The organism is Roseomonas acroporae (assembly GCF_023223525.1).
In the GTDB taxonomy this organism is placed as follows: domain Bacteria; phylum Pseudomonadota; class Alphaproteobacteria; order Acetobacterales; family Acetobacteraceae; genus Roseomonas_E; species Roseomonas_E acroporae.
On sequence record NZ_JALPRX010000019.1, the window covers coordinates 1 to 56,123 of the forward strand.

Below are 56,123 nucleotides of genomic sequence, written 5' to 3' on the forward strand. Positions count from 1 at the left end.
CGCCGGCCGCCGGCGGGGGAGCGGCCGGCGCCGCCTCGGCGGCAGCGGGCAGCGGTGGCGCGGCGAGGGTGTTCGACGGCTCCGCCGTCACGCCGGGCGGCACGAAGGCGGGCGGCACGAAGGCGGATGGCGGCGGCGCGGGCTCGGGCGACGGGAAGGCCGGCGCCGCGGCGCGCGCGGCGGCGGGCGGGATGAAGGCGGGGGCCGCGGGGGGCGACGCCGGTTCGGCTGGGGTGGCGGCCGGGGCGGCATCGCCGGGGGCGCCGCCGCCCGGATCGGCGATCGGGGTGGTGGCCACGCCGGCCGGGGCGTGGAACGGGTCCTCGGTGAAGCTCTTGCGGAGCGAGCCGTCGTTGTCGACCGTGCGCTCGACGGCGCCCTTGAAGTCGAAATTGCGGATCTCGTTGATCTGGTTCCGCACGTCGTCGAGCTTCGCCTCCCGCACCATCTCGTCCACATGGCCCTGGAACTCGCCAGCCATGCGGCGGGCCTTCTGCACCATGCGCGCGAGGCCGCGTATGGCCCCGGGCATGTCCTTCGGGCCGATGACGACGAGCGCCACCACGGCGATCAAGGCGATCTCTGACCAGGCGAGGTCGAACATAGCTATCCCTCCCCACGGGCTGCGGGGGCGGCCTCCGTTAGCAGGAACCGGTCACGCCGCCAATCGGCGCCCGACGCGCCGCAGGCCGGTCCGCCGTCCCCGGTCCGCCATCCCGGTTCGCCGCTCCTGGGCCGGCGCATCCGGAACGGCGCCGCCGGGGCGGGACATATGGGATGGCGGCGGCGGAACGACGATGGCGGCCGCGCGGCCCGGCGCCGCCTCCCATGCCGCCCGTCGGGCCCGACCCGCGGCCCGGTCTTTCCGGCCCAGCCTTCCGGCCCGGCCTTCCCGGGTCAGCCTTCCGGCCCGGCCTTCCCGGGTCAGCGTTTCCGGCTCAGCGTCCGGGCAGCGCCAGCGAGGCGGGCTGCTCCGGCGCCACCAGCTCCTCCCGGCGGGGCAGGTCGCCCAGGGCGCGCAGGCCGAACTGCTCCAGGAAGCGCGGCGTGGTGCCCCAGAGGCTCGGCCGGCCCGGCACCTCCTTGCGCCCGCGCGGGGCGATCAGCCCCATCTCCAGCAGCGACTCCACCGTCGCCTGCGAGAGGCTGGCGCCGCGTATCTCCTCGATCTCGGCACGGGTGCAGGGCTGGTGGTAGGCGATCACCGCCAGCGTCTCCATCGCCACGCGCGGCAGCCGGCGCGGCGCCTCGACGACGCGGGTCAGCGCCGGGGCGAGGTCGGGCGCGGTGCGGAAGGCCCAGCCGCCGGCCACCTCGACCAGCTCGACGCCCCGGCCCGCGCAGCGCCCGGCCAGGGCCGCGAGCACCGTCTCGGCGGGCAGCACGGCGAGGGACTGCGCCGCCAGCACCTCGCGCAGCCGCGCGGTCGGCACCGGGCGCTCGGCGGCGAAGACCAGCGCCTCGGCCAGCCGCAGCGCCTGCTCGAAGGCGGGCGAGCCGGGGGCGGGCGGGGCCGGCAGCGGCGCGGCCAGCGGGGCAGGCAGCGGCGCGGCCGCATCCACCGCGGCCGGCACGGCGGGATCGGCGCCGGGGGCGGGCGGCGCGGCGTCTCTGCCCGCCCCGCCCGCAGGCGGCGCGACGTCGTCGCCCGCCCCGCCCGCAGGCGGCACGGCGGTGGCCGCCGGTTCCTCGGCCCGCGGCGGCACCCCTTCCCCGCCCTCAGGCGGCGCTTCTATCGCCATCCCTGCCGCCTCCCTCGGCCTCCTCCTCCCCGGGCGTGCGCCGGCGCAGCAGGATCGGCCCGAAGGCGCGGTCCTGGCGCAGCTCCACGCCGCCGCTGCGCGCCAGCTCCAGCCCGGCGATCAGCGTGCTGGCCAGCGCCGCGCGCCGCTCCACCGGGTCCTCGAAGCCGGCCGGCATGAAGCGTTGCAGCACCGCCCAGCTCGGCATCTCGCCCACCGCGCGGGAGAGCCGCGCCAGCGCCTCCTGCACGGACCACAGGCGGCGCTGCTTCGGCTGGTAGGGCCGCCGTGCCAGCGCCCGGCGCCGCGCGGCGGCGTAGGCCTGGAGCAGCGCCGGCAATTCGGCGCGGATGCCGGAGCGGTCCTCCTCGACCAGCCGCTCGGCGCTGCCGCGCGCGAACAGCTCGTGGCCGAGCTGCGGCCGGGCGCCGAGCCAGCGCGCGGCGGCGCGCATCGCCTCCAGCGTCGCCAGCCGGCCGGCCAGGGCGCCGGCCAGCGCCTCGGCATCCTCCTCGGGCTTCTTCTCGTCCTCGGGCAGCAGCAGGCGGGACTTCAGCCAGGCGAGCCAGGCGGCCATCACCAGCCAGTCCGCCGCCACCTCCAGCCGCACCGCCCGCATCCCGTCGATCACGGCGAGGTACTGGTCGACCAGCGCCAGGATCGAGATGCGGGCGATGTCCACCTTCTGCGCCCGCGCGAGGTCGAGCAGCAGGTCGAGCGGCCCCTCGTACCCCTCGAGCCGCAGGTGCAGCACCGGCTGCGTTCCGGGCTGGCCGGCGTGGAGGGGCGTCGCCGCGGGCGGCGCCGGCAGCGAGGCGGCGGCGCTCACCGGCGGCCGCCCCGTGGGAGCGGCGCCTTCACGGCACCGATCCGTTGCCCGAGAGCAGCAGCACCAGCCCGAAGGCCGGCTGCACCAGCCCGCGCAGCAGCCAGCCCAGCGGGTCGAAGCCGTCGATCAGCCGCGGCAGCACGAGGAGGCCGAGCAGCACGATGACGATGCCGGCCCGCTCCAGCCGCGCCACCTGCCGCGCCAGCGGCAGCGGCAGCAGCCCGACCAGGATTCGCCCGCCATCCAGCGGCGGGATCGGCAGCAGGTTGAACAGGCCGAGCACGAGGTTCGCCAGGATGAACAGGGCGATGCCGCGGTAGAGCCAGGCCTGGGTGTCGGCGGCGAGCGAATCGCCCAGCCAGTCCACCGGATGCGCGGCGAGGCCGCCGAGCCAGGCGAGCAGGAAGTTCATCAGCGGCCCGGCCATGGCCACCAGCATCATGCCGCGCCGCGGGTCCTGGAAGCGGAGCGGGTTCACCGGCACCGGCTTGGCCCAGCCGAACATCGCCTCCACGCGGCCGATGGTGAGGAGCTGCACGACCAGCAGGAAGCCGGGCAGCAGGATGGTCCCCACCGGGTCCACGTGGCGCAGCGGGTTGAGGCTGAGCCGCCCCGCCTGCTTCGCCGTGCTGTCGCCGAGCGCCAGCGCCGCGTAGCCGTGCGCCGCCTCGTGCAGGGTCACCGCCAGCACGGTGGCCACCACCGCGGGCAGCAGCTCGGCCAGCCATTGGGTCACGCGGAGGCCGCGAGATGGCGGTCGCGCTCGGCGCGCAGGGCGTCGCGGTCCAGCGGCCGCGCCGCGGCGCGGGCGGCGGCGCGGGCGGCGGCGAGCCGGGACGCGCCGGCCGGCGCGAGCGGCGGGCAGCCGCGCAGCACCGCCGCCGTCTCCTCCGGCACGCCGGTGCAGTGGAGCACGAGGTCGCAGCCCGCCGCGATCGCCTCGGCGGCGAGCGCGCCGGGGTCGCCGGCCAGCGCCTTCATGGCGAGGTCGTCGCTGACCAGCACGCCGTCGAAGCCGATCCGGCCGCGGATCACCTCGCCGATGACCGTGGGCGAGAGCGTCGCCGGCCGGCGCGGGTCCAGCGATTCGTAGAGGATGTGCGCCGTCATCGCCCAGGCGGCGCGGCCGGGATCGGCCGCCAGCGCCGCGAACGGGGCGAAGTCCGCCGCCAGCGCCGCGGGCGGGTCGGCGACTCGCGGCAGCTCCAGGTGGCTGTCGGCGGCGGCGCGGCCATGGCCGGGGATGTGCTTGACCACGGGCGTGACGCCGGCCGCCAGGAGCCCCTCGCACCAGGCGCGGCCGAGCCGCGCCACCTCCGCCGGCCGCTCCGAGAAGGCGCGGTCGCCGATGATGCCGTGCGCGCCGGGCAGGCGCAGGTCCAGCACCGGCGCGCAGACCACGTCGATGCCGGCGGCCGCGCAGTCCAGCCCGATCAGCGCCGCGTTGGCGCGCGCCGCTTCCGCCGGACCGTCCTCGAAGCGGGCGGCGGCGGGATGGGCGGGCCAGTGCGGCGGGCGCAGCCGGGCGACGCGGCCGCCTTCCTGGTCGATCAGGATCGGCGCCGAGTCGCCGAGCACCGCCCGCAGCGCGTCGCACAGGGCGCGAAGCTGCGCCGGGTGCTCGACGTTGCGCGCGAACAGGATGGCGCCGGCCGGCGGCGCGGCCTGGAACAGGGCCACCTCCGCCGCCGAGAGCGCCGGGCCGGCGATGCCGACGACCGCCGCCCGGGGGTGGGCGGGCGTGCTCAGGGGATCACCGAGCAGGCACCGCCCCTGGACCGCACCTGCTCGCAGGCGGCGCGACCGGCGGCGGCGTCGGCGAAGCCGCCGGCACGCAGCCGCCAGAGGGTGGGCTGGCCCTCCCGCTCCAGCCGCGTGATGGCCGGGCGACGCCCGCCGAGAAGCTCCGGCAGCCGGCCCGAGAGCTTGGCCCACTCGCCGCGCGCCGCCTCCTCGGAGTTCAGCGCCCCGAGCTGGATGTGCACGCGGCCGCCGGGCGTGGGCGCCGTGGCGGCGGGTGCGGCCGCCGGCGCGGGACCGGCTGGTGCGGGACCGGCTGGTGCGGGGCTGGCGGGTGCGGGGCTGGCGGGCGAGATGCCGGCCGGCACGGGGCTGGCCGGCACGAGGCTGGCGGGCGCGGGCGCCTGGCCGGCGGCGAGGGCCGGCGGCTCGGCGGCCGGGGCCGCCGCCATGGCGGGCGGCGCGACCGGCCCGGGCGTCACGGCCGGCGTCGCGGGAATCTGGGGCGCCGCCACCTGGGGCGCGAATTGCGCGCGCAGCCGATCGATCTGCGGCAGCTCGGGCTCGGGCGCCATGCCGCGCGGCACGGGCGCGGCGTCGCGCGGGCGCCGGTCGTAGATGATCTCGTCCTGGTTGGCGACGCGCAGCCCGCCCGGGTCCTCCGGGCGGATCTTGAGCGGGCGCGGATCGGCCTCGATCACGCGCACGCCGTCGCCGCCGCCATGGCCGCCGGCGAGACCCCAGACGGCAAGGCCGCCGACCGCGACCAGGCCCAGAACGCCGCCGGCGATCCCGATCAGGCGCCAGGGCGGCCCACCGGGTTCCGGACGGACCCGATAGGACGGAATCAGAACATCGCTCACCGCATCTCCTCGACCGGCTCGACCCCCATGACCGCGAGGCCGGATCGGATCACCGCTGCCGTGGCCCCCACCAGCGCCAGCCGCGCCCGCGTCGCCGCGGGTTCCTCCGTCCGGATGAAGCGCAAGGTCGAATCCTCGCGCCCACGGTTCCAGAGTATGTGAAAATCGCTCGCCAAGTCATGGAGAAAGAAGGCGATGCGGTGCGGCTCGCGCGCCGCCGCCGCCGCCTCCACGGTGCGTGGCCAGGCGAGGATGCGCCGGAGCAGCGCCAGCTCCGCCGGATCGGTCAGGGAATCGAGCGGCGCCTCGGCCAGCGACCCGGCCGAGGGGTCCTCCACCTGCCGCAGCACGGAGCGGCAGCGCGCATGCGCGTACTGCACGTAGAAGACCGGGTTCTCGCGCGACTGCTCCACCACCTTGTCGAGGTCGAATTCCATCTGCGCGTCGGACTTGCGGGTCAGCATGGTGAAGCGCACCGCGTCGCGCCCCACCTCGTCGATCAGGTCGCGCAGCGTGATGTAGGTGCCGGCGCGCTTGCTCATCCGCACCGGCTGGCCGTCCTTCAGCACGTGCACGATCTGGCAGAGCACCACCTCCAGCGGCACCTGCCCGTCGGTCAGCGCCTTCACGGCGGCCTGCATGCGCGGCACGTAGCCGCCATGGTCGGCGCCCCAGACGTCGATCAGCGCCTGCTCGCCGCGCGCCACCTTGTCGGCGTGGCAGGCGATGTCGTTGGCGAAGTAGGTGTTGGAGCCGTCCGACTTGCGCAGCGGCCGGTCCACGTCGTCGCCGAACCGCGTGGCGCGGAACAGGGTCTGCGGCCGCGCCTCCCAGTCCTCGGGCAGCTTGCCCTTGGGCGGCTCCAGCACGCCCTCGTAGATCAGCCCCTTGGCGTCGAGCGTGGCGATGGCGCGCGCCACGGCGCCGTCCGCCACCAGCGCGCGCTCGGAGAGGAACACGTCCTGCGCCACGCCGAGCGCCGCGAGGTCCTCGCGGATCGAGACCATCATCGCGGCGACGGCGAATTCGCGCACCGTGTCGAGCCAGAGCGAGGGGTCGGCGAAGCCCGCCCCGGGCGCCGCGTAGCGGTCGCCGAAGCGGTCGCGCAGCGCCTCGCCCACCGGGATCAGGTACTCGCCCCGGTACTGCAGGCCGCCCGGCACCATGGCGGCGTATTCCTCCTCGGTCAGCGTCGTGCCGAGCGCCTGGAGGTAGCGCCAGTAGGCGGCGTAGGCGAGCGCCTGCACCTGCGCCCCGGCATCGTTGACGTAGTACTCCTTGGTGACGGCCCAGCCGGCCTTGGCCAGCAGGTTGGCGAGCGCGTCGCCCACCACGGCGCCGCGGCAATGGCCGACATGCATCGGCCCGGTCGGGTTGGCCGAGACGTACTCGACATTCACCCGCACCCCGCCGCCGAGGCTGGAATTGCCGTAGTCATTCCCCGCCAGCAGCACCTCCGGCAGCCGGGCGCGCAGGAAATCCTCGCGCAGGCGCAGGTTGACGAAGCCGGGGCCAGCCGGGGCAGCGCTCTCCACCTCGGGCAGCGCCGAGAGCTTCTCCGCCAGGGCGGCGGCCAGCTTCGGCGGCGCCTGCCGCGCGGCCTTGGCCACCACCAGCGCCGCGTTGGTCGCCATGTCGCCATGCGCCGGGTCGCGCGGCGGCTCCATCTGCACGCGCGCCAGCGCCTCCTCGGGCAGTTCGGGCAGCAATTCGCGCAGCGCCGCGAGGACGGGAAGGCGCAGCGTGGCGAAGATGTTCTCGGAAGCGGTCATCGGCGGAGCTTTCGTAGGCGGCCCGCCGCGGGGCGGCGGGAAGTCGGGGCGGCGATGTTGCACGGCGGAAGGCGGCGGCCAAAGGGGCGCCCGATGGCGGAAGGATGGCGGGGTCCCCGGGCGGAGCCCCGACCGGAAACCCGGGCGGAACCCTGGCCGCGACCCTGGCCGCAACCCCGGGCGGACCCGTCGCCGGATCCCCGGCCGGGCCGGGCCTCAGCCGGGCACGTTCGGGTCGGTCAGGCGCCGGTGCTCCTCCAGGGCGAAGCGGTCGGTCATGCCCGCGATGTAGTCGCAGACGACCTGCGCCGCCAGCGGGCTGCCCGCCTCCCCCGCCCGCTCGCGCCAGTCGTCGGGCAGCATCTGCGGGCCGCCATGCAGCAGGGAGAACAGCACCTGGGTCACGCGCTTGACCTTCTGCGTCGTCCGGTTCACGCGCCAGTGGCGGTACATGCGGGTGAACAGGAAGTCCCGCACCGCCTGGTTCATCGCCGCCATGCGGGGCGAGAAGGCGATCACCGGCGCCCCGGCGGCGCGGATGTCGTCCACCGAGCGCGGCGCCAGGGCGGTGATGCGCCGCCCCGCCTCGCTCACCACGTCCTCGATCATCAGGCTGATGACGCGCCGGATCGTCTCGGCGGCCAGCCTTTCCCGGGCCGGCCGCCCCGGCTCCGGCCAGTCGCCCCGGGCCAGCGCCATCTCGTGCGCCATGCCGATCAGCGGCAGCGACGCCGCCTCCTCCATGGTGAACAGGCGCGCCCGCAGCCCGTCGTCGAGGTCGTGGTTGTTGTAGGCGATGTCGTCGGCGATCGCCGCCGCCTGCGCCTCGGCCGAGGCGTGGCTGGCGAGGTCGAGCGGGTGCAGGCGGTCGTACTCGGCGATGTAGGGGGTGGGCCGGCGCAGCGGCCCGTTGTGCTTCGCCAGCCCCTCCAAAGTCTCCCAGGTCAGGTTCAGCCCGTCGAAGCCGGCGTAGCGCGCCTCCAGCCGGGTGACGGCCTTGAGGCTCTGCGCGTTGTGGTCGAAGCCGCCATAGGGGCGCATGAAGGCGTTCAGCGCCTCCTCGCCCGCATGGCCGAAGGGCGGGTGGCCGAGGTCGTGCGCCAGGGCCAGCGCCTCGGCCAGGTCCTCGTCGAGGCGCAGCCGGCGGGCGATGGAGCGGGCGATCTGCGCCACCTCGATCGAATGGGTCAGCCGGGTCCGGAAGTGGTCGCCCTCGTGGTAGACGAAGACCTGCGTCTTGTACTGGAGCCGCCGGAAGGCGGTGCTGTGGATGATGCGGTCGCGGTCCCGCCCGAAGGGGGAGCGCGCGTCGCCGCCCGGCTCCCGGTGCAGCCGCCCGCGCGAGGTCTCGGCGCGCACCGCCCAGGGGGCGAGCGCGTGGCCGGGCGGGGGCGCGGGCGACGCCGGGTCGGCGGCGCGCATCTGCTGGTCAGCCGGGTCCATGCCGGAGGGGCCTGCGCTGCATGGCGCGGGCCTTACCACCGCGCTCGCCGGGGTCGCAACCGCGGGCCGGCGGCGGGGACGACCCCGCGGCTTCCTGCCGGGCGCCACCCTTCCGGCACGAATCGGCGGCGCCGTCCTTGCGCTGGATCAATGCGATTCACTCGCAGTTTCATTTTTACTGCGACGCAGCAATTCGGGCGGAGGCCCTCACCGACCCATCCGAATGGCCCTTCGGCGAACAGGAGCATGTCATCCCATGAGCGTCACGGTCATCTACGGGTCGGACGGCGGCTGCACCCGCAAGATCGCGAAGCGGATCAACGGCAAGGTCGGCGGTACGCTGCTCGACATCAAGAAGGCGCAGCGCGCCGACTTCGAGAACGCCTCGCTGCTGATCCTCGGCTGCCCCACCTATGGCGGGGGTGACCTGCAGACCGACTGGGAGGCGCGGGTCGACGTGCTGCGCGAGGCGAACCTCGCCGGCCGCAAGGTGGCGCTGTTCGGCACCGGCGACCAGGTGAACTACCCGGACAGCTTCATCGACGCGATCGGCATCCTCTACGACATCGTGGTGGAGCGCGGTGCCCGCGTGGTCGGCTTCACCGACACGGAGGGCTACGACTTCACCGGCTCGGCGGCGCTGCGCGACGACCGCTTCGTCGGCCTCGCCCTCGACGAGGACAACCAGGCCAACAGGACGGAGAAGCGCCTGGCGGCCTGGCTCGAGCTGATCTCGCGCCAGGACTGAGCCGGCCGGCACCCGCCGGGGCGGGAGGCCCTGCGACGGCCCCTCCCCGCCCCTCCCCGCCGGGCCGGATGGACACGCCGGATGGACACGCCGGCCGGACGCCGCGGCGTCCGGCCGGCATGCGGTGGAACCCGGCCGCCACCTTGCCTATGTTGCGGGCAAGGAGTCTTCCAGCGATGCCAGACGGAACCGTCAACTCCGGCGCCACCACGCCCGGAACCACCGATCGAGGGGCCACCGGCCCCGCCCCCTTCCAGGTGACCGGGCGTGCCGCCGCGCAGGTGGCCGAGATCGCCGCGCGCGAGGGCCGGCCCGGGGCGGGGCTGCGAGTCGGCGTCTCCGCCGGCGGCTGCTCGGGCTTCCAGTACACCTTCGCCCTGGAGGACGCGGCGCAACCGGACGACCTGGTGATCGAGGCGCCGCCGGTGCGGGTCTTCGTCGATCCCGTCTCGCTCGACCTGCTGGCCGGCTCGGAGCTGGACTGGGCGGACGAGCTGATCGGCGCCCACTTCACCGTGCGCAACCCGCAGGCCGTGTCCGGCTGCGGCTGCGGCGCCTCCTTCTCGATCGGCTGAACCGGCCGTGACCGACGCGGTGCCCGACGGCGCGGCGGCGCCGCGCGGCGGCCTGCGCCTCGCCAGCTTCAACGTCAACTCGGTGCGCCGGCGCGTGCCGCACCTGCTCGACTTCCTCGGCCGCGTCTCGCCGGACCTGCTCTTCCTGCAGGAGACCAAGTGCCAGGCGGCGGAATTCCCGGCGCTGGAGATCGAGGCCCTCGGCTACCGCGTCCACGCGGTCGGGCAGCGCGGCGGCCGCAACGGCGTCGCGGTCCTGGGGCGCGTTCCCTTCGAGGTGGTGGCCGATTCCCTGCCGGGCGACGAGGCCGATGCGCAGGCCCGCTACGTCGAGGTCGAGGCGGCCGGCATCCGCGCCGCCGGCATCTACCTGCCCAACGGCAATTCCGGCGGCGACGAGGGCTACGGCTACAAGCTCGCCTGGATGGAGCGCCTCGCGGCGCAGCTGCGGCGCCGGCTGGACGCGTTCCTGCCCTTCGCGGTGCTCGGCGACTACAATGTCTGCCCGGCGGAGCACGATCTGGCGCCCGGCAGCCTGCCCCCCACCGACGCGCTGGTACGGCCGGAGACGCGGGCGCGCTGGCGGGCGCTGCTGCACCTCGGCATGACCGATGCGCTGCGCGCGCTGCACCCGGTCGAGCGAATCTACACCTACTGGGACTACGGCCCCGCCTTCGAGGGCAATCGCGGCCTGCGCATCGACCACGCATTGCTGAGCCCGGAGCTCTCGGAGCGCCTTTCCCGTTTCGAGGTGGACACGCGCACGCGCGCCTCGGAGCAGCCGAGCGACCACGCGCCGGTGTGGCTCGACCTCGCCTGATCTCGGCCGGCGCGAGCCCTGCTCCGCGTTCGGACCGCGAGGCTAACCTGGCTTCCGTCCGGCGGCCCCTGCCGGATGGCGGCGCATCACCGCCCTCCGCCCCGCAAACGTGCCTCGGCGGCCTGAGCCGTCAGCGCGGGTGGCGGCGAACCCGGACCGGGACGCGCCGGGGCGTCGGCTGCCGGCCAGCGGCAAGTCCGATCGCCGCGATGCCGGCGGCACCCAGCACGGCGATCAGCACCGACGGGTCCAGGAACAGGGTTGACGCCATCATCTTCATCCCTCGGCACGCGGGCCGTCGGAGCAGGAGCGGATCAGGCGATCATGCTCCCCCTTCGGGGCCGCAAGCAACAGAAACGGCCTGGAATCTCATGGCCGTCGCCATGCCTCCTCAACACCCCCGTCCCGCGAGCCGTTCGTGGCCGTCCGGCACACGATCGCGCGCGCCCTACCAGTACCGGTAATAGGGACGCGGCGCGTAGTAGTAGCCGTAGGGCCGGTAGTACGGCCTGTAGTAGGGGCGGGGCCCGTAGTAGCCGGGCGCCGGCGCGACCACGCAGCCGCCCAGCCCCACCGCCAGCCCGGCGCCGGCGACCGCCATCAGCAGGATGTTTCGAAGGCGACGCATCTGATCCTCTCCCGGGCGCCGAAGGCCGTGGCGCCTGTTTCCGGCGGGAAGGCAAACGCCCGATCGGCCCGGAAGTGGCGAGCGGTCGCCGGCCTCCAAGGCGGCGGGCGGCCGCCGCACCGCGCCGCCCTGGTTCGGCCCCCAGGTCGGCCCCCCAGGTCGGCCCCAGGTCGGCCAAAGCCCCGCCGCGTGGCGGGGCCGCCGGCCCTACTGGTCGGCGTACATGTGGGTCTCGGCCGCGGCGCCCGGCTGGGTGACGGCGCCGAGATGGGCGGGGCCCACGGTCTGCGCGTACTTCCACAGCGCGCCGGAATTGTAGTCGGTCCGGCGCGGCTTCCACGCGGCGCGTCGGGCGGCCCATTCCTCGTCGGAGAGCAGCGCGTCGATCGTGCCCTTCTCGGCGTCGATCACGATGCGGTCGCCGTTCCGCAGCAGGCCGATCGGCCCGCCCACCGCCGCCTCGGGCCCGACATGGCCGATGCAGAAGCCGCGCGTGGCGCCGGAGAAGCGGCCATCGGTGATCAGCGCCACCTCCTCGCCCATGCCCTGGCCGTAGATCGCGGCCGTGGTCGAGAGCATCTCGCGCATGCCCGGGCCGCCCTTCGGGCCCTCGTAGCGGATGACGATGATGTCGCCCTTCTTGTACGCGCGCTGCTCGACGGCGGCGAAGGCATCCTCCTCGCAGTCGAAGCAAAGCGCCGTGCCCTCGAAGCGCAGCGTCTTCATGCCGGCGATCTTCACGATGCCGCCCTCGGGGGCGAGGTTGCCCTTCAGCCCGACCACGCCGCCGGTCTTCGAGAGCGCGCGGCTCACCGGGTAGATCACGTCCTGGTCGGTCGGGAACACCACGTCCTTGTGGTTCTCGGCCAGCGTCTTGCCCGTGACCGTCAGGCAGTCGCCGTGCAGCAGCCCGGCATCGAGCAGCGCCTTGATGAGCACCGGGATGCCGCCGACCTTGTACACGTCGTAGGCCACGTACTTCCCGCCCGGCTTGAGGTCGGCGATGTAGGGCGTGCGGCGCATGATCTCCACCACGTCGTCCATGGTGAAGCGGATGCCCGCCTCGTTGGCCATGGCCGGCAGGTGCAGCCCGGCATTGGTGGAGCCGCCGGTGGCGCCCACCACCACCGCCGCGTTCTCCAGCGCCTTGCGCGTGACGATGTCGCGCGGGCGGATGTTGCGGCGGATCAGCTCCATCACCGCCTTGCCCGACTCCACGGCCCAGCGGTCGCGGTCCTCGTAGGGCGCCGGCGCGCCGGCGGAGAAGGGCAGCGCCAGGCCGATCGCCTCGCTCACCGTCGCCATGGTGTTGGCGGTGAACTGACCGCCGCAGGCGCCGGCCGAGGGGCAGGCCACGCATTCCAGCGCGTGCAGGTCCTCGTCCGACATGTTGCCGGCGGCGTGCTGGCCGACCGCCTCGAACACGTCCACCACGGTCACGTCCTTGCCCTTGAACTTCCCGGGCAGGATCGAGCCGCCATACATGAACACGCTCGGCACGTTCAGGCGCAGCATCGCCATCATCATGCCCGGCAGCGACTTGTCGCAGCCCGCGAGGCCCACCATCGCGTCGTAGCAGTGGCCGCGCATGGTCAGCTCGACGCTGTCGGCGATGATCTCGCGGCTGACCAGCGAGGACTTCATGCCCTGGTGGCCCATGGCGATGCCGTCGGTCACCGTGATGGTGGTGAACTCGCGCGGCGTGCCGCCGGACTCCGAGACGCCCTTCTTGACGCTCTGCGCCTGCCGGTTCAGCGCGATGTTGCAGGGCGCCGCCTCGTTCCAGCAGGTGGCGACGCCGACGAAGGGCTGGTCGATCTCCTGTTCGGTCAGGCCCATCGCGTAGTAGTAGGAGCGGTGCGGCGCGCGCTCCGGCCCGACGGTGACGTGGCGGCTCGGCAGACGCGACTTGTCCCAGACCTGGTCGGCCATGGCATTTCCCCTGCGATCGGCGCGGGGTCGGTGCGGCGGCGGCCTGATCGCGTCAGGTCGGGACCGGGCCGGCTCCCTGCTTGTCGTGCGTGGCGGTCCCCGGTCGGAAATGGCCGGGGCTGCATCGCTCTATCGCGCAACTGCCGGGACTCGGCAACCGGCGGGGAAGGGCTCCGCCCTCCCCGAACCCCGCCTTGCCAATGGGGAGGGCTCCGCCCTCCCCGAACCCCGCCTTGCCAATGGGGAGGGCTCCGCCCTCCCCGAACCCCACCGGCCAGGGAGGGCGCCGCCCTCCCTGGAACCCACCCGCCAGGAACCTCAGGTTCCTGGACCTCCGCCGGCGTTCTGCGGCCGCGACGTCGAAACGCGCGAGGCCTGGGAACCGAACGGGGGTTCCAAGGGGGTTTCGCCCCTTGGTGGGGTTCCAAGGGGCGACGCCCCTTGGCGGGGGTCGCAGGGGGCGAAGCCCCCCGCAACCCCCGCGCACGCCTCCAGATCGGCCAGCCCGGCCGGGTCCTTCACCTCCCGCCGCCCGGCCTCCAGCGCCAGCACGGCGTGCCGCCGCAGCGTCGCCCGCCGGGCCGGATCGTGCTCCACCTCCCCGACCTGCCGCAGCACCGAGACGAGCCGGATCAGCACGGCGGCCGAGCCCGCCCCGTTCTGGCGGATCATGTGGAACATCGCGTCGCACAGCCCGTCATAGTCGGTGACGCGCCGCCACAGCACCGGCCGGTCGTCGCGTCGCAGCACCGGCTCGGGCAGGCGGCGCGACGCCACCGCGCAGAGCGCGGCGCCGAGCCGGTCGATCACCGCGATGGCGGTGAACGGGTCGTTGATGCCGGGGGACAGCGCCCGCACCCCGACCTCGACGAGCTGGCGCACGGCGAATTCCAGGTCCTGCGCCGCCGCCTGCCGGTCGCCCACCGAGGCCGCGCCCGCGAAGGCGGCCGTGGCGGCCTCCGTCTCCTCCGCCGGCCCGTGCAGCAGCGCGACGATGCCGCCCGGCAGCAGGTAGTCGCCGGGCCGCACGCGCAGCACCAGCCGCGCCCCCTGCGCCGCCGCCCAGTCGGCCAGTCCGGGCTCGTCGAGGCCGCGCAGGTAGCCGCTGCCCGCGAAGCGCACCGCATGGCCGCCGGACGGCGCGTCGGGCGCCGGGGCCGCCTCCGTCCCGGCCGCCGGCAGGGTGGCGATGGTGGCGCACAGCTCGTCGTGCACCAGCCCGATCACCGTCTCGACGTTGATGCCGCTGGCGACGTGGTGGACGAACCAGACCAGCGCCGCGACGCAGAGCAGCGCGAGCCCCACCGCCAGGGTGACGGCGAGGTGCGGGACGAAGCTGCCCTCCTCCACCGCGCGCACCGTGCGCAGCACCACCAGCGCGTTGGCGAAGGTGCCGAGGAAGATGCCGAGCACCACTTGGTTGCCGGCGTCGCGCGTGAAGTTGCGCAGCAGGCGCGGGCCCATCTGGCCGGAGGCGAGCGACAGCGCCGCGACCGTGATCGAGAACACCGTGCCCGCGACGCCGATCGAGGCGGTGGCGATGGCGCCCAGCAGCGCCCGCGCCCCCGACTCGCCGCCGGCGTAGATCCAGCCCGCCTCGGCCCAGCCGGTCGGCAGGCCGGCATGCTCCACCCGGATCGCCGCCTCGCCGAGCAGGATGCCGAGCAGCACCAGCAGGGCGGGGCGCAGCCAGAAGATGTCGCCCAGCCCCTCGATCCAGCCGCGCAGGCGCCCGCTCACCGCCCGCCCCTCGCCCGATGCGCGTCGGCCCCGTGCCCGGCCGCCCGGCCCGCGTCATCCGCCATGCCCCACCCCTCTCTCCCGTCCGCCGACCAACGCGGCAGGCGGGGAAAGGTGCGGCCGGCCGGCTCAGCCGATGCGCGCGATCGCCGCCGCCAGCCTTTCACCCTCGGCCCGCAGCGCGGCGAGGCGCTCGCGGTTCTCCTCGACCACCTCCGGCTTGGCGCGGGCCACGAAGTCGGCGTTGGCGAGCTTCTGCTCCACCTTGCGCGCCTCGGCCTCGGCCTTGTCGCGCGCCGTGGCGAGGCGCGCGCGCTCGGCGCCGAGGTCGATCACCTCGGCCAGCGGCAGGATCAGCGTCGCCTCGCCCAGCACCGCCTGCGCGACGCCCTTCGGCATCTCGCCTTCCAGCGGCCGGATCTCCGTCACGCGCCCCATGCGGCGGATCGGCTCGATCCAGCGCGCGGCGCGCGCGAGGCTCTCCGGCGCCGCGTCGCGCACCAGCAGCGGCGTGGTGACGGAGGGCGGCACGTTCACCTCGGCGCGCACCGCGCGCAACTCGGCGATCAGCCGCACCACCCAGTCCAGTTCCGCGCGCGCCTCGTCCGCCCCGGCCACGGCGGCGGGCTGCGGCCAGGGCGCGCGGATCAGGTCGCCGTCGCTGCCGTAGCCGAAATGCTCCCACAGCTCGGTGGTGACGAAAGGCATCACCGGGTGCAGCAGCCGCAGGATCGTGCCCAGCACGTGCTGGGCCGCGCCGCGCAGCTCGGCCGCCTCCGGCGAGTCGGGCTGGTTCAGCGCCGGCTTGGCCAGCTCCAGGAACCAGTCGCAGAAGGTGTTCCAGACGAAGCGGTAGGTGGCCGCCGCGTACTCGTCGAAGCGGAACGCCTCCAGCGCGGCGTCCGCCTCGGCCAGCGCGTTGTTGGCGGCATCGAGGATCCAGCGCGACAGCGGCAGGGTCGCCGAGGCCGGGTCCCAGGCCGGATCGGGGCGGATGCCGTTCATCTCGGCGAAGCGCGCCGCGTTCCACAGCTTGGTGCGGAAGGCGCGGTAGCCCTCGATGCGCGCCTTGCCCATCTTCACGTCGCGCCCGGGCCCGGCCAGCGCCGCCAGGGTGAAGCGCACCGCGTCGGCGCCGTACTCGTCCACCAGTTCCAGGGGGTCCATCACGTTCCCCTTGGACTTGGACATCTTCTGGCCCTTCTCGTCGCGGACCAGCCCGTGGATGTAGACGGTGCGGAACGGCACCTCGCCCATGAAGTGCAGGCCCATCATCATCATCCGGGCCACCCAGAAGAAGATGATGTCGAAGCCGGTCACCAGCACGTCGGTCGGGTAGTACTTGGCCAGCGCCGGCGTTTGCGCCGGCCAGCCCAGCGTCGAGAACGGCCAGAGGGCGGAGCTGAACCAGGTGTCGAGCACGTCCTCGTCGCGCTGCAGCTCGACGCGGCGGCCGTAATGCGCCTCGGCGGCGGCGTAGGCCTCGGCCTCGGTGCGCTCGACGAAGGCCTCGCCGTCCGGCCCGTACCAGGCCGGGATCTGGTGCCCCCACCAGAGCTGGCGCGAGACGCACCAGGGCTGGATGTCGCGCATCCAGGCGAAGAAGGTGTTCTCCCACTGCTTCGGCACGAACTGCGTCCGCCCGCTCTCCACCGCCGCGATGGCGGGCTGCGCGAGAGTCGCCGCGTCCGCGTACCACTGCATGGTCAGGCGCGGCTCGATCGGCACGCCGGAGCGGTCGCCATGCGGCACCGCATGGGTGTGCGGCTCGACCTTCTCCAGCAGCTCCAGCCGCTCCAGCTCGGCCACGATGCCCTTGCGCGCGGCGAAGCGGTCCACGCCGTCGAACTCGGCGAGGCGGGCGGGGTCGGCGATGCCCTCCACAAGCTCGGCCTCGGGCGCGATCTCGGCCAGGGTCACCCGCCCCTCGGGGTCGAGCATGGAGGGCATGCCGAGCCCGTGCCGGCGGCCCACCTCGAAGTCGTTGAAGTCGTGCGCCGGGGTGATCTTCACCGCGCCGGTGCCCTTCTCCGGGTCGGAGTAGGAATCCGCCACGATCGGCACGCGCCGCCCGGTGATCGGCAGGATCACGTGCCGGCCGACGAGGTCGCGGTAGCGTTCGTCGTCCGGATGCACGGCGACGCCGGTATCGGCCAGCATGGTCTCGGGGCGGGTCGTCGCCACCGTGATGAAGCGGCCCGGCTCCTCGGCGACGGGGTAGCGTATGTACCAGAGGGACCCCTTCACCTCGCGGCTCTCCACCTCGAGGTCGGAGATCGCGGTCTGGAACACCGGGTCCCAGTTCACGAGGCGCCGGTCGCGGTAGATCAGCCCCTGCCTGGCGAGGGTGACGAACACCTCCCGCACCGCCTCGGACAGCCCCTCGTCCATGGTGAAGCGCTCGCGCTGCCAGTCGAGGCTGGCGCCGAGGCGGCGGAGCTGGCGCGTGATGGTGCCGCCCGACTCCGCCTTCCAGTTCCAGACGTGCTCCAGGAACTTCTCGCGGCCGATGTCGCGCCGCTTCACGCCCTGGGCGCCGAGCAGCCGCTCCACCACCATCTGGGTCGCGATGCCGGCATGGTCGGTGCCGGGCTGCCAGAGCGCGTCGCGCCCCTGCATGCGCCGCCAGCGGATCAGGATGTCCTGCAGCGTGTTGTCGAGCGCGTGCCCGATATGCAGGCTGCCCGTGACGTTGGGCGGCGGGATGACGATGCAGTAGCCCGGCGCGGGGCTTTCCGGGTGGCAGGCGAAATCGCCCGCCTCCTCCCAGCGCGCGTAGAGCCGCGGCTCGGCGGCGGCGTGGTTGAAGCTCTTGTCCAGCTTGGCGTCCGACATGGACGCATCCGTTCCGCGTCGGCGGCGCCCCGTCAAGCCAAAGCCGGCGCAGCCCTGCCCGGCGTGCGGTCAGCCGGTCCCGCCCGCCCGGCCGCCGCGCGCCCGGCCTGCCGCCACGTCAGGCCAGGTTGCGACCGACCAGGCGCTCGATCTCCTGGCGGACCAGCCGCTCCACCAGCGGCGGCAGGTGCTCGTCCAGCCAGGTCTTGAGCAGCGGGCGGATCTCCTCGCGCACCACGTCCTCGATGGAGGGGCCGCCGCGGCTGATGGCCGCGTGCCGCTCCGCCGCCACCGCGCGCACGAGCTGGCCGACGGAGGCCGCCGTCGCCGCCGCCACCGAGGGAGCGACCAGCCGGTCGGCGGCCTCGTTGGGCGGCAGGGCGGAACCAGGGTTCGGTGCACTCACCAGCATGTCCTCGGTCAGGGTGATCGGCTCGGGCTCGGGCTCGGCCACCGGCGGCAGGTCCGGCCGTTCCGGCGGCGCCGCCGGCCCGGCGGCCTGCCGCGGCGTCGGCACGGGAGGCGTCGGCACGGCAGGCGTCGGGGCGGCAGGTCCGGCAGCGGCCGGCTCGTCCTCGTTCAGGATGCGACGGATGGAGGCGAGGATGTCCTCCATGCTGGGATCGCCGGCGCCGGCCTCGGGCGGGGTGTCCCCCTGCCCTTCCTCGCCCCGTGGCCCGGGGCGCGAGGGGAAGCGTGGCCCGCCCGGCGGCGACGCCATGGCTCAGCGCGCCGGACGCGTGGCGCGCGGCGCGGCCGCCGGGGCCGGCACCGTGTTCGCGGCCGGTGTCACCGACGCGGCGGGATCCGGCAGCGGCTCGGAGACCGGCTGCGGGCCGGACCTGGCGTAGTCGCCGAGCCCGGCCCAGCGGTTGCGGACCTCGCGATAGTACGACTCCATGTCGTAGAGCTGCACCGGCAGGGCGAGGTCGCGCGCGGTGAGCCGGCCCACCGAGGCGGCCAGCGCGTAGGACGCCGTGATCAGATTGGTCAGGCTGTTCACGAGGCCGATGCGGTTGTTCAGCACCTCCTGCTCGGCGTTCAGCACGTCGAGCGTGGTGCGGCTGCCGACGATCGCCTCGCGCTGCACGCCGTCCAGCGCGATCTCGGCGGCGCGGATCGCCGCACGCTGCGATTCCACCGTGGCGCGGGCGGCGAAGAGGGTTTCCCAGGCCTGGGTCGCCTGCGAGGTGGAGAGGCGCCGCTGGTCCTCCACCACGGAGCGCGCCTGCTGCGCCTGCTGGCGCGCCTGGCGCACCTGCGAGTACTCGATGCCGCCCTGGTAGAGCGGCACCGAGGCGGTGATGGTGACGGCGTTGGCGGTGACGCGGGTGTGCGGCCCGACGGCGTTGTCGTTGCGCGCCGCCTGCCCCTGGAGGCTGACCTGCGGCAGGAGCTGCGAGAACTGCACGTCGATCAGGTCGCGCGCCGCCGATTCGTCGAACAGCGCCGCCACCACGTTGGGGTTGTTGACGGCGGCGAGCTGCCCGGCCTCCACGGCGGTGCGTACCGCCGGCGTCAGCGGCTGCGGCGCGGTGAGGCGGCCGGGCGGGCGGCCCACCAGGCGCTGGAAGGTGGCGCGGGCCGTCTGGAGCTGGCCCTCGGACTGCTGCCGGGTGGCACGCGCGGCGGCGAGGCGCGACTCGTTCTGCGCCACGTCGGTGCGGGTGATCTCGCCGACGCGGAAGCGTTCGTTGGTCGCTTCGAGCTGGCGGTTCAGCACCTGCACGTTGTTGGTGTTGATCCGCAGCACCTCCTGCTGCTGGATTACCCCCACATAGGCGTTCACGGAATCGCCGAGCACCTGCTGCTCGGTCGCCAGCAGCCGCGCGCGCTGGGCGAGCACCTGGTTCTCGGCGCGCCGCGTCGAGGAGGTGGTGCGGCCGCCGCGGTAGAGCGGCTGCGTGATGGTCGCGGCCACGCTCGCGGTCTGGCGGTTGATGTCGGAGGTGACGGGGCGGGTGCCCAGCGGCACCGTGGGGAACACCGTCAGCCCGTTGGGCAGCTCGTAGCTGTTGCCCGCCTGCGGCACCACGCCGTTCAGCGCCGCCAGGGAGCGGGCGTTGCCGTCGGAGTAGCCCGCGCTGCCCTGCAGCACCACGGTGGGGCGCCAGCCGGCCAGGGCCTGGGGCACGTTCTCGTCCACCACGCGGAGCTGGGCCCGCGCGGTCAGCAGGGTCGGGTTGTTGGAATAGGTGAGGGCCAGCGCCTCCTGCAGGGTCTGGGCCTGCGTGCCCGCGAGCGGGACGGCGGCAAGGGCGAGCGCCGCCACGAATGCTGCGGGCGGCCTGGTACGCGACATGGCGGCTAGTCCTCTCCGCGAGCGAGTTCCATGAGCAGGCAGCCTACACCGGTAAAATGACCGCGTGCCAGCGGTGCGGACCCGTCGGAGCCTGCCGGCCCGGTCGGCGGCGCACGCGGGAAGCGTTCGACTCGGCCGCCGCGGCCCCAGCAGACCGGAGCGCGGCCGCCCCGCGCAAGTGAGCGGGAGACACAGTGGAGGCACAATCGGCCTCGCCTCGCGCCGCCCCAGCCGCCGGCAGCACGCCCGCCGGGACCCCGGCGCGCCGTCGGTTCCTGCCGCGATCGGCACATGCCGCGGTTGGTCCGTGCCGCCGGGGAGCCGCCGGGGGCCGGCTCCGGACCCGACTCACGCCGTCCGGCACCGCCGCCCCCGGGCGGCACGCGCCGGCACTTTCTCGATTCGGGGCGCACGCGCCCGGCGACCGGGAAGATGCGCGGGAGCGGCACCCGGAGCGGCTTCCGTCCGCCCCGGTCAGGCTGACTGGAGCATTTTCAAGCCGGGTGTGCTCACCCAGCGACCCGGAAAATTTGGAAAACCAAAAGGTTGGATCCGTTCCGGCCTGATACGGTCAGGCCGGAACGGCTCTAGAAGACGAAGCCGCATGCCGGCTGGAAGGCGGGCAGCGGCGCGGTGGCGCAGTCGAAGACCGGCGCCAGCGAGAAGCTGCCGCCGATGCGCTGCCCGAGCACCGCCCGATCCATCCGGCCCGCGGTGGAGAGCGCCGTGACCAGGCGGCCGCCCTCGGCGAGCTGCCCGACGATGGCCTCCGGGACCTGCGGCACCTCGCCCTCGATCAGGATGCCGTCGTACGGCGCGCCGCCGGCATGGCCTTCCGGCAGCCGGCCCTGCACGAACCGCACCGCGAGGCCGGACTTCGCGACGGCGGCGCGGGCGATCGCGAGCAGCGCCTCGTCCTCCTCCAACGCCGTCACCGTGGCACCGAGGCGCGCCGCCACCGCCGCGCCGTAGCCGGTGCCCGCCCCGACGACGAGGACCCGGTCGCCGGTGCGCAGGGCGAGGAGCTGCACCATCCGGGCGAGGACCATGGGCTCCATCAGCACCCGCCCGCCGCCGAGCGGCACGTCCTCGTCCACGTAGGCGCGGGCGCGCAGCGGGGCGGGCAGGAATTCCTCGCGCGGCAGCTCCAGCATGGCGGCCAGGATCCGGGGGTCCGACACCTTGTTGGGGCGGACCTGCCCGTCCACCATGTAACGCCGCGCATCCGCGTAATTCATGCTGATCCGACCCCGATCTGTTGCGCCGCTTATAGGGCGCGGCGGCGGCGGCCGCAAAGCCGGGCCGTCCGCCCCGCATCGGCGGTCTTGACGCCGACCGCCCCGGCCATGCTAGACGGGCGCGCCGCCGGCCCGATGGCAGAGTGGTGATGCAGCGGACTGCAAATCCGCGTATGTGGGTTCGATTCCCGCTCGGGCCTCCACGCGGCCTCCAGGGCCGCTTTCCCCGGCCTGCCGCGATCCTCTTCCGCGCGGCGCCTCGCCGGCACCGGCATCCTCCCGGCGGGCCCGGGCTCGGGATGACCGCAGCACCTCGATCCCGCCCCGCGCCTCGCTGACGAACACCTCCCGGATCGGGTCCAGTCCCGACGCCCGTACCACCGTCAGGAGGCCCAGCCCCACCGGCGCCCCACTGGCACCAGGGCCACCGCGACCGGCTCCGGATTGCGCCGGGCCTCCGCGCCGCGGTCGATGCGGCGACGAGGACGACCCGCCGCCCGCGCGTATCGCGTCCCGCGACGCGCGCAGAATGTGTCCGCGGGATGCGCGGCCTGCCACCGCCCGGATACCGCGCCATCGCGGGCGCGGGCCAGGCGGCATGTCAGCGTCACGAAACGACGGTGGGACGGTTCCGCGCAGGGCAATCGCCACGGGGCGCGAGGGGTCGCGGCGGCCCGATGCGCCGCCAGCCCCTGCACCGGCGTCCGATCCGGCGGTCCGGAAAGGACCCGGCCAGCCTTCGGCCGTGGTCCGTAAGGGTGGCGGGGCGGGTCTCGGCCGTCAGGCCTTGGTCGGGCAGGCGGGATTCGAACCCACGACCCCCAGTCCCCCAGACTGATGCGCTACCAGGCTGCGCTACTGCCCGACGGGCCGCTGCTTAGAGAGGTCGACGGTCGAGGTCAACCGGTCGGGAACGGCCGGAAGCCGATTTCGGGTACTTCCGGCGGATTGCGGACGGGAGTTGACCGCGCCTGGCCAAGGCCGCCCCGCGGCGACCCGCTTCAGGAATCCCCCGACAGCGCCCGGAGCTCGCGGCTCAGCATCTCGAGCTCCTCCAGGATCTCCCGCAGCGACTCCAGGCCGTCGCCGCCCGCCTCGGCCAGCGGCAGGTCGAGGTCGTGCTCGTCGGGCTCGCCGCCCTCCTCCGCGCCGCCCTCCCGCAGCAGGCGCTGCACGCCCTTGATCGTGTAGCCCTGGGTGTAGAGGAGGTCGCTGATCCGCCGCAGCAGCGCGATGTCGTCGGGCCGGTAGTAGCGCCTGCCGCCGCCGCGCTTGAGCGGCTTGAGCTGCGGGAATTTCGTCTCCCAGAACCGCAGCACGTGTTGCGGGATGCGCAGATCCTCGGCGACCTCGCTGATGGTGCGGAACGCCGTGGCCGCCTTGCGGACGCGGCCGCGGCCGGGCTCGGAGACGCCGGCCGGTTCCTCGTCGGAGTAGCTCTCCCTCAGGTCAGACTCCATGCGCAGCCGGCCCGCACCATGCCCTTGCCACCTCAGCCATCGGCGCCCTCATCGGCATGCCGGCTCACCGGCAGGCCGTTGATGCGCGCCTTGAGAACCTGCGACGGCCGGAAGGAGAGCACCTTGCGCGGCAGGATCGGCACCTCGACCCCCGTCTTGGGGTTGCGCCCGACCCGCTGCCCCTTCTGCCGGATGGCGAAGGTGCCGAAGGCCGAGATCTTCACCGGCTCGCCCGTCTCCAGCGCCGCCGACATGCGCTCCAGCACCGTTTCGAGCAGGGCCGTGGACTCGTTCCGCGACAACCCGACCTGGGCATAGATCGCCTCGGCGAGATGCGCCCGGGTGATCGTGTTCATGATGCAGCGACACCCCGCAACCCGTTCACGGGGAAACACAACCGGCTTTCGCCGGGAGCCGTCAACGGCACAGGCTCCGGCACGGCCGATCCGGCTCCGAAATCGCCCGTCCTGTGGCAAAAAAGTCATGCTGTGGCACAGGAGCCGCAACAAGCTGGAAGGGTCCGACGCCGAAACGGGCAACCCGGCCGTGCCGGAGCGCCGCCCGGAGCGCCGCGACGGATCCTGGCCCCGGAAGGTCCGCGCGTCGCGCCCCGGCTCGGGAATCGGGCCGGGTCGAGCGCGACGGCCGCGCGCGATGCCGGGGAAGCACGCCGGTCCGCATCCGCGCGGGCGCGACGAGAAGGGCGGCGACGCCGCGCCTGATTCGTCGCGAATCGAATCGATCGGGAAAGCGGCCGCGGCCGGCCGGAGACGGCTGGCCGTGCCGTGGAAGCGGCCCGCCCCGGCGGCCAGGGCGGCCGGGGCGTCCGGCGAGCCGGCAGGGGCTGTTCCGTCGGCGGCAGGGGCCGGTACCCGGCCCTACCGGCCCTTGCCCTACCGGCCCTTGGAGGGCCGGGACGCGCCCGCCGCGGCCAGCGTGTCCCGGCGGCGGCTCAGAAGCGGACCAGCGCCGCGCCCCAGGTCAGCCCGCCGCCGATGCCCTCCAGCACGACGAGATCGCCCGGCGCGATCCGCCCCTCGCCCCGCTCCATGCCGGCGGCCGCCTCGGCCAGCGCCAGCGGGATCGAGGCGGCGGAGGTGTTGGCGTGCCGGTCCACCGTCACCACCACGCGCTCGGGCGGCAGCTTCAGCTTGCGGCCCATCGCCTCGATGATGCGCAGGTTGGCCTGGTGCGGCACCAGCCAGCGCACATCCTCGTGGCGCAGCCCGTTGGCGGCCAGCGCCTCGTCCACCACCGAGGCGAGCTTGCTGACGGCGTGGCGGAACACCTCCTTGCCCGCCATGCGCAGCTTCCCGGCCTCGCCGTTCGAGCCGGCGCCGCCATCCACCAGCAGGATGTCGCCGTGGCGGCCATCCGAGTGCAGGTGGGTGGAGATGATGCCGCGGTCGCTCGGCAGCCCGTCGCCCGTGCCGGCGCGCAGCAGCACGGCGCCGGCGCCGTCGCCGAACAGCACGCAGGTGCCGCGGTCGGTCCAGTCCATGATGCGCGAGAACACCTCGGTGCCGATCACCAGGGCCGAGCGCGCCTGCCCGGTGCGGATCAGCGAGTCGGCGATGCCGAGCGCGTAGACGAAGCCGGTGCAGGCCGCCGCCACGTCGAAGCCGAAGCCGCGCGTGATGCCGAGGTGCTGCTGGACGCGCACCGCCGTCGCGGGGAAGGCGGAATCCGGCGTCGAGGTCGCGACCACGACGAGGTCCACCTCGTCGGCCGAGGCCCCCGCCTGCTTCAGCGCCGCGCGCGCCGCCTCGGCGCCCATCTGCGAGGCCGTCTCGCCGGGGGCGGCGATGTGGCGCTGCCGGATGCCGGTACGCTCCACGATCCAGGCGTCGGAGGTGTCGAGCCCGTAGGCCGCGGCGAGCGCGTCGTTGTCCAGCACGCGCTCGGGCAGGTAGCCGCCGCAGCCGGCGATGATGGCGCGAACCGGCGCGCGCGAGGAGGTCATGTGCGCTGTGCCTCTGCCCCAGCTCATTGTTTCCGGGGAGGATTCACGCCTCCGGGCGATCCGCCCGCCGGCGATCCGCCCCGGGCCCTGTCAGCGCGCGGCGGCGAGCCGGGCCGGGCTCGCCCCGGGGCTGCCGCTGTCGGTCGAGATCCGGGCCAGACCTTCGCGGATGCGCTCGTTGAAGCCGTGGTTCACCATGTCCATGGCGACGTCCATGGCATGCGCGAAGCCGATGCCGTCGGTGCCGCCATGGCTCTTCACCACCACGCCGTTCAGCCCGATCAGCACGGCGCCGTTGTAGCGGCGCGGATCCATCCACTCGCGCAGCCGGTCCAGCGCCGGCCGCGCCAGCAGGTAGCCGAGCCGCGCCGCGATGGAGGAGGTGAAGACCTGGCGCAGCATGCCGCCGACCAGCTTCAGCGCCCCCTCGCCCGTCTTGAGCGCCACGTTGCCGGTGAAGCCGTCCGTCACCACCACGTCCACCGTGCCGGAGGTGAGGTCGAAGCCCTCGACGAAGCCGTGGAAATTGAGGCCGACATGGCCGTCGCGCAGGATCTCGGCGGCCTGCCGGACGCGCTCGTCGCCCTTCAGCTCCTCCGAGCCCACGTTGAGCAGGCCGATGCTGGGCGAGGGCAGGCCGAGCACGGCGCGGGCGAACTGGTCGCCCATCACCGCGAATTCCACCAGGTTGCGCGCGTCGCACTGCACGTTGGCGCCGAGGTCCAGCATGACCACGTCGCCGCGCGAGGAGGGGCCGAGCCCGGCCAGGGCCGGCCGGTCCACGCCCGGCAGCATCTTCAGCACGATCTTGGCGAGCGCCATCAGCGCGCCGGTGTTGCCGGCCGAGACCACGCCCGCCGCCTCCCCGACCGCCACCGCGTCGATGGCGAGGCGCATGGAGCTGTTGCGGCCCTGGCGCAGCGCCGCGGTCGGCTTCATGTCGCCGGAGATGACGTCGGGCGCGTGGCGCAGCGTGCAGGCCTGCCGCGCGCGCTTGCGCCGCTCCAGCGCCGGGCCGACCCGCGCCTCGTCGCCGACCAGCAGGAAGCGGGCCTGCGGGTGGCGCTCGGCAGCGAGCTCGACCCCGTCCAGCACCGCGTCGGGCGCATGGTCGCCGCCCATGGCGTCGATCGCCAGCGCGTAGGTCTCGGACAACGCTGCTGCTCCCACCGTTACCGCCCCGGGCGCGACGCGATGCGACGGACTCAGGTGCGGACGGCGCCCTTCACGGCATCCGCCGCCACCACCTCACGGCCGTCGTAGTGGCCGCAGGAGGAGCAGACATGGTGCGGGCGCTTCAGCTCGCCGCAATTGCTGCACTCGGCGAAGGACGGGCGGGACAGGGCCTCATGGCTCCGACGCATGCCGGCGCGCGACGGAGAAACCTTCTTCTTCGGAACGGCCATGGTGCCGAGCCTTTCGTATCAGATACAGGAAGTGCGTTGGAAGGCGCGCGCTGTAGCACCGCCCCCCCCGGGGCGCAAGCAGCGGCAGCGCGTGGCAGGGTCGCGGCCCCTTCCCCGCCGCCGTTGCGCGGGGGGCGCACGGCACAGGGGGGGGACCCGCGGCACGACCGCGCCGCCGGGCGTGTCCGCCCGCCAGCGATCCGCTTTACTGCGGGCGCAGCCGGCGCAGCGCGGCGAAGGGGCTGCCGGCCGCCGCCTCCGGCAGGTCGGGCAGCTCGGCGCCCGGGGCGCGCGGATAGGGATCGAGCGCCAGGGCCACCTGCTCCGCCACCGCCTCGCCGAGGTCGAGGACATCGCCGGCATAGGGGATCAGGTCCGGCCCGTCCGGATCCTCCTCCGGCATCTCCGCCTCGGGCACGAAGCGGAGCGAGACCGGCTCGTCGATCCGCTGCGGCACCGGCTCCAGCGTCACCACGCAGCTCTGCACGACGTCGGCCCGCAGGTGCCCCTCGGCCGACACCGTGCCGCCCGTCTCCTGGCGCAGGCGCAGCGTGGCCTCCACCGATTCCACCGCCGGCAGGCCGAAGCGGCGGGCCAGGGCGGCGCATTCCCCGGCGGTCGCCCGCACCGCCTCGTCGCGGCCGCCGGGCGGGATGGTCCCCAGCCGGACCGGGCGCGACAGCTCGGGGCGCGGCGTTTCATGCGGCATGCGGCGAGGCCTCCCCCGGACGGCCGGTTCCGCCGGCGGCGGTCTCCACGGCGGCGGTCTCCAAGGCAGCCGGCGCCAGCAGCGCCGAGGCCGGGACGAAGGCGGCCTCGCCGGCCAGCAGCGACTCCAGCCCCTGCCCGTCCAGCGCCGCGCCCTGCGCGAAGGCTGCCCCGGCCAGGAGCGCGCCGGCCCCCGGCGGCGGCTCGCCGCGCCAGACGTTGCGCGCCAGCGCCAGCGCCAGCGAATCGCGGTCCCCGGCATCCAGCGCCGATTCGTAGGCGCGGGCGCGGCCGTGGAACGCCTCCCACATCTGCCGCACCCGCCTGCCGACCGAAAGGTCCCCGACCCCGAGCTCGCGCAGCGTCACGTCCATGTCGGCGAAGAAGGCGTCGAAGACCGCCTGCGCCAGCGCGACTCCGCGCGGGTCGGCATCCCGCCGCAGCCGGCGGATCAGCAGCGCGACGTGCAGGCCCACCAGGTCGAACCGGCCATCGAGCGTGTCCGGCACGCCGAGCCGGGCGAAGAGGACGGGATCGCGTGCCGCCGCCACGGCGGCGCCGTAGAGATGGAAGGCGGGCCGCTCGTGCGGCCGGCGGCGCAGCAGGGCGAACAGGCCCATGGTTCCCGACGGTCTCCCCAAACCCGACCCGGCCAAACCCGACCCGGCCAAACCCGACCCGGCCAAACCCGGCCCGGTCAAACCCGGCCCGGCGCCCCGCGGCCGATCGCCCGCTCCCGCCACCCCGGGCCGGGGCGGCGCGGGCAGCCGCCGGCACCGGTTGACCGCTCCGCGGGGTGGTGGCATTCGGCCCGAGACATGGCCCCTGCATCCCCAACGGTCAACGCCGCCGGCAATCCCCGCACCGCGCGCCGCGGCTGGCGGCGCGCCCTGCTGCTCGCGGCGCCGCTGCTGCTGGCCGGCTGCTCCTTCTTCGAGCAGCCCACCCAGCTGCGCGGCAACCGGGTGGATCCGGAGCTGCTCAGCCAGCTCACCCCCGGGGTCCAGGGCAAGCAGGACGTGATCGCGCTGATCGGCTCGCCCACCTCGCGCGGCACCTTCGACGACAATTACTGGTACTACATCAGCGCCGACACCCGGATCCGGATCGGCCGCAGCCAGGCCGTCAACAACCAGCAGGTGACCGAGCTGCGCTTCGACGCCAACGGCAAGTATGCCGGCTCCCGCGTCGTCGGCGAGGATGGGGCGCGGCAGCTCGACCTCGTGGAGCGCGAGACGCCGGTCCCCGGCGGCGACCGCACCGTGCTGCAGCAGCTCTTCGGCAATATCGGCCGCTTCGGGCCGGGCGCCGGCGGCGCCCAGGCCGGCCAGCCGACCGGCCGTCAGTAGCGCGGGCCGGGCACGCCGCCCGCCGGTCCGGCGCGTGGCGGCGGGGGCCGGCCCGTGGCCGGTGCCTTCGGCGCGGAACCTCCGGCCGGGCGACCGGCGCGTGCCGCCCTGGCCTATGCCACTCTTGGCCTATGCCACCCGGGGCCTATGCCACCCTGGCCGGTGCCGCCTGGGTCCGGAAGCGGGTGGTGGCGTAGAGCGTCGCCGCCGCGATCAGCAGCGGGATGATGGACACCAGGCAGACCACCGCCCAACCATAGTGGTTCAGCAGCCCGCCGGAGATGAACGAGCCCACCACCATCGAGCCGAACACGGCGAAGTCGTTCAGGCTCTGCACCCGGGTCCGCTCCTCCGGCCGGTAGCAGTCGAGCACCATGGCGGAGGCGCCGACGAAGCCGAAATTCCAGCCGAGCCCGATCAGCACCAGCGTGCCCCAGAAGTGCCAGACGCTGAGCCCGGAAAGGCCGAGCGCGGCGGCGGCCACGGAGACCAGCAGGCCGATCGCCACCACCCGCGGCGCGCCGATCCGCGCGATCACCCAGCCGGTCCCGAAGGAGGGGCCGTACATGGCCAGCACGTGCCACTGGATGCCGAGGTTGGCGTCCGCCTGGGAGAGGCCGCAGAGCCGCATGGCGAGCGGCGCCGAGGTCATCAGCCAGTTCATGATGAAGTAGGAGACGACGCCCGCCGTCATCGCCGCGATCAGCCGGGGCTGGCGCAGGATCACCCCGAGCGGCCGTCCCGCCTCCGTCCCGACGCGCTTCGGGAGGGGCAGCCGCACCCCGTACAGCACCGCGCCGGCCAGCACCGCCACCACCGCCTGCGCCACGAAGGTGGCGGCGAACAGGTAGGGCGGCCAGAGCATCATGGTGTGGGTGACGAGCTGCGGCCCGATGATGCCGGCGAACAGGCCGCCCGCCATCACCAGCGAGAGGGCGCGGGCGCGGCGCTCGGCCGGGCCGCACTCGGCCGCCGCGAAGCGGAAGGTGGCGGTGACGGCGAGGTAGGCGCCGCCGAACATGGTGGCGAGGCAGAACAGCCAGAAGGAGCCGATCAGCACCGCGAGCGCGGCGAGCAGCCCCACCAGCACGCCGCAGCCCGAGCCGATCATGAAGACCGCCCGGCGGCCGTGGCGCTGCGCGATCGCCCCGGCCGGCAGGGTGGCGAGCGCGGTGCCGACGACGAACATGGTGATCGGCAGCGTCGCCAGCGCCTTGTCGGTCGCCAGCGTGTTGCCGACGACGGCGCCCGTCGCGAAGATCACCGAGGCGTTGGCCCCGGCGAGCGCCTGGCCGATGGCGAGCCGGGCGAGGTTGCCGCGCTCGTGCGGGAAGGCCGTCGCGGCCGGGCGCTGCGGTGGGGCGCGCCGCGGGTCCGGCAGGTCGCCGCCCGGGCTGGAGGAGACGCCGGCGGCGCTGGCCTGCTGCATCAGAAGTGACTCCATCCTCCGCGCGGCAGCGGCAGTTCCGCGCCGTCCTTGCCGAGCACGGTAGCCAGCGCCGGCCCGGCCCGGAAACGACCGATGCGCGTGGCCGGTATGCCGGTGCCGGCGGCGGCGGCCAGGACGGCCCCGCGCGCCCCGGGCGGGGCGGCGAAGAGCAGCTCGTAGTCGTCGCCCCCGGTCAGCAGCAGCGGCAGCAGGGCGGGATCGGCCGCCAGCGCGGCGGCGGCGGCGGCGGAAAGCGGCAGCGCGGCCGAATCCAGCACCGCGCCGCAGCCCCCGGCGCGGCAGAGATGGCCGAGGTCCTGCGCCAGCCCGTCCGAGACATCCATGGCCGCATGCGCGAGCCCGGCCAGCGCCGCGCCGAGGGCGAGCCGCGGCCGCGGCAGCCGGTAGCGTTCCGCCAGGTGCCCGGCCGGGTCGGCCGGCAGCGCGCCGCGCAGCACGCGCAGCCCCAGCGCCCCGTCGCCGATCGTGCCCGACACCCACACGTCGTCGCCCGGCAGCGCGCCGGCGCGGCGCAGCGCCGCCCCCGGCGCCACCGTGCCCAGCACGGTGAGCGAGAGGGTCAGCGGCCCCGGCGTCGAGACGGTGTCGCCGCCGAGCAGCACGATGCCGAATTCCCGCTGGTCGGCGGCCAGCCCGGCGGCGAATTCCGCCACCCAGCCATCCGGCGTGCCCTTCGGGAAGGCCGTGGTCATCAGGTAGCCGAGCGGCGCGGCGCCCATCGCCGCGAGGTCGGAGAGGTTCACCCGCAGCAGCTTGCGGCCGATCGTGCCGGGCGGGTCGTCGGGCAGGAAGTGCACCCCCGCCACCATCGCGTCCGCCGCCGCCACCAGGGCGCGGCCCGGCGGCGGCGCGAACACCGCCGCGTCGTCGCCGAGGTCGAGCGCCCCCTCCCCGGCCAGCGGCCGGAAATGGCGGGCGATCAGGTCGAACTCGCCCGGCAGGGCCGGGCCGGGCGCCGCCGGGAATTCTCCCGGGGGCGGGGCGGCCGGCGGCGGGCCGGTGCCGGCCGGGGGCGGCGTCCCCTTCCCCGCCACGTCCCGGCTAGCGCGCCGGCTGCGCGGCGCGGGCGGCGAATTCCTCGGGCCGCAGCGTGTGCGCCAGCGCATCCAGCACGCCGCTCGCGAAGCGGGGCTCGTCGCCGCTGAAGAAGCCGTGCGCGATGTCGAGGTACTCGGTGATCACCACCCGCGCCGGCGGCTCGCCGCCGCCCCACAGCTCGGCCGCGGCGGCGCGCAGCAGCGCCCGCAGCACCGGGTCCAGCCGCTCCAGCGGCCAGCCCTTGGCGAGGTGCCGGGCGATGATCGGGTCGAGCGTCTCCGCGTTCTTCGCGGCGGCGCGCACGATGGCGACGAAGAGCGGCACGTCCGCCTCCGGCACGCGGCCATCCTCGAACCCGTCGCCGGCGCGGCCGTCCAGCACGTCGCCGATGCGGTGGCGCACGAACTGGTCGATCACCGTCTCGGCGCTCTCGCCGCCGTGGTCGCTCTGGAACAGCGCCTGCACCGCCGCGAAGCGCGCCCCGGTGCGCGGGCGGCCGCGCTGCGGGCGCGCGGCGCCGGCCTTCTCCGGCAGCTTGTTCATGCCACCCCCCAGCGGCGCCGCAGCGCGATCTGGCCGAGCAGCGCATGCGCCGCCTCGGCCCCCTTGTTGTGCCGGTCGTCGGCCGAGCGGGCCTCGGCCTGCTTCAGCGTGTCCACGGTCAGCAGGCCGAAGCCGATGGCGGCGCCGTTCTCCACGGCGACGTCCATCACCCCGCGCGAGGCCTCGCGGCAGATGTGCTCGTAGTGGTCCGTCTCGCCCTTCACCACGCAGCCGAGGATCAGGTAGCCGTCCCAGCGCCGTTCCGGCGCCCGCAGCGCGATGCGCAGCGCCGCCGGCAGCTCGAAGGCGCCGGCCACGTCCACCACCTCCACCGCGGCCTTCACCTGGGCGAAGACGTGCTCGGCGCCGTGGCGCATGCCGTCGATCACCGCCTTGTAGTACGGCGCCTGGATCACCAGCAGGCGCGGCGGCGCGCCGGGCAGCGACGGCGCCTGGCGGTCGGGGCTGTCGATCGTGCTCATTCCATCGTTTCCCTGTCCGCGCGGCCCCGCGCGCTGGAGCGTTTTCAAGCCGGGCGTGGCCGCTCGGCGACCCGGAAAACGCGAAGCCAAGAAGTCCCGAAGCCGTTCCGGCCCGGCCGTGTCGGGCCGGAACGGCTTCAGGTGCCCTTGCCGGCGAGCGTCGGCGCCGCGGCCGCCGGGGCCGTGATCGGCCGCGTCTCGACCACCTTCAGCCCGTACCCCTCCAGACCCACGATCGGGCGCGGATGGTTGGAGAGCAGCGCCATCTCCTTCACGCCGAGATCCACCAGGATCTGCGCGCCGATGCCGTAGTCGCGCAGCTCCGGCGCGTCGGTGCGGCGCTCGCGGCGCAGCCGGACCTGCTCGGAGATCGCGGTCAGGCGCGTGTCCCGGATCATCACCACCACGCCGCGCCCCTCCTCGGCGATGGCGCGCATCGCCCCGTGCAGCTCGTTGCCCGGCTCGTTGCCCAGCATGTCGCGCAGCAGGCTGACCGCGTGCATGCGCACCAGCGGCGGCACGCCCGCGTCGGCGACGTCGCCCTTCACCAGCACCACGTGCTCGGCATGGTCGAGCGTGCTGGCATAGACCAGGAGCTGCCACTCGCCGCCCACCGCGTGGTTCAGCACCCCCTCCTCGACGCGCCGCACCAGCCGCTCGGTGCGGCGGCGATGCGCGATCAGGTCGGCGATGGTGCCGAGCTTGAGGCCGTGGTGCTGCGCGAAGGCGACGAGGTCGGGCATGCGTGCCATCGAGCCGTCGTCGTTCATGATCTCGCAGATCACGCCGGCCGGGTTCAGCCCGGCCAGGCGGGCGAAGTCGACCGAGGCCTCGGTGTGGCCGGCGCGGATCAGCGTGCCGCCCTCGCGCGCCACCAGCGGGAAGACGTGGCCCGGGGTGACGATCGACTCGCGCCCCAGCTCGGGGTTGGTCGCGACCGCGATGGTGTGCGCCCGGTCGGCGGCCGAGATGCCGGTGGTCACCCCCTCGCGCGCCTCGATCGAGACGGTGAAGGCGGTCTCGTGCCGCGTGCCGTTGCTCTGCGACATCAGCGGCAGGCCGAGCTTCTCGACCCGGCTGCGCGTCATGGCGAGGCAGATCAGCCCGCGCGCGTGGCGGGCCATGAAGTTGATCGCGTCCGGCGTCGCGAACTGGGCCGGGATGACGAGGTCGCCCTCGTTCTCGCGGTCCTCGTCGTCCACCAGGATGAACATGCGCCCGCGCCGCGCCTCGTCCAGCAGCTCCTCGGTGGGGGAGATGAACTCCTGGAACGAGGTCCGGACGGCGAGCCGCGCCGCATCCTCGCCGAGCAAGGCGGTCATGCCGGGAACTCCTGCAGGCGGGCGACGTAGCGCGCCACCGTGTCGATCTCGAGATTCACCGTGTCGCCCGGCTGGAGGGTGCCGAAGGTGGTGATGGCGGCGGTGTGGGGGATGATGTTCACCCCGAATTCCTCCCCGTCAACCTCGTTCACCGTCAGCGACACCCCGTCCAGCGCCACCGAGCCCTTGGGTGCCACGAAGCGGGCCAGGGCCGCCGGCGCCCGGAAGCGCCAGCGCACCGAGCCGTTCTCCGGGGTGGCGGACAGCACCTCGGCCACCCCGTCCACATGGCCGGCGACGAGGTGCCCGCCCAGCTCGTCGCCGAGGCGCAGCGAGCGTTCGAGGTTCAGCCGGCTGCCCGGCTTCCAGCCGCCGAGCACCGTCTTCGAGAGGGTCTCGGCCGAGGCGTCGACCGCGAACCAGTCGCCGCCGAGGTCCACCGCCGTCAGGCAGCAGCCGGAGCAGGCGATCGAGGCGCCGAGCGCCACCGGCACGGGCCGCCCCAGGAATTCCGGCGCCACCCCCACCACCAGACGCATGTCGTGCCCGCCGCCGAGCGGCTGCACCTCCCGCACCGTGCCGAGTGCGGTGACGATCCCCGTGAACATGCTCCTCAGCCCTCGCGTTCGAATTCGGTGTACCAGTCGGCGCCGGCGGCGCTGGCCGCGATCCGGTGGAATCTGGGCATTCCGGCCAGCCCTGTCACCGGCAGGGCGTAGGCGGCGGGCAGCCCGTCGCCACCCATCACGCCGGGGGCGTGGAACCAGGCCAGCCGGTCCACGAGGCCGGCCCGCAGCAGCCCGGCGGCGATGCCGGCGCCGCCCTCGGCCATCACCCGCGTCACGCCGCGCTGGGCGAGCGCCGCGAGCAGGCCGTCGAGGTCGATCCCGACCGACGCCGCCTCCTCGCCAGCCGGCACGGCCAGGATCTCCACCCCGGCCTCCAGGTAGGGCGCCAGCGCCGCCGGCTTGTGGCGGCCCTGCACGGTCGCGATCCAGGTCGGCGCCGCGCGCGCCCCCGTCACCAGGCGCGCCGAGAGCGGCGTGCGCAGCCGCGCATCCGCCACCACCCGCGCGATCGGCACCCGCGCCATGCCGGGGAGGCGGCAGGTCAGGTCCGGGTCGTCGGCCAGCACCGTGCCGGAGCCGACCAGGATCGCGTCGTGCCGGGCGCGCAGCGCGTGCGCCATCCGGCGGGCCGCCGGGCCGGTGATCCAGCGGCTCTCGCCCGTGGCCGTCGCGATGCGCCCGTCCAGCGTGGTGGCGAGCTTGAGCGTCACCACCGGCCGCCCCTGGCGGATGCGGCGCGAGAAGCCGGCGTTCACCGCCTGCGCCTCGGCCTCCAGCAGCCCCTCCTGCACCGCGATGCCGGCGGCGCGCAGCATGGCGAAGCCGCGCCCGTCCACGCGCGGGTCGGGATCGCGCATCGCCACCACCACCCGGGCGATGCCGGCCGCGATCAGCGCGTTGCAGCAGGGCGGGGTGCGGCCCCAGTGCGAGCAGGGCTCCAGCGTGACGTAGGCGGTGCCGCCGCGCGCGCGCTCGCCGGCGCGGGCCAGCGCCACCGTCTCGGCATGCGGCCGGCCGCCGGGCTGGGTCCAGCCGCGCCCGGCCACCTGCCCCGACGCGTCCACCACCACGCAGCCCACCGCCGGGTTCGGCCAGGTGTTGCCGAGGCCGCGCCGCGCCAGGCGCAGCGCCGCGCGCATGTGGTCGCGGTCGGCCGCCGGGTCCCCCTCGGGACGTCGGCCGGCCGATGCGGCGGCATCCCGGGCTGGCCGATCCGTCATCATCCTGCCACCGTCTTTAGGCCAGATCGCGCGGGGCCGGAACCGAGCCGGGCCGGATGCGGCGATGCGAAAACGCGCGCCCTGTCCTGCCCGCGAAGCGCCGGTCGGGCCCTTGCGGCCCGGCCTGCGCGGAACAAGCCCGCCGACCGGGGCCCGGGGAGCCGCCGCGATGCACCAGCCGGTCACGAGCCAGCCCTGCCCGATCTGCGGCCGCGCGGTCGCCGCGAGTCCCCGCTACCCGCGCTACCTGTGCCGCGACTGCGCCGGACGGGCCTGCACGGCCGATGGCCGGAAGCTGGAATTCTTCAACGCCGCCGCCAGCGGCGGCTACATGGCGCGCCACGCCGATGACGGCACCGACCACCCGAGCCACGAATGCTACGTGGACGGCAGGCGCTGCCATGCCGACGAGGCGCGCTTCGGCGGCATCGTCATCCAGCCCGCGGACTGACGCGGATGGCGTGATCGTCCGACCCGCCACGTGGAAAAGGGGCCCTCGAAGGGGGCTGCCCCCGTGGTGCCGTGGCCCCCCGGTCTCCTGGCCCCGGTCCCTGGCGCGAAGTCCGGGGCAGCCCGGCGAACGCCGCCGCGGGATGACGCCCCGCGGCCGGACCGGACGCGACCGGCCCGTCGGAACCCGGCCCGGGCGGGGAAGCCGCGCCGATGCCGGGGTACCCTACCCCGCCGCCCGTACGCGCTCCGGATACCAGCCGGTGAACTTCACCGCGCCCACCAGCGCCAGCACGATCACGGCGATGCCCAGGCGCTGCGGCATGCCGGGCAGCGACAGCATGGCCAGCTCCGCCAGCACCATCGCCGCGAAGGCCGCCGCCCAGACGCCGGTGATGACGTAGTTGGTGCGGACGAAGCGCGGCGTGGCGCGGATCTCCGGCGGCACCCGCCCGGCCGCGTACTGGAGGGTAAAAGGCCGGCCGACCGCCATCGAGACGAGGACGATCGCCAGCAGCCCCGCATCCACCACCAGCCGCACGCCGATCACCGACAGGCCCAGCCCGGACAGCAGCGCCCAGAGCGCCAGCGCGCCGAACAGCAGCAGCGTGCCGGCCTCCAGGATCTTCGGCGCGCCGCCGTGCAGCACCCGGTCGCGCACCAGCAGCCCCGCCGAGGTCAGCGCGCCCGCGACCAGCCCCGCCGTCGGCCCGACGAGGCGCTCCACGACGGCGAAGACGAGGAACGGCGCGAAGGCCAGCAGGATGCCCATGGGTCGATCCGGGTCCGGGGGTTCCCCGGCGGGCCGCCGGGCACGCCGGTCCACGGCGCACCCGACTGATACAGCATCCGCAACGAATGGGCAGGCGCGACGGACGGGCGGGCCCGCCGCGGCCGGCTCAGGAGGCGCCCGGCGCGCCGTCCAGCGAGCCGAGGAAGGCGGAGAAATCCTTCGCCTCGCGGAAATTCCGGTAGACGCTGGCGAAGCGGACATAGGCGACCTGGTCGAGGTCGCGCAGCGTGTCCATCACGATCTCGCCGATCCGCTTCGAGCTGATCTCGCTCTCGCCCTCGGTCTCCAGCCTGCGCTGGATGCCGTTGATGGTGCGCTCGATCCGGTCGTCGTCCACCGGCCGCTTGCGCAGCGCGATGCGGATCGAGCGCGCCAGCTTCTCGCGCTCGAAGGGCATGCGGCGGCCGTCGGTCTTGAGCACGGTCAGCTCGCGCAGCTGCACCCGCTCGAAGGTGGTGAAGCGGGCCTGGCAGGCGGGGCAGGAACGGCGGCGGCGGATCGCCGCGCCGTCCTCGGCCGGGCGGCTGTCCTTCACCTGCGTATCCTCGGTGCCGCAGAACGGACAGCGCATGGGGGCGGACTCCCTGGTTGCCCCCCGCCGGGTTCTCCCCCGGGGGGCGGTGCGGATCAGCCCCGGTAGATGGGGAAGCGCTCGCAGAGGGCGAGCACCCGCTCGCCCACGGCCTTCTCCACGGCGGCGTTGGCCTCGGCGGCCTCCGCACCCTGGTTGCCCTTGGCGGCCAGCCCTTCCAGCACCTCGCCGATCATGCGGCCGATCTCGTGGAACTCGGCCTCGCCCAGCCCGCGCGAGGTCGCCGCCGGCGAGCCCAGGCGCACGCCGGAGGTGACGGCCGGCTTCTCGGGGTCGAAGGGGATGGCGTTCTTGTTGCAGGTCAGGTGCGCCCGCCCCAGCCCGGCCTCGGCCACCTTGCCGGTGACGCGCTTCGGCCGCAGGTCCACCAGCATCAGGTGGTTGTCGGTGCCGCCGGTGACGATGCCGAAATCCTGCGCCAGCAGCGATTCCGCCAGCGCCTTGGCGTTGGCCACCACCTGGTGGGCGTAGGCGCGGAATTCCGGCCGCAACGCCTCGCCGAAGGCCACGGCCTTGGCGGCGATGACGTGCATCAGCGGCCCGCCCTGCAGGCCCGGGAAGACGGCGGAGTTGAGCTTCTTCGCCAGCTCCGGGTCGTTGGTCAGGATCATGCCGCCGCGCGGGCCGCGCAGGGTCTTGTGGGTGGTGGTGGTCACCACATGGGCGTGCGGGAACGGGGACGGGTGCGCGCCGCCGGCCACGAGGCCCGCGAAATGCGCCATGTCCACGAAGAACTTCGCGCCCACCTCGTCGGCGATCTCGCGGAAGCGGGCGAAGTCCCAGAAGCGGGCATAGGCGGAGCCGCCGGCGACGATCACCTTCGGGCGGGACTCGCGGGCGATCCGCGCCACCTCCGCCATGTCGATCACCCCGTCCTCGCGGCGGACGGTGTAGGGGGCGACCTTGAACCACTTGCCGGAGTAGTTGACCGGCGAGCCATGCGTCAGGTGCCCGCCGGCGGCCAGGTCCAGCCCCATGAAGGTGTCGCCGGGCTGCATGGTGGCGAAGAACACCGCCTGGTTCGCCTGCGCGCCGGAATGCGGCTGCACGTTGGCGAACTCGCAGCCGAACAGCTTCTTCGCCCGCTCGATGGCCAGCGTCTCGGCGACGTCCACCACCTCGCAGCCGCCGTAGTAGCGGCGGCCCGGCAGCCCTTCCGCGTACTTGTTGGTCAGGACCGAGCCCTGGGCCTCCAGCACGGCGCGGGAGACGATGTTCTCGCTGGCGATCAGCTCCAGCCCGTCCTGCTGGCGCACCAGCTCCCGCCGGACCACCTCGGCGATCTCGGGATCGGTCTCGGCCAGCGGGGCGTTGAAGAAGCGCTCCGCGTCGAAGCTCGGCTCACTCATCGTTCGGGCGCTCTTCGAAGGTCTTGGGTTCGGGCAGGTCGATCGGGCCCAGCGCCATCGGCTTGGAGAGCGGGGCCAGCTTGGCGAGGCGGTTGTCGTGCCGCCCGCCCTCGTAGGGCGTGTCGAGGAAGACCGAGAGCGCGTCCAGTGCCAGCTCCGGCCCGGTCAGCCGGGCGCCGAAGGCGGCGACGTTGGCGTCGTTGTGCGCCCGGGTCAGCCGCGCCTCGGTGGTGTCGTGCAGCACGGCGCAGCGTATGCCGAGATGCCGGTTGGCCGCGATCTGCATGCCGATGCCGGAGCCGCAGACCAGCACGCCGTAGCCGGCCTCGCCCCTCGCCACCGCGTCGCAGACCGGATGGGCGAAATCGGGGTAGTCCACGCTTTCCGGGCCGCTGGTGCCGAAATCCAGCACCTTGTGCCCGGCGGCCTCCAGGGCGCGCCGCAGCGTGTCCTTCAGGATGAAGCCGCCATGGTCGGCGCCCATCGCGATGGTCAGGCGTTCTTCGGTCATCGGAAGGATCTACCACGGAGGGTGTTCTCCCGGAACCTCGGGACCCAAGCCGTTGATTGCAACCCCGCCATGCACGTCCCCACCCGCCGGCGGGCCGCGAGGGGGCCGGGGGCGGCCAATCCCGCATTACCGTCGGTTGAATTCGGGGTTCCACGCCGCCGGCCGTTCCGCCGACCGGCGAACTCCTCTAGAATCCGCCGCAAGGCCGACGAGCGCCAGAGCGGGCGCCAGAGGAGGACACACCATGACCGCACCGAGCTGGACCCACCCGGAAACCCAGGTGCTGCACGCCGGCCACCGGGCCGACCCGACCACCGGCGCCGTGGCGGTGCCGATCTACCAGACCACCTCCTACCAGTTCCAGGACACGGCGCACGCGGCGCGGCTGTTCGGGCTGCAGGAGCTGGGCAACATCTACACCCGCATCATGAACCCGACGACCGACGTGCTGGAGCAGCGCGTCGCGGCGCTGGAGGGTGGCGCCGCCGCCTGCGCCGTCGCCTCGGGGCAGGCGGCCACCTCCTTCTGCGTGCTGAACCTGGCACGCGCGGGCGACAACATCGTCTCCTCCACCGACCTCTACGGCGGCACCTGGAACCTCTTCGCCAACACGCTGAAGGATCTCGGCATCGAGACCCGCTTCGTCGATCCGGCCGATCCCGAGGCCTTCGCCCGCGCCACCGACGACCGCACCCGCCTCTGGTACGCCGAGACCCTGCCCAACCCGAAGCTCCAGGTCTTCCCGATCGCCGAGGTGGCGGCGCTGGGGCGGAAGCTCGGCGTGCCGCTCGTCATGGACAACACGGCGGCGCCCGTCCTCTGCCAGCCGCTGCGGCACGGCGCGGCGGTGGTGATGCACTCCACCACCAAGTTCATCGGCGGCCACGGCACCAGCATCGGCGGCATGGTGGTGGATGGCGGCAATTTCGACTGGGCCGCCCACCCCGACCGCTTCCCGACGCTCAACACCCCCGATCCCAGCTATCACGGCGCCGTCTGGTCGGAAGCGGCCAAGGCGCTCGGCCCGATCGCCTTCGCGCTGCGCCTGCGGGTCTGCCTGCTGCGCGACCTCGGCGCCGCGCTCTCGCCGATGAACGCCTTCCTGCTGCTCCAGGGGCTGGAGACGCTGCCGCTGCGCATGGAGCGGCACAACGCCAACGCGCTGCGCGTCGCGGCGTACCTGGCCGAGAACCCGGCCGTCGCGCATGTCATCCACCCCTCGCTCCAGCAGGGCGAGGCGAAGCGCCGGGCCGAGGCGTACCTGAAGGGCGGCTACGGCAGCCTGCTGGGCTTCGAGCTGAAGGGCGGCGCCGAGGCCGGGCGGCGCTTCATCGACGCGCTGAAGCTGTTCTACCACGTCGCCAACATCGGCGACGCGCGCAGCCTCGCCATCCACCCGGCGAGCACGACGCACAGCCAGCTCTCGGCCGAGGAGCAGGGGCTGACCGGCGTGACGCCGGGCTATGTGCGCCTGTCCATCGGCATCGAGCACATCGACGACATCCTGGCCGATCTGGAGCAGGCGTTGAAAAATTAAACCCTTCAAGCTGCTATCGGGCCAGTTCAAAACGCTGGCCCGATGGAATGGAATCATTCCGATTCGGTAGGTTCTATCTCATTTTTAACTCCATATGGCACATGCCCCACAGAGGTTACGGAAGCCGCATTGCTTATATGTCTTATCTGATCATCAAAGAATATATCTGGCTTGAATTCACGCAAGAATGGGCCTTTTGGCAGCCCTCCCAAAAATGCAGCCTCGTCGATGCGTATCTGCCGGCTAATCAATGTCCGTATAGCTCTCTCGTGAGCGGGGGCGGATCTCGCGGTGAATAGACCGAGGCGAATTCTCATTTTCGAACTTTTCGACTGCATGGATTTGAGTTGATGCAAAGCTTCTAGGAGTGGCCAAAGCGGTCCTTCCGGCAATGGGGTACCCAACCGCGTTCTCTCATGTGCGTGAAACTCATTCAATCCATGTCGCGCAAAAACTCTTTCAGCTTCATCACTAAATAGTACGCCGTCACCATCAAAAGCTATTCTGATTTCGTCAGGATGGGGATCTTCGCCGATGGATCGTGGAATGACACGGGCTGCTGGTGAACCTGCGCGCAACGCAGCAGTCACATCATCGACATTTGCAGACAGGAACAATTTTGCTCCTAACGGCCGCAGATAACCAAAAGGAGTCCTGCCTCTCGTAAAAATCCCCCTTTCAATCTTGAGTTCGTGCTCCTGGGCAGATTTGAATACCCGCAATCCGCTTACAGGGTCATTGCGCGATAACAACACAACCTCGACGCGCTGGTGATTGCTACCAGCTTCGGCATTGTCATTTATACTGAGTAATTTTTTGATCAGAGAGAAGGCCGCTCCTTTTCTGGCGGGCCGGTCAAGACGTTGAAACTGCATCTCCATGTATTCCGCATCATCATCCTCACTGAATACTGTATTTTCTTCCTCGAAATCAAACAACGCCCTGGAAGAAACAGCGATAACGATTGAATTTTCCAGTGTTGGTGCCATATTTTCCTCACAGCTTAGCTAGAAATAAATCATTCCCGCGGATAATATCTGATCGAGACCAAATGACTCGTTTGGGATCATGGTGCTCCGTCTACTTGCGGACTATGCTCCAACTATGGACGCCGGCTCACCCCAAGCGTACCTATGTTTCTCGCCCCGTGATCCTGAGAGTCCTGCTAATTCCATGCCCTTCCCCACCACCCGCCCCCGCCGCAACCGCCAGGACGCCTGGACCCGCCGCCTCGTCGCCGAGAACCGGCTTTCCGTCGACGACCTGATCTGGCCGCTCTTCATCATCGAGGGCACTAACACCACCACCGAGGTCGCCTCGATGCCCGGCGTGCGCCGCGTCACGCTCGACCGGCTGGCGGCGCATGTGGAGCCGGCGGCGAAGCTCGGCATCCCCGCCCTCGCCCTCTTCCCGATGACGCCGCCCGAGCGCAAGGACGCCGAGGGCACGGAATCCGGCAATCCGGACAACCTGATGTGCCGCGCCGCCAGCCTGCTGAAGCGCGAATTCCCCGAGATCGGCCTGATCGGCGACGTGGCGCTCGACCCCTACACCGACCACGGCCATGACGGCGTGCTGCGCGAGGGCCGCCAGGGCGTCCACATCCACAACGACGACACGGTGGCGGTGCTGGTCGAGCAGTCGCTCAACCAGGCGCGCGCCGGGATCGACGTGATCGCCCCCTCCGACATGATGGACGGGCGCATCGGCGCCATCCGCGCGGCGCTCGATGCGGAGGGCTTCGGCCACACCCGCATCATGAGCTACGCCGCCAAGTACGCCTCGGCCTTCTACGGCCCGTTCCGGGACGCGGTGGGCGCCGGCAAGCTCGGCAGCGCGCCCGCGGGACTGACGCCGCCTTCCGACAAGAAGACCTACCAGATGGACCCGGCCAATTCGGACGAGGCGCTGCGCGAGGTGGCGATGGACCTCGACGAGGGCGCCGACATGGTGATGGTCAAGCCGGGCATGCCCTATCTCGACATCGTCCGCCGCGTGAAGGACCGCTTCGGCGTGCCGACCTTCGTCTACCAGGTGAGCGGCGAGTACGCGATGCTGGCCGGCGCCATCCGCAACGGCTGGCTGGACGGGGACCGGGTGATCCTGGAGACCCTGCTCGGCTTCAAGCGCGCCGGGGCGAACGGGGTGCTGACCTACTTCGCGCTGGAGGCCGCCGAGCGCCTGCGCGCGCTGGGCTGATCCCCCGGACCGGCTTCCCCGGACGCCGGCCGCCGGGAAGGTTTCCCGGGGCCCGCGGCCGCGGGCCCCGGCCGCCTCGCGTCTCGTCGGGGCGGCGGGCCCGGCTGCCGGCCAGTACCGGCCCGCGGGCAGAGGCGCCCGGGTTCACTGGTCCGCCGGCATCATCTCCGGCCTGGAGGTCACGCGGCCTTCCGCGACGCCCACGAAGAGCGAGACGATGGCGCGGTCCGCGAGGTTCCCGCCGCGGCCCATGTCCTGGAAGCCACAATGCCCGCCGCCGGCCACCAGCACCGGCGCCACCGCCGGGCACGCATCCCAGTCCACGCCCCGCAGCATCGCCGCCGGCACGATCGGGTCGTCCGCGGCGGCCAGCAGCAGCGTCGGCACGCGGATGCGCGGCAGCACGCGGTCCGGCCGGATCGCCGCGACGAACTCGTCGTAGCCGCGGTAGCCGAAGCGCGGGGCGGACACCGTCTCCTCGAATTCGCGCATGCTCCGCGCATGCTTCGCGGCGACCCGCAGCCGGTCGGTCAGGTCGGTGGCCGGCACCGCCAGCACCTCCCGCCGGTAGGCGCGCAGCATCGGCCGGCCGAGCACCCTGTTCCGGTCGATGGCGCGATGCGCGCCGGCCGGATCGAGCGGCGGGCAGATCGCGGCGGCGCCGAGCAGCCGCGGCAGGCCGCGCCGCTCCTCCTGCTCCACCGCCTGCCGGCCCAGCAGGTTCAGCACCAGCGCGCCGCCGAGCGACCAGCCGGCGACCACCACGCCCTCCGAGGTCAGGCTCGCCGGCAGGTCGCGCAGCACGTCGCGCAGGTCCTCGGAGCGCCCGATGTGGTAGTGGCTGCTGCTGCGCGACCGGCTCAGCCGGCTGCCGCGCAGGTTCAGCCGCAGCACCGGGAAGCCTTCCCGCAGCAGCGCCCGGCAGGCCGAGCGCAGGTAGGCGTCGTCCTCGGAGCCGATCGTCCCGTGCAGCAGCAGCGCCAGCGGCCGTGCCGGGCGCGCCGAGGCCACGTCCGCGCCCGGCCAGTGCAGCTTGGCGGCCAGCGCGTCGCCGTCGCCGAGCGGGAACCACAGCCAGTGCCCCTCCGGCAGCGGCACGCGCATGGGGTTCCTCACCCCGCGCATGGTCTGCAGCGTCGCGCTCAGCCAGGGCGGGCGCGGCACGAAGGGGTAGCGGATCACGTTCATGGCCGTCCCCTGGGCCGTCCCCTGGGCCGTCCCCTGGGCCGTCCCCTGGGCCGTCCCCTGGTCCGCCCCCGGGGCCGCGCCCCGCCGGCGGCGGCCGCACCGTCGCGGGCCGCCGCCGGACCCTCCGTGCCGACGGCCCTGATCCCCGATCGCATGCCGCGAATGTCCCGAACTCCTGACCTGGAACGGACGCCGCCGGGCGCGCCGCCACGCCATGGCGGCCGCCGGGCACGACGCCCCGCGCGTGGCAACGCGAGGGCATCCCGCGAGTGCCCCGCACGGCGCGGCGATTGTGATGGGCCGCCGCGCCGGCGCAAGTCCCCTACCCGGCCCGCTCGATCGCCGGCGCGCGCGGCAGCATGCCGGTGGCCAGGCGCGCCTCCTCGGCCGGCACGCCCATCGCCTCCAGCGCGCGCTGGCCGATGCGCAGCGCCAGTTCCCGCTCGTCGTTCACCGCCAGGCGCGCGCCGCTCTCCTCGGGCGAGGCGAAGGCCGTCTCGCCATGCGTGCGCGCCACCACGGCGGCCCGCGGGTTCGCGGCGTGCAGTACGTCCTGCGCGCGCCGCGTCTGGTAGCTGTCGGGAATCGCGAGGACGACCAGCCGGGCGCGGCCGAGCCCGACACTGGCGGCGACGGCGGGATTGACGATCTCGCCGAGCGCCACCGGCACCCCGGCCTGCTCCAGCCGCGCGACGATCGCCGCATCCGTCTCCACCACGGCCACCCGGATGCCGCGCCCGCGCAGCAGCCGCGCCACCAGCGCGCCGACCCGGCCGTGCCCCACCACCACCACGTGGCCGGACCAGCTCTCCGGCACGGCGTGGCGCGACGGCGCGGGCGGCTCGGCCGCCCCGCCGCGGCCCAGCAGCCGGGCGAGCCGGGGCCGCAGCGGCAGCGCCGGCTCCAGGCGGCCGGCCAGGGCGAAGAGCAGCGGGTTGAGCGCGATCGAGATCAGCGACGCCGCGAGGATCAGGTCCTGCCCGGCCGGCGGCAGCAGCCCGAGCGAGACGCCGAGCGCCGCGAGGATGAAGGAGAACTCGCCCACCTGCCCGAGCCCGGCCGCGACGGTCAGCCCGAGGCCCGGCGGCTCGCCCAGCAGCCGGGCGATCAGCAGCGCGGCCAGCGACTTGCCGAGGATCACCACGCCGACCGAAGCCAGCGCGCCGAGCGGCTGGCGCAGCAGCACGCCGGGGTCGAACAGCATCCCCACCGAGACGAAGAACAGCACGGCGAAGGCGTCCTGCAGCGGCAGGATGTCGGCGCCGGCGCGGTGGCTCAGCTCGCTCTCGGCCAGCACCATCCCCGCGAAGAAGGCGCCGAGCGCGAAGGAGACGCCGAACAGCGCCGCCGCGCCGAAGGCGATGCCCATGGCGGTGGCGAGCACGGCCAGGGTGAACAGCTCGTGCGAATCCGTGGCGGCGGCGCGGGCCAGCAGCCAGGGCACGACGCGCCGCCCGAAGACCAGCATGCCGGCCGCGAACAGCGTCACCTCCGCCAGCCGCCAGCCCAGCGCCGCCACGACCGGCCCCCACCCGCCGCCCGTCTCCGCGGCGGCGGCCAGGGCCGGGATCGCCACCAGCGCCGCCACCATGGCCAGGTCCTCGACCACCAGCCAGCCGATCACGACGCGGCCGCGCGGCGTGCGGACCAGGCCGCGCTCCTCCAGCGCGCGCAGCAGCACCACCGTGCTGGCGACCGAGAGGGCGAGGCCGAACACCAGCCCCGCCCCGACCGTCCAGCCGAGCGCCAGCCCGATGCCGCAGCCGAGCAGGGTCGCCACCGCGATCTGCGCCAGCGCCCCCGGCACCGCGACGCCGCGCACCGCCGCGAGGTCGCGCGGCGCGAGGTGCAGCCCGACGCCGAACATCAGCAGGATCACGCCGATCTCGGCGAGCTGGTGCGCCAGCGATTCGTCGGCCACGAAGCCCGGCGTGTGCGGCCCGACCAGCACGCCGGCGACGAGGTAGCCGACCAGCGGCGGCAGCCCCAGCCGGCGCGCGAGCAGCCCGAGCAGGAAGGCCGCGACCAGACCCGCGACGATCAGCGTCAGCAGTGGCGAGTGCTGCGGCATGGCCCGTTCAACCCCGGCGCGTGGCGTAGAGCATAGAACTCCATCCGGCCGATCGTGTCAGGCGGGTGGAGCGCCAGCGCCCGGCCTGCCGGTCTCGCGCCCTCGGCGGCCATGCCCAGGTCGCCGGTCGCCGCGGTCCCGGCGGCCCCGGCCGGCGGCCGCCCCGCCCCCCTCGCCGACGGGCGGAACGGTGGCCGGCGCGCCTATGGCGGCGGCCCGGGCTGCCCGCCCTCCCCGCTGACGTCCCGCCCGGCCTCCCGCGCTTCCTCCCGGGCAGGCCGGGGCGGGATTCCCGGGCGAAGGCGGTCCAGCGCCCCCCGCAGCAGGTCCACCTGGGTCGCGAGCCGGCGCAGCACCGGGTCCGGTGCCTCGGCGGGCCGGGGCGGCACGGGGCTGCCGGCCATGGCGAGGGAAGCCAGGGCGGCCGGCACCCAGTCCTGCCAGGGGCGCCAGCCGCCGCGTCCCTCCGGCGTCACCGCGGGCGGATCGTACTGCAGCGCCAGCAGCGTGCCGCCCAGGCGCCGCAGCGCGGCATCCGCCGCGAGCGCCGCCTGCAGCACCGTTCCACCCTCCCCTGGGCCCTCCCCTGGGCCCGCGCCCGTGCCCTCGCCTGGGCCCTCGCCGCGCGCGCGATGCGGCCGCGGCTCCTGCATGGCGCGCGACAGCGAGGCCTCCAGGTTGTTGTTGGCCAGCCCCGCCGCGCAGCGCGCCGCTTCCGCCGCGGCCTCGTCGCGCTGGCCGGCCACGCCGTCCAGCACGACGCGCGCCCAGGGCACGAAGGCGGCGACGGCGGTGCGCACCGCGGTGCCGAGCGCCCCCTGCTCCCGCGTCGGCCAGAGCAGCAGGCAGGCGAGCAGCGCCAGCAGGCCGCCGATCACCGTGTAGAGCGTGCGCATCGCGGCGATCGCCCACTCGCTCTCCCCGGGCCCGCCGACCTCGACCAGCACCACCACCAGCGGGGTCAGGCAGGCGATGTAGGCCCCGAAGCTGACCTGGCGGGCCGAGAAGGCGACGATGCTGAGGGGGAACATCAGCAGGGCCAGCAGCAGCGGCGTCTGCGGCAGCAGCGCCACGGCGCCGCCGATCAGGGCGCCCAGCACCGTGCCGGCCACCCGCTCCAGCGCCCGCTGCCGGGTGGCCGCGAAATAGGGCTGCATGGTCAGCGCCACCGTGATCACCAGCCAGTGCTGGTACGGGCCGTGCCAAGCGAGGGTCAGCGCGATCACCGGCACGGTGACGGCCACCGCGCGCGCCGCGTGCCGCAGCACCGCCGAGCGCCAGGTGAGGTTGGCGCGCAGCGGCCCCAGCACCCGCTCGCGCAGCGGCACCGCCGGCTCCGGCGACCACCGCGCCGGGGCCGCGCCGCCCCCCGCCCCCGCCCCATCCCGGCCCCCATCCCGGCCCCCATCCCGGCCCCCGGTCCGGTCCCCGGCCCGCTCGGCGACGCCGTTGCTCATGGCGATCTTGACGCCGGCGCGCAGGCGGTCGGCCAGCACCACGGCGATGCGCCGCAGCCTGCCGCGCGCGGCCTGCTCGCGCAGGTGGGCGAGCGCCTGGTCGAGCCGGTCGAGGTGCCGGACCGGATGGCCGAGCGAGGCTTCCTGCATCGTCGCCAGCAGCGGCACGAGCCGCCGCAGCAGGCGCGCCGCGTCCCGCCGATCGGCCGCGTCGGCACCCCGCTCCAGCCGGTCGGAGAGGGCGATCAGGGCGCCGAACACCCCGTCCGCCACCTCCAGCCAGAGCAGGTTCTGGGTCGCGCGCAGCGAGTTGATGCCGCGCAGGCGCAGCGTCGCGGTGACGACGTCGCGCGCCTCCGCCAGTTCCGCCCGCACGGCGCGCCGATGCGCGCGCGCATGCGCCTCCCAGTCGGACGCGGCGGGGGGCTCGCGGCCCGACAGGAGGCGGCGCAGATCCTCGGCCAGCAGGCCGAGCAGGTGCCAGGCGCCGGAGATCGCGTGCCGCGCCGGGCCGTGCGGATGGATGCGCCAGAGCACCAGCGTCACGAACACCGCCCAGAGCGCGCCGGCGGCGAAGGCGAGGCCGCCCGCCGCCGCGACCCGCTCGGGCGCCGGGTGGGAGAGGGCCAGCGCCGTCACCACGGTCAGCAGGTTGCCCACCGCCTGCGCCTGCAGGCCCCAGACCCGCGCCATGCTGTTGCCGAACAGGACGAGCCCCGCCAGCGGCAGCACCGCCCAGGCGACGGGCGGGAACGCCGACAGGCCGCGCAGCGCGCCGAAGCCGGCCCAGAACGCCCCGCCCAGCAGGGCGAAGCCGAGCAGCGCCGGCAGGCGGCGCGGCAGCGGCCCGCCGACATCGGCGAAGCAGGTCAGCATCGCCGCCAGCGCCGCGATGCCGAGGAGCGGCGAGTCGAGCCAGGCATTGGCGAGCAGGATCACGGCGGTGGCGAGCGCCGCGCGCAGGCCCTCCAGCACGCTGATGCCGCGCAGGTCCAGCCCGATCGGCAGGCGCCCGAGATCGGCGCCGGGGCTGCGCGCCGTGGCGCGGCCGATGCGCGCCGCCTGGCCCGGGCGCATCCAGGCGGGCAACAGGCCGGCGAGGCGGGCGACCTGCCGCCGCGGCAGCGGCAGAAGGGTGCTGGCCCTCAAGGCGACGCGCCCGCGGACGGCCCGCGCCGGCCCGGCGGCGTCAACGCCCCTCCAGCTCCTCGCGCAGCATCTCCAGGGTCAGCCATTCCTCCTCGGCCGCGGCCAGCGCGGTCTCGGCCGCGGCGAGGGCGGTGGAGGCGCGGTCGAAGCGTGCCCGGTCGCGGGCGAACAGGTTCGGGTCGGCGAGGGTCTCGCGCAGCCGGCCAATCTCGGCCTGCAAGCCGGCCATCCGGCCCGGCAGGGTCTCCAGCGCGTGCTTCTCCTTGAAGGAGAGCTTGCGCCGCGCGGGCTGGGGCGGCGCCGGCGGGGCGGCACCCGCCCCACGCCCGGTGGCGGCAGCGCCGGCCGCCGGCGCGGCGGCGCCCTCGCGCGCCCGCACGCCGTGGCCGCGCTGCGCCACCATGTCGGAATAGCCGCCCGCATAGTCCTGCCAGCGCCCGTCCCCCTCGTAGGCGATCACCGAGGTCGCCACGCGGTCGAGGAAGTCGCGGTCGTGGCTGACCAGCAGCACCGTGCCGGGGTACTCGGCGAGCAGCTCCTGCAGCAGGTCCAGCGTCTCCAGGTCGAGGTCGTTGGTCGGCTCGTCCAGCACCAGCAGGTTGGAGGGCTGCGCCAGGGCGCGCGCCAGCATCAGCCGGCCGCGCTCGCCGCCCGAGAGCACGCCGACCGGCGTGCGCGCCTGCTCGGGCAGGAACAGGAAGTCCTTCATGTAGCCGACGACGTGGCGCTTCTGCTCGCCCACCTGCACCGTGTCCCCGCGCCCGCCGGTCAGGGCCGATTGCAGGGTGACGTCCGGGTCGAGGCTCGCCCGCCGCTGGTCCAGCGTCACCATCTGCAGCGCCGTGCCGAGCCGCACCTCCCCGGCATCCGGCGCGAGCTGCCCGGTCAGCATGTTGAGCAGCGTGGTCTTGCCGGCGCCGTTCGGCCCGACGATGCCGACGCGGTCGCCGCGCAGCACGCGGGTGGAGAAGTCGCGCACCACCACCCGATCCCCGAACGACTTCGCGATGCGCTCGGCCGCCACCACCAGCGTGCCGGAGCCCTGCCCCTCCGCCGCCTCCAGCCGCACCGCGCCCTGCGCCGCGCGCTGCTCGCGCCGCCGCTGGCGCAGCGCGTGCAGCTCGCCGAGGCGGCGGACGTTGCGCTTGCGCCGGGCGGTGACGCCGTAGCGCAGCCAGTCCTCCTCGCGCGCGATCTGGCGGCCGAGCTTGTGCCGCTCCTGCTCCTCGGCCTCCAGCACCTGCTCGCGCCAGGCCTCGAAGCCGGCGAAGCCCTGCTCCAGCCGGCGCGTGGTGCCGCGGTCGAGCCAGACCATGGCGCGCGAGAGGGTCTCCAGGAAGCGCCGGTCGTGGCTGATCAGCACCAGGGCGGAGCGGAGCGAGGCCAGCTCCTCCTCCAGCCACTCGATGGCCGGCAGGTCGAGGTGGTTGGTCGGCTCGTCGAGCAGCAGGATGTCGGGCGAGGGCGCCAGCACGCGGGCCAGCGCGGCGCGGCGCGCCTCGCCGCCCGAGAGCGTCGCCGGGTTCTTCTCGCCGGTCAGGCCGAGCCGCTCCAGCAGGTAGCGCGCGCGGTACGGGTCGTCGCCCGGGCCCAGCCCGGCCTCGACGAAGGCGAGGGTGCTGGCGAAGCCGGAAAGATCCGGCTCCTGCGCCAGGTAGCGCACCGTGGCGCCGGGCTGCACGAAGCGCGTGCCGGAATCGGGCGGCGCCAGCCCCGCCGCGATGCGCAGCAGGGTGGACTTGCCCGAGCCGTTGCGCCCGACCAGCGCCAGCCGCTCGCCGGGCGAGACGGAGAGCGTGGCACCCGCGAGCAGCGGCGTGGTGCCGATGCGCAGGTGGATGTCCTGGAGGAGCAGCAGGGGCGGGGCGGCCATGGGGGCAGCCTGTAGCGCCGATCGGCGGCGAGGTTGAGTCCGCGCGTCGGGCCGGGGCGCGGTTCCGCCCGGCGGCCGGCGGGCGGCGGTGCCGCCTACCGCGCCAGCGCCACCGCCGGCGGCCCCGAGGGCCGCGCCAGGGCGAAGGCGATCTGCGCCACCCCCGCCAGCAGCCCCAGCGCGATGCCCACCGCGAGCGCCAGCGTGTAGGAGCCCAGCCGGTCGAACACCACGCCGCCGCCGAAGGCGCCGAGGAAGCTGCCGAACTGGTGGCTCATGAAGGCGACGCCCTGGATCATGGCCTGCCAGCGCAGCCCGAACATCTCGGCCACCGAGCCCGCGATCAGCGGCGCCACGCCGAGCCAGAGGAAGCCCATCACCGCCGCGAAGACCAGCGTGCCCGCCGGCGTCGGCGCCGCGGTGAAGTAGACGGCGAGGGTGAGCGAGCGCAGCAGGTAGATCGCGCCCAGCAGCACCTGCTTGTTCCAGCGCCCGCCGGCCCAGCCGAAGAACAGGCTGCCCAGCACGTTGAAGCCGCCGATCACGCCGAGCGCCTTGGCGCTCAGCATCGGGTCCATGCCGCAGAGCTGGAGGTAGGAGGGCAGGTGCGTGGTGAGGAAGACGAGTTGCATGCCGCAGACGAAGTAGGCCAGCGACATCACGATGAAGGCCGGGTTGCCGAGCGCCAGCCCGAGCGCCGCGCGCGCCCCGAGCGCGTCCCCGCCGCGCCTTCCATCCGTGCCCGGGATGGCCGAGGGAACCGGCGAGGCGGCCGTCGGGGCAGCCACCGGGGCAGCCGCCAGGGCAGCCGACGGCGCGGCGGGCCGCCCGGCCGGCGGCAGCGCCACCCGGTCCACCCGCCCGGCGACCCAGGCGGCCGGCAGCATGGCGAGCGACAGCACGGCGAAGCCGGCCACCCCGGCGCGCCAGCCGAACCCCTCCAGCAGCACCTGCCCGACCGGCGCCGCCAGCAGCGAGCCGAGCGACCCCGCCGCCGAGACGATGCCGAGCACCGTGCTGCGCAGCTCCACGGAGACGGCGCGCGAGGCCACCGACATGGCCAGCGCCGAGGCGGTGCAGGCGAGCGAGGCGCCGATCAGGATCCCCGCACCCAGCGTGACCGCGACCAGCCCGTGCGCCGCGGCCAGCACCAGCAGCCCCGCCACGTAGAGCAGCGCGCCCACGGTCATCACCGGCCGGAAGCCCCAGCGCGACGCCAGCCCGCCCGCGACGGGCTGCAGGAAGCCCCAGGCGAGGTTCTGCACGGCGATGGCCAGGGTGAAGTCGGAGACGGTGATGCCGATGTCGCGGGTCAGGGCCGGCATGAACAGGCCGAGGCTCTGGCGGAAGCCCATGGCGAGGGAGAGCATCAGCGAGGCACCCAGCAGCACGGGCAGGACCGGACGCAGCCTGTCGAGACGATTCACGCTCTTCCTCCCCGCCCGGCCTGCCCGGCCGGCACCGGTGCCGGGGAAGCATCCCCGACCCGTTCGCTGGCCCTTTCCCGGGCCACGCATCCCCTGGCCGGACGGAGGCTTCGTCGCCCCCGCCCCGGCCGGACTCGCGGCCAGGATCGCGCGTGGCGGCCGATGCCGCAATGCAGCGCGTCGGCCCCGACCGACGTCACGCCGGGCGTGCGGGAGCCGCCGACAGGCGGAAGGCCGGGGCGCGGCCGGCCCGAAGGCGCGCCGGCCCGGATGGCCGGCGCGGCGCGGCGCGGCGCGGCTCAGAGTGTGTGAAGAAATCGAGCTTGCGAAAGCATGCCCGTTGAAAGGACTCGTCCTTTTCGGCCGGTTTCAACGCTGACGGGCATTCTTCACAAACTCTCAGCCGGGCGCCGGACCGACGGGACGTCGCCCCGAAAGCTCCACTAGGAAGTCGCCGAGGTCGCGGCGCAGCATCTCCAGCGCGAAAAGCAGCGCCACCGCGTCGCGCGGCACGGCGCCCCCGAGCCGTTCGAGGGCGGCGGCGAAATCGCCGATCGCCGAGTCCAGCCCGCCCAGTGCCGGCGGCGGTCCCTCCTCCTCCAGCGCCGTGCCGCAGGCCGCGAACAGCGCGGGCAGGACCTCCGCCAGCGCCGCCGGGACCGGCAGCGCCGCCGCCGCGCGGCCGCCCTCGGCCCGCGCCGCCCGGCCGATGAAGACCAGGTCGCTGTGCAGGCGCCGCAGCACGCGCTCCAGCCGGTCCCAGGGCACGGTGCCGAGGCGGGTGGCATGCTCGCGCCGCGCCTCGGCGGCGGCGGCGATCACCTGGCGCAGCTCCACCCGGAAGCGGGCATTCGCCGCGTCCAGCTCGGCCTGCGGCGCGGGCGGGCTGCGCAGCAGCAGCGCCGCCACGGCGCCGAGCCGCCGGAACCCCGCCGCCGTCCGCTCCACCACGATCCGGTTGGCGCGGGAGGGCAGCACCAGCAGCGAGACCAGGATGCCGACCAGGCCGCCGAGGCCGATCTCGGCGACGCGGTGCATGGCCGGCAGCAGGGCGGAGCCGGTGGAGGAGTCGAGCAGCACGATCACCGCCGTCACCGGCGCGACGCGGTAGGCCGGCCGCACCGCCATCAGATAGGCGAGCGGCGCCACGGCGAGGCCCAGCATCACGGCGAAGGGCAGGCCGAGCGCCGCGCCGGCCACCCCCACCACCGCCCCGGTCCCGGCGCCGGCCAGGGTCGCCGTCATCCGGTCCCAGGCCGAGCCGAGCGTGCCGCCGAGGCTCCCCTGCATCACCACCAGCGCGGTGATGACCGACCAGTAGCCCTGCGGCAGGGCGAAGGCCGTGGCGATCAGGTAGGCCAGCACCGCGCCGGTCGTCGCGCGGACGGTCAGGCGCCACTCGGCGCGGTGCCAGGGATGCGATGCGCGAGCCGTCACGCCAGCCATCGCCTCGGGTCGCCCCCTCGGCCGCGCCTTCGGCGCCCCGCCGGCCTCACCCTTCGAGGAAGCCCGCCACCAGCGCCACCTGCGCCGCGTCCAGCAGCGCCGGGGCGTGGCCGCAGCCGGGGATGGTCTCCAGCCGCGTGCCGGGCTTCTGCGCCATCTCCGCCGCCAGCTCGGCCGGCAGCAGGTCGCTCTCGGCGCCGCGCAGCAGCAGGGTCGGCGCCTTCACCTGCGACCAGAAGAAGCGCAGGTCGGCGTCGGCCGGCTCGGCGGCGCGGATCGGCGCGGCGATGGCCGGGTCGTGGTGCAGCGTCACCCTGCCGTCCGGCAGGCGGCGCGCCGAGGTCGCGGCGAGGTGGCGCCACTCGGCGTCGGAAAGCCGCCCGAACGGGGCCAGCGTCGTGCGCAGATGCGCCTCCAGCCCGGCGAGGTCGTCGAATTGCGGCGGCTCGACCATGTAGTCGCGGATGCGGGCGACGGCCGCCTTCGGGATCACGCTGCCCACGTCGTTCAGCACCAGCCGGCGCACCGGGCTGTTCGCGGCCGAGCCGATCAGCATGCCGCAGACGCCGCCGAGCGAGGTGCCGACCCAGTCCACCTCCCCCTCGATGGTGGCGAGCAGGTGCGAGAGCGCCCCGACATAGGTGATGGGCTGGTACAGGCCCGGGTCCGGCAGCCAGTCCGAGGCGCCGCGCCCCGGCAGGTCCGGGCAGATCACCCGCCGGCCGCGCGCCGCCAGCGCCGGGGCCAGCGCGTCGAAGTCGCGGCCCGTCCGCGTCAGGCCGTGGACGCAGAGCACGGGCGGGCCGGCGGCGGGCTCCCCGGCCGCCGGGCCCCACTCCACCCAGCGCATGGTGAAGAAGCCGGCGGTGACGAGGTAGCGGACGGCGCCGCGCCGCGGCGGCGGCGGGAACGGGCCAGGGGGCGTGCCAGGGGGCGTGCCGGGGGGCGTGCCGGGGGGCGCGTCGTCCATGCTCAGACGATGCCCTTGCCGCGCAGCGCCGCGATCCCGGCCGCATCCATGCCGAGCAGCCCGCCCAGCACCTCGTCCGTGTGCTCGCCGAGCAGCGGCGGGGCGGAGCGGTAGGTGGGCGGCGTCGCCGAGAGCTTCACCGGGTTGGCCATCACCTTCACCGTCTCGCCGGAAGCGTGCGGCATCTCCACCACCATGTTGCGGGCCTGCACGTGCGGGTCGGCGAACACCTCCTTCAGCGTGTTGATCGGGCCGCAGCCGATCTTCAGCGCCTCCAGTCGCTCCACCCAGTCGGCGGTGGTGCGCGACCGCATCAGCGGCGTCAGCGTGTCGGTGACGAGCTGGCGGTTGCCGACGCGGGCGGCGTTGGTGGCGAAGCGCTCGTCGGCCAGCAGGTGCTCCTGGCCGAAGGCCTCGCAGAAGCGCCTGAAGGTCGGGTCGTTGCCGACCGAGAGCACCATGTAGCCGTCGGCGGTCGGGAAGACCTGGTAGGGCACGATGTTCGGGTGCTGGTTGCCGAGGCGCGGCGGGTTCTCGCCGGTCGCGAGGTAGTTCATGCCCTGGTTGGCGAGCCAGGCGACATGGGTGTCGAGCATGCCGATGTCGACCTGCTGCCCCTCCCCGGTCAGCGCCTTGTGGCGCAGCGCCGCCAGGATGCCGATGGTGCCGTAGAGCCCGGCGAACACGTCGGCCACGGGAATGCCGACCTTCTGCGGCTGCCCGTCCGGCTCGCCGGTCAGGCTCATCACGCCGCCCATGCCCTGGATCAGCGAGTCGTAGCCCGGGCGCGGCGCGTAGGGGCCGGTCTGCCCGAAGCCGGTGATGGAGCAGTAGATCAGGCCGGGGAACTTCACCCGGAGCTGCTCCCAGCCGAGCCCGTACTTCGCCAGGGCACCGACCTTGAAATTCTCCACCAGCAGGTCGCAGCCCTCCAGCAGCGCGAGGACGATCGCCTGTCCCTCCGGCTTGCTGATGTCGACCGTGACCGACTTCTTGTTGCGGTTCACGCCGACGAAGTAGGCGCTCTCCTTGGTGTTCGGGATGAAGGGGGGCGCGAAGTTGCGCGTGTCGTCGCCCGCCTCGGGCCGCTCGATCTTGATGACCTCGGCGCCGAGGTCGCCCAGCATCTGGGTGCAGGTCGGCCCGGCCAGCACGCGCGTGAGGTCGAGGACCCGCAGGCCCCGCAGCGGCCCGCCGGGCTGCGGCGCGGACGGGGTGGCGGCGGTTTCGGTCATGCGTCTTCTCCGTGCTGGGCGCGCTCGGCGGGTATGCCCGTTCTGTCGCATGTTCCGGTTGAACGGTCGATGCCGGCCATCGGCTCCGGCCGTCGCACGGCGGGCCCGCCGGTCCGCGGCGGGGCCCTTCCCCCGGATTCCCCGCGGGAGCCGCCCGGCGCCGGGCGCGGAACGCGTCCGCGGTCACCGCCCCGTCCGGGCACGGGCCTGCCGGGGCGGCCGAAAAAGCCGCCGGGCTCCTAGCCTGGCCAGGGCGCGTCCGATATAGTCCTGCCATGTATGGACTTGATGGCAGGCATGCCTACACGCGTTGGGTGGCGGCCTACGACGTGCTATCGGCTTCCGACCGGACGGCGATAAGGGAATGCGTGGCCGGCATGCCGGGCGGCATCCTGTTCTCGCTGATGCTGACGGCGACGGAGGCGGGTAGCACCGGGCCGGGGGACCACCCGCAGCGTGCGCTCGCAAGCCTGCAGGCGCAACTGTTTCCGCACTGGGAAGTGCTGGCGACCGCCGCCGCCCTTTCGGGCGAGGTGGACCGGCGCCATGTCGCGCTGCCGGCCGGCGACGGCGATCCGCTCCGTCTCTACAACGAGGCCCTCGCGCGGGCGAGGGGCCGCTACGTCGTGCTGCTGCCGCCCGGCGCGGTGCTCGCCGAGCACGCGCTGTTCGTGCTCGCCCACGCGTTGCTGGCGGAGCCGGAACTCGAGCTCGTCTTCACCGACGAGGACCGGCTGGACCGGGCCGGCGAGCGTCACTCCCCGCGCTTCAAGACCGCCTGGGACCCCGACCGCATGCTGGGCTGCGACGCGGTGGGCCACCTGGCGGCGCTGCGCACGGAGACGGTCCGCGCCCTGGGCGGCATGCGCCCCGCGCCCGGCAAGCGGCGACCGGCCGCCGAGGCGGAACTCGCGCATTACGACCTGGTGCTGCGCCTCGGCGAGGCGGTGCCGCCGAGCCGCATCGGCCACCTCCCCGCGGTCCTGTGCCATCGCCTCGACGCCGCCGATCCCGGCTGGGACGCCGCGGCGGCGCGCGACATCGTCCGCCGACACCTCGAGGAGACCGGCGTGGCCGGCGCGACGGTGGAGCCGGCGCCGCTCTCCCCGGCGTGCAGCCGCGTCCTGCGCCCGCTGCCGCGGCCGGCACCCGCCGTCTC

General features: G+C 74.3%; 50 protein-coding genes, 2 tRNA genes and 1 pseudogene (1 of these 53 running past the window's edge). 9 read left to right on the forward strand and 44 right to left on the reverse strand.

Annotation, left to right across the window (positions count from 1 at the left end):
* The 8 genes from tatB to M0638_RS05435 all read right to left on the reverse strand — a co-directional run.
* Positions 1-604: Sec-independent protein translocase protein TatB (tatB, locus tag M0638_RS05400; RefSeq protein ID WP_248665942.1), on the reverse strand; the 604-nt coding region annotated here is incomplete at its 3' end.
* Positions 605-938: 334 nt separating this feature from the next.
* Positions 939-1,544, reverse strand: coding sequence for an SMC-Scp complex subunit ScpB (gene scpB, locus M0638_RS05405; RefSeq protein WP_282571860.1), 606 nt, complete (start codon positions 1,542-1,544; stop codon positions 939-941).
* Positions 1,545-1,719: 175 nt separating this feature from the next.
* Positions 1,720-2,571 carry a segregation and condensation protein A gene (locus M0638_RS05410; RefSeq protein ID WP_408902992.1) on the reverse strand — a complete coding sequence of 284 codons (852 nt, stop codon included), beginning with the start codon at positions 2,569-2,571 and terminating at the stop codon, positions 1,720-1,722.
* 28 nt (positions 2,572-2,599) lie between these two features.
* Entirely contained in the window at positions 2,600-3,307 is a 708-nt protein-coding gene (locus M0638_RS05415; RefSeq protein ID WP_248665944.1) for a site-2 protease family protein, read from the reverse strand.
* Positions 3,304-4,365, reverse strand: a complete 1,062-nt coding sequence (nagZ, locus tag M0638_RS05420; RefSeq protein WP_345892998.1) for a beta-N-acetylhexosaminidase — start codon at positions 4,363-4,365, stop codon at positions 3,304-3,306. The genes M0638_RS05415 and nagZ overlap by 4 nt, the downstream gene beginning before the upstream one ends.
* Entirely contained in the window at positions 4,317-5,174 is an 858-nt protein-coding gene (locus M0638_RS29085) for an SPOR domain-containing protein (RefSeq protein ID WP_248665946.1), read from the reverse strand. Before M0638_RS29085 ends, nagZ begins: the two co-directional genes overlap by 49 nt.
* Entirely contained in the window at positions 5,171-6,946 is a 1,776-nt protein-coding gene (gene argS / locus M0638_RS05430; RefSeq protein ID WP_248665947.1) for an arginine--tRNA ligase, read from the reverse strand. The genes M0638_RS29085 and argS overlap by 4 nt, the downstream gene beginning before the upstream one ends.
* A gap of 216 nt (positions 6,947-7,162) precedes the next feature.
* Positions 7,163-8,368, reverse strand: a complete 1,206-nt coding sequence (locus M0638_RS05435) for a deoxyguanosinetriphosphate triphosphohydrolase (RefSeq protein ID WP_248666001.1) — start codon at positions 8,366-8,368, stop codon at positions 7,163-7,165.
* A gap of 277 nt (positions 8,369-8,645) precedes the next feature.
* Between M0638_RS05435 and fldA the strand changes: the two genes are divergently transcribed.
* The 3 genes from fldA to xth all read left to right on the forward strand — a co-directional run bounded on the left by fldA (position 8,646) and on the right by xth (position 10,532).
* Positions 8,646-9,137 (forward strand): flavodoxin FldA, encoded by a 492-nt coding sequence (gene fldA, locus M0638_RS05440; RefSeq protein WP_248665948.1) that lies wholly within the window; start codon positions 8,646-8,648, stop codon positions 9,135-9,137.
* A gap of 176 nt (positions 9,138-9,313) precedes the next feature.
* Positions 9,314-9,712 (forward strand): HesB/IscA family protein, encoded by a 399-nt coding sequence (locus tag M0638_RS05445; protein WP_248665949.1) that lies wholly within the window; start codon positions 9,314-9,316, stop codon positions 9,710-9,712.
* Positions 9,713-9,764: 52 nt separating this feature from the next.
* On the forward strand, positions 9,765-10,532 hold the full coding sequence (gene xth, locus M0638_RS05450; RefSeq protein WP_282571865.1) for an exodeoxyribonuclease III: 768 nt from the start codon (positions 9,765-9,767) through the stop codon (positions 10,530-10,532).
* A 130-nt stretch (positions 10,533-10,662) separates the two neighbouring features.
* Here xth and M0638_RS05455 read toward each other — a convergent pair whose 3' ends face one another.
* From M0638_RS05455 to M0638_RS05490, 8 genes are all read right to left on the reverse strand, one after another.
* Complete coding sequence (locus M0638_RS05455) at positions 10,663-10,803, reverse strand: hypothetical protein (RefSeq protein ID WP_248665951.1); 141 nt, start codon at positions 10,801-10,803, stop codon at positions 10,663-10,665.
* A 177-nt stretch (positions 10,804-10,980) separates the two neighbouring features.
* Positions 10,981-11,160 carry a hypothetical protein gene (locus M0638_RS05460; RefSeq protein WP_248665952.1) on the reverse strand — a complete coding sequence of 60 codons (180 nt, stop codon included), beginning with the start codon at positions 11,158-11,160 and terminating at the stop codon, positions 10,981-10,983.
* Between the two features lie 207 nt (positions 11,161-11,367).
* A complete protein-coding gene (gene ilvD / locus M0638_RS05465) occupies positions 11,368-13,092 on the reverse strand; it encodes a dihydroxy-acid dehydratase (RefSeq protein ID WP_248665953.1) in 1,725 nt (574 codons plus the stop codon).
* Positions 13,093-13,410: 318 nt separating this feature from the next.
* The gene (locus M0638_RS05470; RefSeq protein ID WP_248665954.1) at positions 13,411-14,832 is read right to left on the reverse strand and encodes a DUF2254 domain-containing protein; all 1,422 of its coding nucleotides are present in this window, start codon (positions 14,830-14,832) and stop codon (positions 13,411-13,413) included.
* Between the two features lie 129 nt (positions 14,833-14,961).
* Positions 14,962-17,667, reverse strand: coding sequence for a valine--tRNA ligase (locus M0638_RS05475; protein WP_248665955.1), 2,706 nt, complete (start codon positions 17,665-17,667; stop codon positions 14,962-14,964).
* 118 nt (positions 17,668-17,785) lie between these two features.
* A complete protein-coding gene (locus tag M0638_RS05480) occupies positions 17,786-18,283 on the reverse strand; it encodes a DUF2497 domain-containing protein (RefSeq protein WP_248665956.1) in 498 nt (165 codons plus the stop codon).
* A 108-nt stretch (positions 18,284-18,391) separates the two neighbouring features.
* Positions 18,392-19,969 carry a TolC family outer membrane protein gene (locus M0638_RS05485; protein ID WP_248665957.1) on the reverse strand — a complete coding sequence of 526 codons (1,578 nt, stop codon included), beginning with the start codon at positions 19,967-19,969 and terminating at the stop codon, positions 18,392-18,394.
* Positions 19,970-20,556: 587 nt separating this feature from the next.
* The gene (locus M0638_RS05490; RefSeq protein ID WP_248665958.1) at positions 20,557-21,207 is read right to left on the reverse strand and encodes a protein-L-isoaspartate O-methyltransferase family protein; all 651 of its coding nucleotides are present in this window, start codon (positions 21,205-21,207) and stop codon (positions 20,557-20,559) included.
* A 129-nt stretch (positions 21,208-21,336) separates the two neighbouring features.
* Here M0638_RS05490 and M0638_RS05495 point away from each other — a divergent pair.
* Positions 21,337-21,410, forward strand: a tRNA-Cys gene (locus M0638_RS05495).
* A gap of 585 nt (positions 21,411-21,995) precedes the next feature.
* Here the strand turns inward: M0638_RS05495 and M0638_RS05500 are convergent.
* From M0638_RS05500 to M0638_RS05535, 8 genes and pseudogenes are all read right to left on the reverse strand, one after another.
* Positions 21,996-22,072, reverse strand: a tRNA-Pro gene (locus tag M0638_RS05500).
* Positions 22,073-22,334: 262 nt separating this feature from the next.
* Positions 22,335-22,667 (reverse strand): annotated as a pseudogene (locus tag M0638_RS05505) (MerR family transcriptional regulator); the annotation flags it as partial.
* Positions 22,668-22,699: 32 nt separating this feature from the next.
* Entirely contained in the window at positions 22,700-23,023 is a 324-nt protein-coding gene (locus M0638_RS05510) for an integration host factor subunit alpha (RefSeq protein ID WP_248665960.1), read from the reverse strand.
* Positions 23,024-23,619: 596 nt separating this feature from the next.
* Positions 23,620-24,630, reverse strand: coding sequence for a beta-ketoacyl-ACP synthase III (locus M0638_RS05515; RefSeq protein ID WP_248665961.1), 1,011 nt, complete (start codon positions 24,628-24,630; stop codon positions 23,620-23,622).
* 90 nt (positions 24,631-24,720) lie between these two features.
* Positions 24,721-25,752 (reverse strand): phosphate acyltransferase PlsX, encoded by a 1,032-nt coding sequence (plsX, locus tag M0638_RS05520; RefSeq protein WP_248666002.1) that lies wholly within the window; start codon positions 25,750-25,752, stop codon positions 24,721-24,723.
* An 83-nt stretch (positions 25,753-25,835) separates the two neighbouring features.
* Entirely contained in the window at positions 25,836-26,036 is a 201-nt protein-coding gene (rpmF, locus tag M0638_RS05525; protein ID WP_248665962.1) for a 50S ribosomal protein L32, read from the reverse strand.
* 205 nt (positions 26,037-26,241) lie between these two features.
* Entirely contained in the window at positions 26,242-26,745 is a 504-nt protein-coding gene (locus M0638_RS05530) for a YceD family protein (RefSeq protein WP_248665963.1), read from the reverse strand.
* Positions 26,735-27,364 carry a ubiquinol-cytochrome C chaperone family protein gene (locus M0638_RS05535; protein ID WP_248665964.1) on the reverse strand — a complete coding sequence of 210 codons (630 nt, stop codon included), beginning with the start codon at positions 27,362-27,364 and terminating at the stop codon, positions 26,735-26,737. Before M0638_RS05535 ends, M0638_RS05530 begins: the two co-directional genes overlap by 11 nt.
* A 198-nt stretch (positions 27,365-27,562) precedes the next feature.
* Here M0638_RS05535 and M0638_RS05540 point away from each other — a divergent pair, with 198 nt between their 5' ends.
* Positions 27,563-28,093 (forward strand): outer membrane protein assembly factor BamE, encoded by a 531-nt coding sequence (locus M0638_RS05540; RefSeq protein WP_248665965.1) that lies wholly within the window; start codon positions 27,563-27,565, stop codon positions 28,091-28,093.
* A gap of 145 nt (positions 28,094-28,238) precedes the next feature.
* Here the strand turns inward: M0638_RS05540 and M0638_RS05545 are convergent, their stop codons facing one another.
* The 7 genes from M0638_RS05545 to ribD all read right to left on the reverse strand — a co-directional run bounded on the left by M0638_RS05545 (position 28,239) and on the right by ribD (position 34,717).
* Positions 28,239-29,522, reverse strand: a complete 1,284-nt coding sequence (locus M0638_RS05545; RefSeq protein WP_248665966.1) for an MFS transporter — start codon at positions 29,520-29,522, stop codon at positions 28,239-28,241.
* Complete coding sequence (gene thiL / locus M0638_RS05550; protein WP_248666003.1) at positions 29,522-30,484, reverse strand: thiamine-phosphate kinase; 963 nt, start codon at positions 30,482-30,484, stop codon at positions 29,522-29,524. The genes M0638_RS05545 and thiL overlap by 1 nt, the downstream gene beginning before the upstream one ends.
* Before the next feature lie 100 nt (positions 30,485-30,584).
* Complete coding sequence (nusB, locus tag M0638_RS05555; protein ID WP_248665967.1) at positions 30,585-31,124, reverse strand: transcription antitermination factor NusB; 540 nt, start codon at positions 31,122-31,124, stop codon at positions 30,585-30,587.
* The gene (gene ribH, locus M0638_RS05560; protein ID WP_248665968.1) at positions 31,121-31,606 is read right to left on the reverse strand and encodes a 6,7-dimethyl-8-ribityllumazine synthase; all 486 of its coding nucleotides are present in this window, start codon (positions 31,604-31,606) and stop codon (positions 31,121-31,123) included. Before ribH ends, nusB begins: the two co-directional genes overlap by 4 nt.
* A gap of 137 nt (positions 31,607-31,743) precedes the next feature.
* Entirely contained in the window at positions 31,744-32,928 is a 1,185-nt protein-coding gene (gene ribB, locus M0638_RS05565) for a 3,4-dihydroxy-2-butanone-4-phosphate synthase (protein ID WP_248665969.1), read from the reverse strand.
* Positions 32,925-33,536: a riboflavin synthase gene (locus M0638_RS05570; protein WP_248665970.1), complete on the reverse strand. Its 612-nt coding sequence runs from the start codon at positions 33,534-33,536 to the stop codon at positions 32,925-32,927. The genes ribB and M0638_RS05570 overlap by 4 nt, the downstream gene beginning before the upstream one ends.
* A gap of 5 nt (positions 33,537-33,541) precedes the next feature.
* Positions 33,542-34,717: a bifunctional diaminohydroxyphosphoribosylaminopyrimidine deaminase/5-amino-6-(5-phosphoribosylamino)uracil reductase RibD gene (gene ribD, locus M0638_RS05575; protein WP_456316022.1), complete on the reverse strand. Its 1,176-nt coding sequence runs from the start codon at positions 34,715-34,717 to the stop codon at positions 33,542-33,544.
* A gap of 169 nt (positions 34,718-34,886) precedes the next feature.
* On the opposite strand from ribD, the gene M0638_RS05580 reads away from it, so the two are divergent.
* The gene (locus tag M0638_RS05580; RefSeq protein WP_248665971.1) at positions 34,887-35,168 is read left to right on the forward strand and encodes a hypothetical protein; all 282 of its coding nucleotides are present in this window, start codon (positions 34,887-34,889) and stop codon (positions 35,166-35,168) included.
* Positions 35,169-35,393: 225 nt separating this feature from the next.
* Here M0638_RS05580 and M0638_RS05585 read toward each other — a convergent pair whose 3' ends face one another.
* The 4 genes from M0638_RS05585 to rpiB form a co-directional block, all read right to left on the reverse strand.
* Complete coding sequence (locus M0638_RS05585; protein ID WP_248665972.1) at positions 35,394-35,939, reverse strand: hypothetical protein; 546 nt, start codon at positions 35,937-35,939, stop codon at positions 35,394-35,396.
* Between the two features lie 127 nt (positions 35,940-36,066).
* Positions 36,067-36,531 carry a transcriptional regulator NrdR gene (gene nrdR, locus M0638_RS05590; protein ID WP_248665973.1) on the reverse strand — a complete coding sequence of 155 codons (465 nt, stop codon included), beginning with the start codon at positions 36,529-36,531 and terminating at the stop codon, positions 36,067-36,069.
* Between the two features lie 56 nt (positions 36,532-36,587).
* The gene (glyA, locus tag M0638_RS05595) at positions 36,588-37,901 is read right to left on the reverse strand and encodes a serine hydroxymethyltransferase (RefSeq protein WP_248665974.1); all 1,314 of its coding nucleotides are present in this window, start codon (positions 37,899-37,901) and stop codon (positions 36,588-36,590) included.
* Positions 37,894-38,412: a ribose 5-phosphate isomerase B gene (gene rpiB, locus M0638_RS05600; RefSeq protein ID WP_248665975.1), complete on the reverse strand. Its 519-nt coding sequence runs from the start codon at positions 38,410-38,412 to the stop codon at positions 37,894-37,896. Before rpiB ends, glyA begins: the two co-directional genes overlap by 8 nt.
* Before the next feature lie 244 nt (positions 38,413-38,656).
* On the opposite strand from rpiB, the gene M0638_RS05605 reads away from it, so the two are divergent.
* A complete protein-coding gene (locus tag M0638_RS05605) occupies positions 38,657-39,949 on the forward strand; it encodes an O-acetylhomoserine aminocarboxypropyltransferase/cysteine synthase family protein (RefSeq protein WP_248665976.1) in 1,293 nt (430 codons plus the stop codon).
* A 53-nt stretch (positions 39,950-40,002) separates the two neighbouring features.
* Here the strand turns inward: M0638_RS05605 and M0638_RS05610 are convergent, their stop codons facing one another.
* The gene (locus tag M0638_RS05610; RefSeq protein ID WP_248665977.1) at positions 40,003-40,938 is read right to left on the reverse strand and encodes a 5'-nucleotidase; all 936 of its coding nucleotides are present in this window, start codon (positions 40,936-40,938) and stop codon (positions 40,003-40,005) included.
* Between the two features lie 184 nt (positions 40,939-41,122).
* On the opposite strand from M0638_RS05610, the gene hemB reads away from it, so the two are divergent.
* Positions 41,123-42,148: a porphobilinogen synthase gene (gene hemB, locus M0638_RS05615; RefSeq protein WP_248665978.1), complete on the forward strand. Its 1,026-nt coding sequence runs from the start codon at positions 41,123-41,125 to the stop codon at positions 42,146-42,148.
* Between the two features lie 144 nt (positions 42,149-42,292).
* On the opposite strand, the gene M0638_RS05620 is transcribed toward hemB, so the two are convergent.
* From M0638_RS05620 to M0638_RS05655, 8 genes are all read right to left on the reverse strand, one after another.
* Positions 42,293-43,336, reverse strand: coding sequence for an alpha/beta fold hydrolase (locus M0638_RS05620; protein WP_248665979.1), 1,044 nt, complete (start codon positions 43,334-43,336; stop codon positions 42,293-42,295).
* 322 nt (positions 43,337-43,658) lie between these two features.
* Positions 43,659-45,407, reverse strand: a complete 1,749-nt coding sequence (locus M0638_RS05625; protein ID WP_248665980.1) for a cation:proton antiporter domain-containing protein — start codon at positions 45,405-45,407, stop codon at positions 43,659-43,661.
* Between the two features lie 203 nt (positions 45,408-45,610).
* Complete coding sequence (locus tag M0638_RS05630; RefSeq protein WP_248665981.1) at positions 45,611-48,013, reverse strand: FUSC family protein; 2,403 nt, start codon at positions 48,011-48,013, stop codon at positions 45,611-45,613.
* A gap of 40 nt (positions 48,014-48,053) precedes the next feature.
* Positions 48,054-49,886 carry an ABC-F family ATP-binding cassette domain-containing protein gene (locus tag M0638_RS05635; protein WP_248665982.1) on the reverse strand — a complete coding sequence of 611 codons (1,833 nt, stop codon included), beginning with the start codon at positions 49,884-49,886 and terminating at the stop codon, positions 48,054-48,056.
* Between the two features lie 95 nt (positions 49,887-49,981).
* Positions 49,982-51,313 (reverse strand): MFS transporter, encoded by a 1,332-nt coding sequence (locus tag M0638_RS05640; protein WP_248665983.1) that lies wholly within the window; start codon positions 51,311-51,313, stop codon positions 49,982-49,984.
* A 399-nt stretch (positions 51,314-51,712) separates the two neighbouring features.
* On the reverse strand, positions 51,713-52,750 hold the full coding sequence (locus M0638_RS05645; protein WP_248665984.1) for an FUSC family protein: 1,038 nt from the start codon (positions 52,748-52,750) through the stop codon (positions 51,713-51,715).
* A 55-nt stretch (positions 52,751-52,805) separates the two neighbouring features.
* Positions 52,806-53,729, reverse strand: a complete 924-nt coding sequence (locus tag M0638_RS05650; protein ID WP_248665985.1) for an alpha/beta fold hydrolase — start codon at positions 53,727-53,729, stop codon at positions 52,806-52,808.
* A 2-nt stretch (positions 53,730-53,731) separates the two neighbouring features.
* Positions 53,732-54,964, reverse strand: a complete 1,233-nt coding sequence (locus M0638_RS05655; protein ID WP_248665986.1) for a CaiB/BaiF CoA transferase family protein — start codon at positions 54,962-54,964, stop codon at positions 53,732-53,734.
* Positions 54,965-55,239: 275 nt separating this feature from the next.
* Here M0638_RS05655 and M0638_RS05660 point away from each other — a divergent pair, with 275 nt between their 5' ends.
* Positions 55,240-56,123: the 5' portion of a glycosyltransferase family 2 protein gene (locus M0638_RS05660; RefSeq protein WP_248665987.1), read on the forward strand. It continues 916 nt past the right edge of the window; the window shows 884 of its 1,800 coding nt (coding positions 1-884); it begins with the start codon at positions 55,240-55,242; its stop codon lies off the right edge, out of view.

What these genes read in the sequence shown, in the direction of transcription:
- argS (WP_248665947.1), bottom strand. Translation starts at nt 6,946, where the DNA reads ATGACCGCTTCCGAGAACATCTTCGCCACGCTGCGCCTTCCCGTCCTC.
- M0638_RS05435 (WP_248666001.1), bottom strand. Translation starts at nt 8,368, where the DNA reads ATGCGCGCCGCCGACCCGGCGTCGCCCGCGCCCCCGCCCGGCCACGCG.
- fldA (WP_248665948.1), top strand. Translation starts at nt 8,646, where the DNA reads ATGAGCGTCACGGTCATCTACGGGTCGGACGGCGGCTGCACCCGCAAG.
- M0638_RS05445 (WP_248665949.1), top strand. Translation starts at nt 9,314, where the DNA reads ATGCCAGACGGAACCGTCAACTCCGGCGCCACCACGCCCGGAACCACC.
- M0638_RS05455 (WP_248665951.1), bottom strand. Translation starts at nt 10,803, where the DNA reads ATGGCGTCAACCCTGTTCCTGGACCCGTCGGTGCTGATCGCCGTGCTG.
- M0638_RS05460 (WP_248665952.1), bottom strand. Translation starts at nt 11,160, where the DNA reads ATGCGTCGCCTTCGAAACATCCTGCTGATGGCGGTCGCCGGCGCCGGG.
- ilvD (WP_248665953.1), bottom strand. Translation starts at nt 13,092, where the DNA reads ATGGCCGACCAGGTCTGGGACAAGTCGCGTCTGCCGAGCCGCCACGTC.
- M0638_RS05475 (WP_248665955.1), bottom strand. Translation starts at nt 17,667, where the DNA reads ATGTCGGACGCCAAGCTGGACAAGAGCTTCAACCACGCCGCCGCCGAG.
- M0638_RS05480 (WP_248665956.1), bottom strand. Translation starts at nt 18,283, where the DNA reads ATGGAGGACATCCTCGCCTCCATCCGTCGCATCCTGAACGAGGACGAG.
- M0638_RS05485 (WP_248665957.1), bottom strand. Translation starts at nt 19,969, where the DNA reads ATGTCGCGTACCAGGCCGCCCGCAGCATTCGTGGCGGCGCTCGCCCTT.
- M0638_RS05490 (WP_248665958.1), bottom strand. Translation starts at nt 21,207, where the DNA reads ATGAATTACGCGGATGCGCGGCGTTACATGGTGGACGGGCAGGTCCGC.
- M0638_RS05510 (WP_248665960.1), bottom strand. Translation starts at nt 23,023, where the DNA reads ATGAACACGATCACCCGGGCGCATCTCGCCGAGGCGATCTATGCCCAG.
- M0638_RS05515 (WP_248665961.1), bottom strand. Translation starts at nt 24,630, where the DNA reads ATGACCTCCTCGCGCGCGCCGGTTCGCGCCATCATCGCCGGCTGCGGC.
- plsX (WP_248666002.1), bottom strand. Translation starts at nt 25,752, where the DNA reads ATGGGCGGCGACCATGCGCCCGACGCGGTGCTGGACGGGGTCGAGCTC.
- rpmF (WP_248665962.1), bottom strand. Translation starts at nt 26,036, where the DNA reads ATGGCCGTTCCGAAGAAGAAGGTTTCTCCGTCGCGCGCCGGCATGCGT.
- M0638_RS05530 (WP_248665963.1), bottom strand. Translation starts at nt 26,745, where the DNA reads ATGCCGCATGAAACGCCGCGCCCCGAGCTGTCGCGCCCGGTCCGGCTG.
- M0638_RS05535 (WP_248665964.1), bottom strand. Translation starts at nt 27,364, where the DNA reads ATGGGCCTGTTCGCCCTGCTGCGCCGCCGGCCGCACGAGCGGCCCGCC.
- M0638_RS05540 (WP_248665965.1), top strand. Translation starts at nt 27,563, where the DNA reads ATGGCCCCTGCATCCCCAACGGTCAACGCCGCCGGCAATCCCCGCACC.
- M0638_RS05545 (WP_248665966.1), bottom strand. Translation starts at nt 29,522, where the DNA reads ATGCAGCAGGCCAGCGCCGCCGGCGTCTCCTCCAGCCCGGGCGGCGAC.
- nusB (WP_248665967.1), bottom strand. Translation starts at nt 31,124, where the DNA reads ATGAACAAGCTGCCGGAGAAGGCCGGCGCCGCGCGCCCGCAGCGCGGC.
- ribH (WP_248665968.1), bottom strand. Translation starts at nt 31,606, where the DNA reads ATGAGCACGATCGACAGCCCCGACCGCCAGGCGCCGTCGCTGCCCGGC.
- ribB (WP_248665969.1), bottom strand. Translation starts at nt 32,928, where the DNA reads ATGACCGCCTTGCTCGGCGAGGATGCGGCGCGGCTCGCCGTCCGGACC.
- M0638_RS05570 (WP_248665970.1), bottom strand. Translation starts at nt 33,536, where the DNA reads ATGTTCACGGGGATCGTCACCGCACTCGGCACGGTGCGGGAGGTGCAG.
- ribD (WP_456316022.1), bottom strand. Translation starts at nt 34,717, where the DNA reads ATGACGGATCGGCCAGCCCGGGATGCCGCCGCATCGGCCGGCCGACGT.
- M0638_RS05580 (WP_248665971.1), top strand. Translation starts at nt 34,887, where the DNA reads ATGCACCAGCCGGTCACGAGCCAGCCCTGCCCGATCTGCGGCCGCGCG.
- M0638_RS05585 (WP_248665972.1), bottom strand. Translation starts at nt 35,939, where the DNA reads ATGGGCATCCTGCTGGCCTTCGCGCCGTTCCTCGTCTTCGCCGTCGTG.
- nrdR (WP_248665973.1), bottom strand. Translation starts at nt 36,531, where the DNA reads ATGCGCTGTCCGTTCTGCGGCACCGAGGATACGCAGGTGAAGGACAGC.
- glyA (WP_248665974.1), bottom strand. Translation starts at nt 37,901, where the DNA reads ATGAGTGAGCCGAGCTTCGACGCGGAGCGCTTCTTCAACGCCCCGCTG.
- rpiB (WP_248665975.1), bottom strand. Translation starts at nt 38,412, where the DNA reads ATGACCGAAGAACGCCTGACCATCGCGATGGGCGCCGACCATGGCGGC.
- M0638_RS05605 (WP_248665976.1), top strand. Translation starts at nt 38,657, where the DNA reads ATGACCGCACCGAGCTGGACCCACCCGGAAACCCAGGTGCTGCACGCC.
- M0638_RS05610 (WP_248665977.1), bottom strand. Translation starts at nt 40,938, where the DNA reads ATGGCACCAACACTGGAAAATTCAATCGTTATCGCTGTTTCTTCCAGG.
- hemB (WP_248665978.1), top strand. Translation starts at nt 41,123, where the DNA reads ATGCCCTTCCCCACCACCCGCCCCCGCCGCAACCGCCAGGACGCCTGG.
- M0638_RS05620 (WP_248665979.1), bottom strand. Translation starts at nt 43,336, where the DNA reads ATGAACGTGATCCGCTACCCCTTCGTGCCGCGCCCGCCCTGGCTGAGC.
- M0638_RS05625 (WP_248665980.1), bottom strand. Translation starts at nt 45,407, where the DNA reads ATGCCGCAGCACTCGCCACTGCTGACGCTGATCGTCGCGGGTCTGGTC.
- M0638_RS05635 (WP_248665982.1), bottom strand. Translation starts at nt 49,886, where the DNA reads ATGGCCGCCCCGCCCCTGCTGCTCCTCCAGGACATCCACCTGCGCATC.
- M0638_RS05650 (WP_248665985.1), bottom strand. Translation starts at nt 53,729, where the DNA reads ATGGACGACGCGCCCCCCGGCACGCCCCCCGGCACGCCCCCTGGCACG.
- M0638_RS05655 (WP_248665986.1), bottom strand. Translation starts at nt 54,964, where the DNA reads ATGACCGAAACCGCCGCCACCCCGTCCGCGCCGCAGCCCGGCGGGCCG.